This window comes from Methylophaga sp. UBA2513, from assembly GCF_002341285.1.
GTDB classification, from domain to species: domain Bacteria; phylum Pseudomonadota; class Gammaproteobacteria; order Nitrosococcales; family Methylophagaceae; genus Methylophaga; species Methylophaga marina.
In genome coordinates this window covers 115343-156956 of sequence record NZ_DDNT01000004.1, presented here as the reverse complement: position 1 = coordinate 156956, position 41614 = coordinate 115343, and the positions used below count along the sequence as shown (strand labels likewise).

At 43.6% G+C, this 41614-nt stretch carries 33 protein-coding genes and 1 tRNA gene (1 of these 34 only partly in view); 14 read left to right on the top strand and 20 right to left on the bottom strand.

Features of this window, described 5'->3' with window-relative positions; all coding sequences use genetic code 11:
* Positions 1–430: 430 nt before the first annotated feature.
* The 3 genes from B3V56_RS01405 to B3V56_RS01395 form a co-directional block, all read right to left on the bottom strand.
* Complete coding sequence (locus B3V56_RS01405; RefSeq protein ID WP_289283899.1) at positions 431–1006, bottom strand: VPLPA-CTERM sorting domain-containing protein; 576 nt, start codon at positions 1004–1006, stop codon at positions 431–433.
* A 96-nt stretch (positions 1007–1102) separates the two neighbouring features.
* Positions 1103–2122 (bottom strand): DUF3800 domain-containing protein, encoded by a 1020-nt coding sequence (locus B3V56_RS01400; RefSeq protein WP_289283898.1) that lies wholly within the window; start codon positions 2120–2122, stop codon positions 1103–1105.
* Positions 2123–2497: 375 nt separating this feature from the next.
* Positions 2498–2587 (bottom strand) — tRNA-Ser (locus tag B3V56_RS01395).
* A 160-nt stretch (positions 2588–2747) separates the two neighbouring features.
* On the opposite strand from B3V56_RS01395, the gene B3V56_RS01390 reads away from it, so the two are divergent.
* From B3V56_RS01390 to moaA, 3 genes are read left to right on the top strand one after another with little or no spacing between them, the layout of a single operon-like run.
* Positions 2748–3419, top strand: coding sequence for a Bax inhibitor-1/YccA family protein (locus B3V56_RS01390; protein ID WP_286304903.1), 672 nt, complete (start codon positions 2748–2750; stop codon positions 3417–3419).
* 7 nt (positions 3420–3426) lie between these two features.
* Positions 3427–3702: a YgaP family membrane protein gene (locus tag B3V56_RS14715; RefSeq protein ID WP_414673646.1), complete on the top strand. Its 276-nt coding sequence runs from the start codon at positions 3427–3429 to the stop codon at positions 3700–3702.
* Between the two features lie 9 nt (positions 3703–3711).
* Positions 3712–4719, top strand: a complete 1008-nt coding sequence (gene moaA, locus B3V56_RS01385; protein WP_289244816.1) for a GTP 3',8-cyclase MoaA — start codon at positions 3712–3714, stop codon at positions 4717–4719.
* On the opposite strand, the gene B3V56_RS01380 is transcribed toward moaA, so the two are convergent.
* The 4 genes from B3V56_RS01380 to B3V56_RS01365 all read right to left on the bottom strand — a co-directional run bounded on the left by B3V56_RS01380 (position 4716) and on the right by B3V56_RS01365 (position 9163).
* Positions 4716–5144 (bottom strand): MazG nucleotide pyrophosphohydrolase domain-containing protein, encoded by a 429-nt coding sequence (locus B3V56_RS01380; protein WP_289283508.1) that lies wholly within the window; start codon positions 5142–5144, stop codon positions 4716–4718. The two genes, moaA and B3V56_RS01380, sit on opposite strands and share 4 nt — an antisense overlap.
* Positions 5145–5147: 3 nt before the next feature.
* A complete protein-coding gene (locus tag B3V56_RS01375) occupies positions 5148–5549 on the bottom strand; it encodes an RNA-binding S4 domain-containing protein (protein ID WP_286304900.1) in 402 nt (133 codons plus the stop codon).
* Positions 5549–7513 (bottom strand): acetate--CoA ligase, encoded by a 1965-nt coding sequence (gene acs, locus B3V56_RS01370; protein ID WP_289283897.1) that lies wholly within the window; start codon positions 7511–7513, stop codon positions 5549–5551. The genes B3V56_RS01375 and acs overlap by 1 nt, the downstream gene beginning before the upstream one ends.
* Before the next feature lie 129 nt (positions 7514–7642).
* The gene (locus B3V56_RS01365; RefSeq protein WP_289283505.1) at positions 7643–9163 is read right to left on the bottom strand and encodes an aldehyde dehydrogenase family protein; all 1521 of its coding nucleotides are present in this window, start codon (positions 9161–9163) and stop codon (positions 7643–7645) included.
* Between the two features lie 154 nt (positions 9164–9317).
* Here B3V56_RS01365 and B3V56_RS01360 point away from each other — a divergent pair, with 154 nt between their 5' ends.
* The 3 genes from B3V56_RS01360 to B3V56_RS01350 all read left to right on the top strand — a co-directional run bounded on the left by B3V56_RS01360 (position 9318) and on the right by B3V56_RS01350 (position 16107).
* Positions 9318–10238: a helix-turn-helix domain-containing protein gene (locus B3V56_RS01360; RefSeq protein WP_286304898.1), complete on the top strand. Its 921-nt coding sequence runs from the start codon at positions 9318–9320 to the stop codon at positions 10236–10238.
* 83 nt (positions 10239–10321) lie between these two features.
* On the top strand, positions 10322–12070 hold the full coding sequence (locus B3V56_RS01355; protein ID WP_289283896.1) for an autotransporter assembly complex protein TamA: 1749 nt from the start codon (positions 10322–10324) through the stop codon (positions 12068–12070).
* A 2-nt stretch (positions 12071–12072) separates the two neighbouring features.
* The gene (locus B3V56_RS01350; RefSeq protein WP_289283501.1) at positions 12073–16107 is read left to right on the top strand and encodes a translocation/assembly module TamB domain-containing protein; all 4035 of its coding nucleotides are present in this window, start codon (positions 12073–12075) and stop codon (positions 16105–16107) included.
* 110 nt (positions 16108–16217) lie between these two features.
* On the opposite strand, the gene dksA is transcribed toward B3V56_RS01350, so the two are convergent.
* A complete protein-coding gene (gene dksA / locus B3V56_RS01345) occupies positions 16218–16640 on the bottom strand; it encodes an RNA polymerase-binding protein DksA (RefSeq protein WP_284722493.1) in 423 nt (140 codons plus the stop codon).
* Between the two features lie 332 nt (positions 16641–16972).
* On the opposite strand from dksA, the gene B3V56_RS01340 reads away from it, so the two are divergent.
* Together B3V56_RS01340 and B3V56_RS01335 are read left to right on the top strand one after the other, a co-directional pair.
* A complete protein-coding gene (locus tag B3V56_RS01340; RefSeq protein WP_289283500.1) occupies positions 16973–18151 on the top strand; it encodes a pyridoxal phosphate-dependent aminotransferase in 1179 nt (392 codons plus the stop codon).
* A gap of 97 nt (positions 18152–18248) precedes the next feature.
* Positions 18249–19130, top strand: a complete 882-nt coding sequence (locus B3V56_RS01335; RefSeq protein ID WP_289244823.1) for a diguanylate cyclase — start codon at positions 18249–18251, stop codon at positions 19128–19130.
* A gap of 15 nt (positions 19131–19145) precedes the next feature.
* On the opposite strand, the gene rlmF is transcribed toward B3V56_RS01335, so the two are convergent.
* From rlmF to B3V56_RS01320, 3 genes are all read right to left on the bottom strand, one after another.
* Positions 19146–20036 carry a 23S rRNA (adenine(1618)-N(6))-methyltransferase RlmF gene (rlmF, locus tag B3V56_RS01330; RefSeq protein WP_289283498.1) on the bottom strand — a complete coding sequence of 297 codons (891 nt, stop codon included), beginning with the start codon at positions 20034–20036 and terminating at the stop codon, positions 19146–19148.
* Positions 20037–20173: 137 nt separating this feature from the next.
* Entirely contained in the window at positions 20174–21445 is a 1272-nt protein-coding gene (locus tag B3V56_RS01325) for an O-acetylhomoserine aminocarboxypropyltransferase/cysteine synthase family protein (RefSeq protein WP_289283497.1), read from the bottom strand.
* A gap of 176 nt (positions 21446–21621) precedes the next feature.
* A complete protein-coding gene (locus B3V56_RS01320) occupies positions 21622–24078 on the bottom strand; it encodes a heavy metal translocating P-type ATPase (protein ID WP_289283895.1) in 2457 nt (818 codons plus the stop codon).
* 135 nt (positions 24079–24213) lie between these two features.
* Between B3V56_RS01320 and B3V56_RS01315 the strand changes: the two genes are divergently transcribed.
* Positions 24214–24609, top strand: coding sequence for a MerR family transcriptional regulator (locus tag B3V56_RS01315; protein WP_289283894.1), 396 nt, complete (start codon positions 24214–24216; stop codon positions 24607–24609).
* Between the two features lie 20 nt (positions 24610–24629).
* On the opposite strand, the gene B3V56_RS01310 is transcribed toward B3V56_RS01315, so the two are convergent.
* The 4 genes from B3V56_RS01310 to B3V56_RS01295 all read right to left on the bottom strand — a co-directional run bounded on the left by B3V56_RS01310 (position 24630) and on the right by B3V56_RS01295 (position 31316).
* Positions 24630–27770: an efflux RND transporter permease subunit gene (locus B3V56_RS01310; protein ID WP_289283493.1), complete on the bottom strand. Its 3141-nt coding sequence runs from the start codon at positions 27768–27770 to the stop codon at positions 24630–24632.
* Entirely contained in the window at positions 27763–29145 is a 1383-nt protein-coding gene (locus B3V56_RS01305; protein ID WP_289283492.1) for an efflux RND transporter periplasmic adaptor subunit, read from the bottom strand. The genes B3V56_RS01310 and B3V56_RS01305 overlap by 8 nt, the downstream gene beginning before the upstream one ends.
* Complete coding sequence (locus B3V56_RS01300; RefSeq protein WP_289283893.1) at positions 29138–30466, bottom strand: TolC family protein; 1329 nt, start codon at positions 30464–30466, stop codon at positions 29138–29140. Before B3V56_RS01300 ends, B3V56_RS01305 begins: the two co-directional genes overlap by 8 nt.
* A 445-nt stretch (positions 30467–30911) precedes the next feature.
* Complete coding sequence (locus B3V56_RS01295; RefSeq protein ID WP_289283892.1) at positions 30912–31316, bottom strand: hypothetical protein; 405 nt, start codon at positions 31314–31316, stop codon at positions 30912–30914.
* A gap of 107 nt (positions 31317–31423) precedes the next feature.
* Here B3V56_RS01295 and B3V56_RS01290 point away from each other — a divergent pair, with 107 nt between their 5' ends.
* The 5 genes from B3V56_RS01290 (at position 31424) to B3V56_RS01270 (ending at position 35837) form a co-directional block, all read left to right on the top strand.
* Entirely contained in the window at positions 31424–31927 is a 504-nt protein-coding gene (locus B3V56_RS01290; protein ID WP_289244831.1) for a methylated-DNA--[protein]-cysteine S-methyltransferase, read from the top strand.
* A gap of 630 nt (positions 31928–32557) precedes the next feature.
* On the top strand, positions 32558–33157 hold the full coding sequence (locus B3V56_RS01285) for a hypothetical protein (RefSeq protein ID WP_289283645.1): 600 nt from the start codon (positions 32558–32560) through the stop codon (positions 33155–33157).
* Positions 33123–33800: a hypothetical protein gene (locus tag B3V56_RS01280; protein WP_289283646.1), complete on the top strand. Its 678-nt coding sequence runs from the start codon at positions 33123–33125 to the stop codon at positions 33798–33800. Before B3V56_RS01285 ends, B3V56_RS01280 begins: the two co-directional genes overlap by 35 nt.
* Positions 33800–34222: a substrate-binding domain-containing protein gene (locus B3V56_RS01275; protein WP_289283647.1), complete on the top strand. Its 423-nt coding sequence runs from the start codon at positions 33800–33802 to the stop codon at positions 34220–34222. The genes B3V56_RS01280 and B3V56_RS01275 overlap by 1 nt, the downstream gene beginning before the upstream one ends.
* Positions 34212–35837: a diguanylate cyclase domain-containing protein gene (locus B3V56_RS01270; RefSeq protein ID WP_289283648.1), complete on the top strand. Its 1626-nt coding sequence runs from the start codon at positions 34212–34214 to the stop codon at positions 35835–35837. The genes B3V56_RS01275 and B3V56_RS01270 overlap by 11 nt, the downstream gene beginning before the upstream one ends.
* 37 nt (positions 35838–35874) lie before the next feature.
* On the opposite strand, the gene B3V56_RS01265 is transcribed toward B3V56_RS01270, so the two are convergent.
* From B3V56_RS01265 to B3V56_RS01245, 5 genes are all read right to left on the bottom strand, one after another.
* Positions 35875–37809 carry a PQQ-dependent sugar dehydrogenase gene (locus B3V56_RS01265; RefSeq protein WP_289283649.1) on the bottom strand — a complete coding sequence of 645 codons (1935 nt, stop codon included), beginning with the start codon at positions 37807–37809 and terminating at the stop codon, positions 35875–35877.
* Positions 37810–38016: 207 nt separating this feature from the next.
* Positions 38017–39120 (bottom strand): alkene reductase, encoded by a 1104-nt coding sequence (locus tag B3V56_RS01260; protein ID WP_289244835.1) that lies wholly within the window; start codon positions 39118–39120, stop codon positions 38017–38019.
* 15 nt (positions 39121–39135) lie between these two features.
* Complete coding sequence (locus B3V56_RS01255; protein ID WP_289282223.1) at positions 39136–40125, bottom strand: zinc-dependent alcohol dehydrogenase family protein; 990 nt, start codon at positions 40123–40125, stop codon at positions 39136–39138.
* Between the two features lie 16 nt (positions 40126–40141).
* Positions 40142–41302, bottom strand: coding sequence for an iron-containing alcohol dehydrogenase (locus B3V56_RS01250; protein WP_289244836.1), 1161 nt, complete (start codon positions 41300–41302; stop codon positions 40142–40144).
* 74 nt (positions 41303–41376) lie between these two features.
* Positions 41377–41614 carry the 3' end of a TetR/AcrR family transcriptional regulator gene (locus tag B3V56_RS01245; RefSeq protein ID WP_289282220.1) on the bottom strand. The gene runs 374 nt beyond the window's last position, so 238 of the gene's 612 nt are visible here — the last part of the coding sequence; its start codon lies beyond the right edge, outside the window; its stop codon occupies positions 41377–41379.

The following is a 41614-nucleotide window of genomic DNA, read 5'->3' as shown; positions in this document are numbered from 1 at the left end:
CGGGATCAGTAAACCACTACAGTATAGAGATGGGCCGAGAGCCTCATACAACCTCTTAGCTACGTCATTATCACGCCTGTCTACCCAATCCTCGTAAATATCGCCCTGAGGTCAAGGGACTTTACTTCCAACCTTGTCATAAAATCAGTCATGCACGTACTTCTCAACAACTTCTCTACGTTTGATCATGGTATGGATGTTTGAGCTCGATACTCCAGTGATTGAAGCAAGAGCACGACTAGAACGATTATCACTAGGGAATACATAACGCCACGCGCTGTTGACTTTATCCTCAGTAGTGAAGAGGTACTTATCCTTTCGATAGAGTCCATTGGTTACATCCTGTGTGTCTCTATGAGTACCTTAATTGCAGCGCACAATAAAAAGGCACAGTGAGTAACAAGTCAGTTACTCACCCTGCCAAAACAGATTAAGAGTGTCTGTGTCTGAAGCCAACAAATCCAATTAGAGCAGGTAAAAGTAGCCACATTGAATTAGGTAGTGGAACTGTTTGTGGCATGAACAGCTGTCCTGATGGATCTTGTCCATCGTAATAGCTAACCCTGTATTCGATTTGTGAGAACGCATTAATTGCTTTACCAAAAATTCCTATCACAAATTCGTCTTCAGGCACCAAGTCGAAATTATATAAAAAATATCCATAACCGGTGTCATCAATTTCCTTCCTAATTGTATCGATGGAATCTCCAAGTATATTTAGTGAGAAGCTAGCATCATAGACATCAAATGTTTGCCACTCAATCAGTACGGTTTGATTGAAATTGATGTTCGACGCTATTCTGTTTGATGTGTACATATAATTCAAATCTTCACCAAGATCGTAATAGTAGGGGTTGATAGCCCCGCCTGTTAAAAATGTATCTGGCTTGTTTGTTCCATATGTGTCGTGGAACCCTTTGCTACCTGTTAGACCTGTAAAGTCATCTTCAGCGAAAGTATTGAATGAAAATAAAATCAGTATTGAAAAAACAGCTAGAGATTTCACTTGTTGTCCCTCCCTAAGAGCATAAAGTGTGAAAGAGATCACAAATTATGATCATGACAGATGAAAGTCAAAGCATTAGCAAAGTCATCATTTGAGTTATTGCCGTCTTACAAAAAGCTTAGTTGAGTGTTGATTAAGTTTCTTAATAATTTGCGATGTATGTGAATCTAATCTGACATTTTCAGGAGATTCGTGAATTACCACATTCATTACAGAGTTTTTTGAATGAGTCGGTTTTAAAAGTAGGCGACCTAATAATTCACAAGCCCTGTCATTATTATTGAAACCTGATTTCAATACCCTTCTTATGCCAGCTGAGACTAGATCAGCAACTTGGATAGGGTTTGAGTTTTTTGAATCAGGAAATCTTAAATTATTTCTAAAAAGTGTTTGTAGATTTATTGCATCATTGCTTTCTATGGATGTGTCATCCATATTTTGAACTGAACTCAGAATGTACTTTTCCATGTAACCATAATTACCATCAAAAAGTAATTTGGCACGATATTCTTTTTTTTGCTCTGCTTCTTTATCGATAATTATTGGTATGACAGTGTCTATAAGTCTTTCATACCTCGTGATTTGAATATCTTTTGGATCAATTATCCACTTAAAAGTCCTAAGAGAGTCAGGGGCCAACTCTCCAAAATAAGCCAGACCATTTACGATAATTGCGTTGATTAAGTCACGCATACAAATGAATTGGTAAAAAAGTTGTGGTGATAACTCTTCAATCATCTGCGCCCAGTTTAGGTAAGTTTTTGCGTCATGAGCATTGGACATGTTTTTAGACGCATTTATGAAAATGTATTTAAGTTTGTCTTGCAGATGCTTCCTGTGATCATCTTGACTTAGTGATGTATCTGTAACGATTGCGAAAACTTTACCATCCAAATGGCTCAATTCATTAAGAAAGTCAAAATAATTCTCTTCAGTTAAATCATTAAGTTTAACTTCTTGGCTTTTTGAAAAACCTTCATTTTTTTTCATCTTGCCTAAAATTGAGTACAAATCAGATTTCTGTCGCTCGGTAAAACAATATGCAGCTATAACCGACCATGAATTTGAATTAACACCGTATGAAAAATTACCTGATTCATCTATTGCAATATTCATTCGTGAAGTGACTCGCAAAACTTACTTTTATATCACGTTGCACTCTAACGAAGGAGTTAAATTAATTGAGAAATATTGTGGTTGGACTGTTGATAACTGCATTCATAAATGCTGGCCTATTATAGGCCTCATCGCTAGCCTAAATTTTCTATGCAGATGAGTGGACTTGTGTCGTTAGTCCTAATCTGAAAAGTTAGAATTTGGAGGGATAGTCAGATAATCGAATGTTTCAAAATTAGTGTAATTCAATCTTGTGCTGTTACATCAATTAGTGAAGTACAAATTTCAAGTGGTATGCCAAATGGTATGCCAGCTACAAACGCTAATTAACAAGCAAAAAAAAGCCCTAAATTATAATAACTTAGGGCTTATGTATGGCGGAGAGTCAGGGATTCGAACCCTGGGTGGTCGTTAAACCACGCCGGTTTTCAAGACCGGTACATTCAACCGCTCTGTCAACTCTCCAGAGAGGCGAAATAATACAGATAATGGCCCGGTAACACAACCGTAAAAATAAATTTATTTGTAGATAGATAATATCTATTGCCATTTAGAACTTATCGGGTAGGATAGGTGTCATTGCTATAAGCTTTTCATCAACTGGAAAAAACACGGAGAAACACTGATGAATTATAACGCTGAATCAACTGTTGTTCGTTCACAGCAGTCTGCGGTTCAAACCAATAAACTATTGCGTAATACCTATAGTTTATTAGCCATGACACTATTATTTAGTGCCATGACTGCTGGATTATCTATGGCACTCAACCTGCCTCACCCTGGCATTATTATTACCTTGGTTGGGTATTTTGGCTTACTTTTCTTAACATCTAAACTTCGTAACAGTGCCTGGGGCATTGTGTCTGTTTTTGCATTAACAGGTTTTATGGGATTGACCTTAGGTCCGATCGTCAATGCCTACTTAGGTTTGCCTAATGGCCCACAAATCGTCATGCAGGCCTTGGGTGGCACAGGTATTATCTTTGTGGCTTTATCAGCATATGCTGTAAAAAGTGAAAAAGACTTCAGCTTCATGGGTGGCTTCCTGTTTGTTGGTATCTTGGTTGCCTTCTTAGCTGGCCTAGCTGCATTTTTCTTTGAAATGCCAGGTCTGTCATTAGCTGTCTCAGCCATGTTTGTTCTATTAATGGCTGGTCTGATTCTTTTTGAAACAAGCCAAATCGTCAACGGTGGTGAAACTAACTACATCATGGCAACCATCACACTGTATGTCAGTATCTACAACTTGTTTGTTAGCCTGCTGCAATTAATTGGTGCCTTTTCTGGCGATGACTAATTGAACTATCTGGTTCATTTGCTTTCTAATAAACCCCGCACTGCGGGGTTTATTTTTATGGTGGAACGGTGAAAAAAATCTGGCTACTTGGGATCGTTGGTGTCGTATTATTATCGGCATCGTTATAATAGTCTATGCCATCTATGACAGTAACTGGTGGTGGCTACTAGGTGTCGCTTTGTTATTCAATGCTTTCACTGGTCGATGTTTTGCTTATCGGGTGTTCGGGGTGTCTACATGCCAAACATCTTGTCGGGTCGATACAGAAAGTAAAAAGAGTTAAATAAACACAATGGCTGAATTACCCACACAACTGATTGATCGTTTTGGTCGTAAAGTGACCTACGTTCGTATGTCTATTACGGACAGATGTGATTTTCGTTGTGTCTACTGCATGGATGAAGAAATGACCTTCATGCCTCGCCAGCAATTACTCACGTTAGAAGAAATTGTTTTTCTATTACGCGCATTTTGCGAACTCGGTGTAGAAAAAGTGCGTATCACAGGCGGTGAGCCACTAGTCAGACGAGATGTAGATTGGCTTTTCAATGAATTAGGCCAGCTTAAGTCCTCTACTTCACTGAAAGAGCTGACATTAACTACCAATGGCTCCAAGCTGGAAAAATATGCACAGACCCTAGCTGATTCAGGCTTAGATCGTATTAATATCAGTCTGGACTCTCTCAACGAGGAAAAATTTAAAGCACTGACAAGAACAGGTGATTTAGACACAGTTCTTGCCGGCATTGCAGCAGCAAAAAAAGCTAACTTTAAGCGTATTAAATTAAACGCTGTCATCATGAAAGGGCGCAATGAAGATGAAATCATTGATTTAGCCCAGTTTGCTATAGATAACGATCTGGATATTTCCTATATTGAAGAAATGCCATTAGGTCATGTCTCGCATGCACGTGAAGAGAGTTATTGCTCCAGCGATGAAGTCTTAACCACTTTAAACTCGGCATTTGACCTGCAGCCCAGTATCGAAACAACAGGCGGACCATCACGTTATTATCAAGTCGCTGGTACCACAAGCAAGGTTGGGTTTATCTCACCACACAGTCATAATTTTTGTGATAGCTGTAATCGCGTCAGAGTGACGACAGAAGGGCGGCTGTTACTGTGTTTAGGGCAGGAGCACTCTATGGATTTACGTGAGGTTATTCGGCAGCAGCCTGGTGATATGCAAGCCTTAAAACAAGCGATTGTTGATTCAATGGACATTAAACCTAAAGGCCATGACTTTGATATCAAAGCGCAGCCGATTATTTTCCGTCATATGAGCGTGACTGGCGGCTAATCCTTATCTTCAGCTTTTTCAAGTTGCTTGGCTGAGTTCCAGAAAGCATCCAGCTCTTCCAGTGAAAAATCGGCAAACTGCTTTTCCTGAGCTGTCACTGCTGTTTCAACATAATTAAAGCGACGATAGAACTTATCATTGCTACTGTTCAATGCTTCTTCAGGATCAATCTCCAAATGCCTTGCCAGATTGCAACAGGCGAATAAGATATCACCGAGTTCGGCCTGCAAGTGAGATTTTTCAGATTGTTGTTTTATTTCCTGGCCGAGCTCTTCCAGTTCTTCATGAATTTTATCCAACACACCAACAGAATCAGGCCAGTCAAAACCGACTTGAGAAGCACGTCTCTGCATAGCAATGGCTAGTTTAAAGGCGTCGGTCTCAGTCTGCTTAATCGGCGTGAGAAGGAAATCTTTGTCTGACATAACTCAGGTGTCACGGGTAAATTTGATGATATTTCGTCGATCCCGCTTACTAGGACGACCTTTCTGTTGCCTAAAGCCCAGTGGCTCATTCTTTATCTGCTCACGCAAGAGTTCGCGTTTTTCACGGCTTTGCTCAGTTTCCTGGTAAAGCTGTTCAGCTTCAGAAGCAGGGCGGCGTTGAAGATTTAAACCCTGAATAATGACTTCAAACTCATAGGGTGGCTTTGAAATGGTTAGCATGTCATCAATACGGACTGTGCGGCTGGGTTTAACACGTTGTCCATTAACATGTACTTTACCGCCTGAAATGGCTTCAACAGCGAGACCACGCGTTTTATAAAAACGCGCGGCCCATAACCATTTATCTAATCGTTGAGATTCAGAACGAGCGTCCTGTTGTGCCATTAAGCCTTACCTTGCAGTTGCAACAAGATAGACTCATTTTCCAACGTGGATGTGTCTTGGGTAATTTCTTCACCTTTGGCAATGGTTCTTAGTAAACGACGCATGATTTTACCGGAGCGAGTCTTAGGTAAATTATCTGAGTAACGGATATCATCAGGTTTAGCGATAGGTCCAATTTGTTCACCCACCCAGTTACGCAGTTCTTTCGTTAGCTCTTCATCTTCGCCGCCTTCAGGGCGATCGCCTTTTAGTACAACATAGGCAAATACCGCTTCACCTTTCACATCATGTGGCCGACCAACGACAGCGGCTTCTGCTACGAGTGGATGAGCCACCAAAGCGGACTCAATTTCCATGGTACCCAGGCGATGACCAGACACATTCAACACGTCATCAATACGGCCCATAATCCAGAAAAAGCCATTATCATCACGTCTGGCGCTATCACCGGCTAAATAATATTTACCACCAAAATAAGGCCAATAAGTGTCTTTATATCGTTGATCATCACCCCAGATAGTTTGAATCATCGAAGGCCAAGGCTTACGAATGACCAGATAACCACCTTGATTGGCTGTGGTAATTTCTTCGCCCTCATCATTGACGATAGCGGCATCAATCCCTGGAAGTGGACGAGTACAAGAGCCAGGTTTAGCATGAGTAACGCCTGGTACGGGGGCAATCATATGAGCGCCCGTCTCAGTTTGCCACCAGGTATCAACAATTGGGCAACGTCCTTGACCAATGACATTGTGATACCACATCCAAGCTTCAGGATTAATCGGCTCGCCGACGGTGCCTAATAGTCGTAACTTAGATAAGTCATAACTGTTTGGGATTTCATCACCGACTTTCATTAATGCACGAATAGCCGTGGGAGCTGTATAGAAAATGGTGACGCCATGACGCTGACAGATATCCCAGAAACGGCCGGCATCAGGAACGGTTGGCACGCCTTCATAGATAACTTGTGTGGCACCTGTAGCAAGCGGGCCATAAGCCACATAAGTATGACCGGTAATCCAGCCGACATCAGCTGTACACCAGAAAACATCGGAGTCCTGAATATCAAAAACCCAACGCATGGTGGTGATGGCATTTAACAGATAACCACCACAACTATGCTGAATGCCTTTAGGCTTGCCAGTAGAACCTGAAGTATAAAGAAGGAATAACGGGTCTGCTGCGTCCATCCATTCCGGTTCACATTCTTCAGGCTGATCTGCTGTCACATCAGACCACCAGATATCTCTTCCAGCTTGCATAGGCACGTCATGTTTTGTTCTTTGATAAACAATGACTTTTTCGACGCTCATACAGCCAGCATCTAATGCTTGATCGGTTGTTTTTTTCAATTCAACGGTTTTACCGCCACGAAAGCCGCCATCGGCGGTGATGATCAATTTAGCCTGAGTGTCTTCGATACGGTCTTTTAAGGAGGACGCTGAAAACCCGCCGAATACCACCGAATGAATCGCGCCAATCCGTGCACAAGCCTGCATAGCAACGACAGCTTCAGTAATCATGGGCATGTAAATAATGACGCGATCACCTTTACCAATACCTTGTGCTTTCAATGCATTGGCAAAGATGCTGACACGACGATGAAGCTCTCGATAACTGATATGTTCTACATCGCCTTTTTCACCTTCAAAAATGACGGCTGTTTTATCCGCATTTTTTTCAAGCTGACGATCCAGACAGTTATAAGAGACGTTGAGCTTGCCATCCGGAAACCAACGGTAATGCGGGGCATTAGTATCGTCTAGAGTTTGGGTGAAAGGCTGTTTCCAATCGATTTCCTGGCGCGCTATCTCAGCCCAAAATGCTTCGTGATCTTGTTCCGCTTTTTTGTATAAGACATCAAGTTGGTCTGAGAGTAATGATGCCGTTTTGAGAAAGGCTTCACTAGGTGGAAATTGACGATCTTCGTGTAAGGTTGATTCGATATTATCTTGAGCCATATGCGACACCTTTATAATTATTCTTTAGCTAAATTAACACAATACAATGATTATCAATGTGTGTTAAGCAGACATAAAAAACTCTCCCTCAATTTGTATTGAGGGAGAGTTTTGGGAGTGAACAGGCTTCTAGAAGAAACCGAGTGGGCTAGTGCTATAGCTAACCAACAAGTTTTTAGTTTGTTGATAATGTTCCAGCACCATTTTGTGGGTTTCACGTCCAACACCGGATTTTTTATAGCCACCGAATGCGGCATGAGCAGGATACATATGGTAGCAGTTTGTCCACACACGACCGGCCTGAATGCCGCGGCCCATACGATAAGCCAGGTTCATATCACGCGTCCACAAGCCGGCACCCAGACCAAACTCGGTGTCATTGGCAATTTCTAAAGCTTCTGCTTCATCTTTGAATGTGGTTACAGAGACAACGGGTCCAAAGATTTCTTCCTGGAAGATACGCATTTTGTTATGGCCTTTCATCAACGTTGGCTGGATGTAGTAACCATTGTCGAATTCAGCACCGAGTTGCTCAACCTGACCGCCCATAAGCACTTCTGCACCTTCCTGACGACCGATATCAACATAGCTGAGGATCTTTTCAAATTGCATTTGTGACGCTTGCGCACCCACCTGTACTTCAGTATCCAGAGGGTTACCACGTTTGATGTTCTTAGCGCGTTCAATAACAATTTTAATGAAGTCATCATAGATGCTTTCTTGAATAACCGCTCGAGATGGACATGTGCAGACTTCACCCTGGTTGAAGAAGGCCAGAACCAAACCTTCAGCACACTTATTAATATAGTCTTCTTCTTGTTGCATGATATCTTCGAAGAAAACGTTAGGCGATTTACCACCTAATTCAGTAGTCGATGGAATAATATTTTCCGCTGCACGTTTCATGATGTGCGAGCCAACAGGTGTTGAACCAGTGAAGGCAATTTTGGCAATACGTGTACTTGAGGCTAATGCTTCACCAGCAACGCGACCCATGCCATTAACAATGTTTAAAACACCAGCAGGTAACAAGTCACCAATGACTTCCATCAGTTTGAGAATGGAAACAGGTGTTGATTCTGCCGGTTTCATCACAATGCAGTTACCAGCAGCCAATGCTGGTGCCAGTTTCCATGCTGCCATCAGAAGCGGGAAGTTCCATGGAATAATTTGACCTACGACACCGAGAGGCTCATGGAAGTGGTATGCGACAGTCGTTTCATCGATTTCACCCATGGTGCCTTCCTGTGCACGGATGCAGCCAGCGAAATATCGGAAGTGGTCTGCAGCGAGTGGGATATCGGCATTTAATGTTTCACGAACGGCTTTACCGTTATCCCAGGTTTCAGCCACGGCAAGCATTTCAAGATTTTCTTCAATGCGGTCGGCAATTTTTAACAGAATATTAGAACGTTGTTGAACAGACGTTTTACCCCAAGCATCTTTCGCCGCATGGGCGGCATCTAATGCCAAGTCAATATCTTCTGCAGTTGATTCTGGAATTTCACAAATCACTTCACCTGTTACAGGCGTGGTATTCGTGAAATATTGACCTTTCACTGGCGCAACCCATTTGCCACCAATGAAGTTTTCATAACGCGATTCAAAACTGACGACAGCGCCTTCAGTACCGGGTTTTGCATAGATCATAGTCTTTCTCTCTTTGCTTATGGTTATAGTCTGAACATAAAGATGCAGGATAATTCCATCACTGGCAAGTGCGCTTGACTGAAAATCTCAATCACTTGACTGAGAGTCCAGAAGCATTCCAAAATTATTTTCGAATTTGGTATAAGATATCTGGATGAAAATTGAGAAACTCTCGCTGGTAAAACGGCGTGAAAAACGACAATTCTTGACTGAAAATAAAGTTCAGTTTGCTGGCCCTGAGTCAGAACTGAGCATTTACGATACCTATCGTGCCGTAAGCCGAGTTGGGCTGGAAGCGCAGCAATTGCTCTACTGTGGCATGGTAAGTGGTCGAAAAGTCATGCATAGCCCGCATAAGAATGACGGTGAACTGTTTTTGCCGCATGAGTCTTACGTTGTTCCTCCAGGTGAACTTGTGGAAATTGATTTTCCGGATGCCAATGAAACCGATCCGACAACGTGTCTGACCATAGAGATATCTAAAGATAGAATTGAAAAACTGTCAGAGCGTATGCGAGATCTCATTGTGCTTGATGCTCCTAATCACGAGTGGGAATATCAGCCCAAAATCATTCATAAACATCACACGGGTGATACTCAGCATTTGCTGGAAAAAATGGTGGCTTTGTACACTCGCAATGATCCAGATAAAGAGATTATGTTGGATCTCAGTGTTACTGAGCTGGTGATTAGACTACTCAGGGAACAAGGGCGTGATGTTCTATTAAGTTATTGCCAGCAATCTCCCGATGCGACAGGTGTGACAGCAGCGATTCATTATTTGGAGCAGAATATTGCTCATCCTCTGGATGTGGATCAGTTATGTCGTAAGGCCTGTATGAGTCGAAGCAGACTGTATGTAGAGTTTAAAAAGCAATTGGGTTGTACGCCGGGTGAGTTTCAGCAGCAAATTCGTTTAAAAGCAGCAGCAGAAGCCATGCAGGCTGGTAAAAGTGTGACGGATGCTTGTTACAGTTTTGGTTTTAGTGATTTAAGTCACTTTAGTCGTCGCTTTACCGGTTTTTTTGGCTGTGCGCCAAGCGTTTATCGTCAGAAGTTCATCAATAAAAAGTAAAACGCCTATCTCAATTTATCATCGGCAAGTCATTATTCTGCTGTCATAATAGCTGTCTATCTTACTTTCAACCCGAGATTATTTTGCCTGCAATAGCCTCTCTTTACAGACTATTATTCATATTTATACTGATATTTTTTAGTTCAGTATCGCTCTCTGATCCTATTAAATTAACTGTAAAAATCAACGGTGTAGATGAAGCCTTGAGTAAGACCTTACTCAATGGCCTTTCAATTGAAAAACAAAAAGACAGTGATCGTTTAAATCAACGTTATCTGGAAAAACTGCATTCCTCAGCAATTGAAGAGTTGCGCACAATGCTTACGGTATTTGGTTATTACCAGCCAGACATCCACGCTGAATTACATCATGACAAAGACAACTGGCAAGCCATTTATACCATTGCTCTTGGTGAGCCAATTAAGCTATCTCTGGTTGATCTATCTTTTATAGGAGAGGCTGCTGAGGATCCAGAATTTATAAAACTCAAAAAGTCGTTTGCCTTAGAGCCAGGCCAGCAGCTTAATCACCAAAAATACGAAGCTGCAAAAAAATCGATATTAACGCTGGGTATCAGTCGAGGTTATTTTGATGGCAAATTGACTCAATCAGAGGTTGAGGTCGATGTGCCAAAAAACATCGCCAACGTGTATCTTCATTATGATTCAGGTGTTCGATACCGCTTTGGTCAAACATTGTTTCCAGACACGGTAGTTGGTGAGCCATTACTGGAAAAGTTAGTCCCATATACCGAAGGTGAACCCTATCTGAATACAAAAGCATTAACGCTAAGAAAGAATCTTAGTGACAGTGGTTATTTTGATTCTGTTTCAGTAAAAACCAATCGTGCTGAGCGTGATGATGGTTTAGTGCCTATGGATATCAGCCTGGAAGAAAAACCTCGACAACTTTATACCGCGGGGTTGGGATACGGTACTGACACCGGTGCAAGATTAAGTCTTGGCTGGGAAAACCGTTACGTGAACAAGCGAGGACACCGGCTCGAAGCGAATGCCCGATTATCACAAGTCACCAACACAGTCAGTGCTGATTATGTCATGCCTTTCTGGAGTGAAACCATTAATACGGTGGGTGTGAATACTGAATTTAAACAGCAAGATACAGATACTAGTGAAAGTGAATCCTTCGCTGTTGGTGGCTATTACAAACGTGATAGGTGGGGTTGGGACGAGACAGGCTCTCTCAAAGTATTACAGGAAAATTTTGATATTTCTGATGAGAGTGAATCGACACTACTACTTATTCCAGGCATGTCTTGGAGTAGAATCTGGGCTGACAATACTATCTACACAAAACACGGGGCTCGTTTATCTTTGAGTCTGTCTGGCGCATCTGAAGCCGTATTATCAGATATTACATTCGGTCAGATCGTCGTCAGAGGTAAGTTCATTCAGTCGTTTGGTGAGAATAGCCGTTTTATTACACGAGGATCGGTCGGTGCGACTGAGGTCAGCGACTTTGACAGGCTGCCGAGTTCGCTGCGCTTTTTTACTGGTGGAGATAACAGTATTCGCGGTTTTGACTACCAATCTCTTGGGCCTGAAAACTCTGATGGTGACGTCGTGGGTGGACGTTATCTCGCGGTAGGTAGTGTGGAGCTCGAACATATGTTTCTTAAAGACTGGGGCGGGGCTGTCTTTTCTGATTTTGGTAACGCTTTTAATAGTTTTAGTGATCCAATTGAATACAGCGTTGGTATTGGTGTTCGCTGGCGTTCACCTGTCGGTTTAATTCGTGTTGATTTAGCAAAGGGACTCTCAGATAAGGATGAGCCCATTGCATTACACATCGTTATTGGCCCGGATTTATAAACATGCGTAAGCCTATTCTTATCAGTGTTATTGTTATTTTTGTGGCCATCATTCTTAGTATGGGCTGGCTTTTGACGACTCAGTCAGGTCTGAAAGCATCACTCAATATCGTTCAAACATTTGTGCCGGCGCTGAATGTAAAAGAAGCTAATGGCCAATTATTCGGCAAGTTGTCTTTATCTGATGTTCGTTATCAATCAGAGCAGGGAACCGCTGTTCAGATTAAGAGTGTGGTATTGCAATGGCAGCCATCAGCTTTATTAAAACGCCAGTTATTCATTCAACAAGTGGCTGTGGATGGTGTGATCTTGAGCACATCAGAACAAAGCCAGGAGACGGAACAGTCCAGTTCTGACTTCACACTGCCGGATATCCATTTACCTTTGAGCATTAAGCTGGAAACGCTTAGTGTTAAAAATGTCACTGTTGCTCAAACTGAAGCAAGCAATACGTTGTTGGAAGATGTCCAGCTTGAGCTTGAAACCATAGCAGATGATGTCATTATCAAAAAACTATACATCGAACGCGAAGATGGACAGCTAGAGTTGAAAGGGCGTATAGGCTTAACAGCAGAACATGCGGTCGATTTGGCGTATCAGGCACAAATCTCGGATGTCTTAGCTGAAACTGTCATCATCGATGGCAATATAGACGGCAATCAACAACAACTGGTACTCACTCAGCATGTTCAGCAGCCCGTTAAATCCGAGCAGAAACTGGTTGTTAATGACCTGACCTCTTCGTTGCACTGGATATTAACAGTCTCTGCCGATGTAGTTGATGTCAGTCAACTTGTGCCTGAGCAGCCATTAGAACTAAACAAGGTCAAGCTTCATGCTAAAGGCACGCTGTCTAGCATGACGAGCTCGCTGCAATTGACGGCGAAACAGCCGGAATTGCCAGCTATTGATCTAGCTATTCAAGCTAACACTGACGATATGGCTGACTGGGATATCGAGCTTACAGCGAGCCCTGATAACGAAAAAATCATTACCGTCGCAGGCAAGGTCAATACTAATACACCTGATATAGCCTTTGATCTTAAGGCGGTATGGCAACAACTTCAGTGGCCATTACAAGGCGACGATGTGTTGATAAAAAGTGAGCAAGGCGAAGTCATGCTAACCGGTTCATTAAAGTATTACGAAGCTACGCTGGATACGGTAACAAGTTACCAGAATGAGCCCGTGGCGATCACGGCAAAGCTGGAAGGCAATGATTCATCGCTTGAAATCGAACAACTCGAGATGCAAGGTCTGGGGGGAAATATCGATACGGCAGGTCATATTGACTGGTCATCAACCCCAATCACTTATGATCTTGAGGCCCATTGGCGTGATATCACCATACCTGACTCGCTTAGTGAATTAGCTATTGATATAAGGGAAGGTCGATTAAGTTTAGCAGGCAATACCAGCAGCATGACATTACGCTCAGAAACTGATTTATCGGTAAATGAGGTCGCCATGAAGGTAAAAGCCTCAGGTGATGGACAAACCGATATAGGGTTTGAGCAAAGTCAATTATATGTTGAGTTGGGGCAGGGTAAAGTTGAATATCAAGGCCGGTTAGCCTGGGTGGGTGAATCCTTAGTGAATGGTGAGCTGACATTAACACAGCTCAACCCTGGGATTATTGTGCCAGAATGGCCAGGTAACTTATCCGGTCAGGTACCGTTAAAAGTCAGCCAGAAAAATAAGCAACTAGCCGTCGAATTAGAGTCGCTGAGATTATCTGGCACACTGAGACAGAAACCGCTGGCGATTGAAGCCAAACTACGCACCCAAGCTGAAGATGTCTGGATTGATACCCTCAAAGCAAACTCAGGTGATTCACAGATGAGTTTAAATGGACAGCTTCAAAATGACATCCTGGATATTGACTGGACATTAAGCTCACCTGACCTACAAGATCTGTATCCTGGCTTGCAAGGACAACTGAGCGGTGAAGGCGAGTTAACAGGTAGTGTCGAACAACCACGTATTTTGGCGGAGATTAATGGCCAAGCCCTTGCCTTTGAAACAACAAAAGTAGAGACACTCTCAGGCAATATTGATGTCAGTCTGCAAACTAATGCCAATATCAATAGCCACATTCTTGTTACTGGACTGATGCTATCCGATCAACTCATTAACCGTATTGAGCTTGCTGTGCAAGGAAAACAACAGTCTCACCAAATACAGCTTAATGTTGACTCAAACATGATCAATCTCGATTTAGCAGCAGACGGACAGCTGAACAAGGAAATATGGACAGGACAGTTCAGTCAATTCAGTTTTGGTAATGAACAGGCGGGTGTTTGGCAACTGAGAGAAAAAGGTGAGCTCCAACTCAGTGCGCAACAGCAAGATATTCCTCGTCACTGCTGGCAGTCTGAAAAAGGAAATCTCTGTTTGGCTGCAATACATTCTCAAGAACAGTGGCAAGTATCAGGCGAGTTTGCGGATTTACCTTTGACGTTGTTTGAGCCACTAGCCGTGGAACTTGAGCAGCTGCAAGGACAGTTAAAAGGCCGCTTTAGCCTGGCTGCAGATAAGCACAATAAGATGACGGGGGCAGGCAAAATTTCTTTAGAAAATGGTTCTGTTCAGCTTAATCAGTCAGACCTTCAACAAAAGCAAGCCGTTACGCTGAAAAATACCTTTATTGAGTATCAGTTAGATGAAACTCAGACCACAGCACAGCTGCACATTGAACCTCAAATAGAGGGTGTATCAGCCATGAATGCAGACATAGCAACAGCCAGTGCAGAGGCTTTAATGGCCGACCCAAACCAGGCAGCACTAAAAGGTAAGATCACTACCCATATCGCGGATATGTCAGCATTACAATTTTCACATCCGGCCATTGAAGGCTTGCAAGGCGAGCTGGATGTCAATATCGGTATTAGCGGAACCATAGAGCAACCAGAGATTGATGGTAAAGCGAAGTTGGCTGATGGACAGGTTAGCGTGGTGGATGCCGGAATTATTGTGAAAAATATCCAAGCGGATATTAACGGTAACCTTGACAAGGTTCAGATGACCTTAACGGCTGAATCCGGTGAAGGGCAGCTTAATGTCACAGGTGAATATGTGCTACAGAACTCGGGCTGGGCGCTGACTGCAAATGTATCAGGGTCACAGCTTGAAGTGATGAACACACCTGAAGCACTGGTTATTGCTGAGCCCGATATGACGATTACAGTGACTCCGGAAGCCACCAAAGTCACAGGGAAAGTATCGATTCCACGCGCCCAGATTGAACCGACTCGGTTTAACTCATCAGTGAGCCCCAGTACGGATGTGAAGGTCATTTCAGATACCCAAACGGAACAGGTGAGTTCCTCACAAACTCAGTTGGATATCACGGTCAGTCTTGGTGACAAAGTTCAGATCAAAGCTATGGGATTTCAGGGACGTTTGACGGGTAATTTGCAGGTGTCAGGTAACCCTAATGATGTATTGCTAGGTAATGGCCAGATAACGCTTAAAGACGGAAGCTATATTGCCTATGGACAGTTGTTGAAAGTCGACAATGGCAAAATTCGTTTTTCTGGTCCTATTGATAATCCTGAGCTGGATATTAAAGCAGTACGAGAAACAAAAGAGGTGACTGCAGGCCTGTATATTGAAGGTAATGTGAGTGCACCTCAGGCAACGTTATTTTCTGATCCTGATATGAGTCAGGATGATATTTTATCTTATTTGATTTTAGGCAAACCGATTGAGCAAGCCAGCGCCACCGATGCGGCGCTATTGGCCTCAGCGGCGACAGGTATTGGCCTACAAAATGGGGCGATGATTGGTGACGATATTGCTAACACGTTTGGTCTGGATGAGTTTGCTATTACCGGTGATAGTAAAGAAAATGCAGCGTTGACGATTGGTAAATACTTATCACCAAAACTCTATCTAAGCTACGGGATTGGCGTGTTTGATTCAGTCAGTAGTGTGGAGCTTCGATATCAGCTAAGTAAAATCTGGGCGTTAAAAGCAGAATCGGGCACTGAAAGTGGTGTAGATTTACTTTATACCTATGAGCCATCTAATGATTAGAGGTTGAAAGAGACGATACAAAAAAGCCCCGATATCGGGGCTTTTTTATGCGTATGAGGTCTTAAAGCATCAATCCTGATGCTTTGAAACAACGCCTTATAACAGACGAATCAGATGCGGTTCTTTTCTCTGATTTCGTCCAGAGTTTTACAATCGATGCATAGCGTTGCTGTTGGTCGAGCTTCTAAACGACGAATACCGATTTCAGTACCACATGACTCACAGAAACCGTAGTCACCTTTTTCTAAGTCCACCAGTGACTCATCAATCTTCTTGATTAATTTACGTTCACGGTCACGTGTGCGTAACTCAAGTGTGAATTCTTCTTCCTGTGTGGCGCGATCATTTGGATCGGGGAAGTTGGCCGCTTCATCTTGCATGTGATGAACGGTGCGGTCGACCTCAGCACGAAGCTGTGCTCTCCAGTTTTCTAAAATCTGACGAAAGTGCTCAACTTGAGCATCGTTCATATACTCTTCGCCTGCTTCCTCCTGGTAAGGAGTAATCTTAGTGTCGACTTGAGTGTTTTCCATCTTGAAACCTCATACTTTCTAAAACCAAGGGCGAATCTATACCAGAAGCGCCCAGCTTGTGCAAAATTAAAATTAACGTCGATGAACGGGTGTGGTGATAATTGATTATTTAACAATAAAAAACCATCACTTTTTCTCTTCGTCTCGACATCAGTCTGATTAAAAACCAGAGAGCATGGCACCGAAACGCGCACCTGTCTATCTTTTTCAACAGTAGATTAGTACGCCTATGTATGGGCATTGGCAAGCCTTTTCAATAGCTGCTGTTAAACCAGCTGAATTTGCTAAACTAGCCGCCAATTATTTCACCTTAAAACTCAAACGGATACGGCATGACCAAAAAAGTCGCCAGTCGCGCAAACGCAATTTCTCCCTTCCACGTTATGGATATTTTGTCTCAGGCTAAACAGCTGGAAGCGGCAGGACAGAACATCATTCATATGGAAGTGGGGGAGCCCGACTTTGACACACCTCAACCGATTATCGAAGCCGGCATGCATGCATTAAAGCAAGGTAAGACGCATTACACCCCAGCGTGTGGTTTGCCTGAATTAAGAGAAGCAATTGCTGGCTGGTATGAACAGCAGTATCAGGTAAAGGTCAATGCTGAGCGAATTATTGTCACACCAGGCGCATCAGGCGCATTACTTTTGGTAATGGGAGCGTTACTCGAGAAACAGAAGCAGGTGTTGTTGGCGGATCCCGGTTATCCCTGCAATAAACACTTTGCCAGATTTGTTGAAGGACGCGTCAATAGTATTCCGGTTAATGCGAATAACCAATACCAACTCACCGCTCAGCATATTGAGCAATATTGGGATGATAATACCGTGATGGCTTTAGTCGCTTCACCATCTAATCCAACAGGCACGGTGTTAACCCAACCAGACCTCAAGGAGTTAGCTGCTGCTGTCGCGAGAAAATCAGGCCATCTAGTCGTTGATGAGATTTATCATGGCCTTACCTATGATGGCTTTCACGCGCCCACGGCCTTATCGGTGAGTGATCAGGTGTTTGTCGTCAACAGCTTTTCTAAATTCTTTGGTATGACGGGATGGCGTTTGGGCTGGTTAATGGTGCCGGAAGGCTATACCGAAGTGATGGACAAATTAGCCCAGAATCTGTTTCTTGCACCAACGACCATGTCGCAATATGCCGCACTGGCGGCGTTTCAGTCCAATACCTTAGCGATATTAGAACAACGTCGCCAAGCCTTTGAGCGCCGCCGAAATACCTTGCTGCCATTATTGAAAGATATCGGCTTTTCCATACCCGTCACGCCACAAGGTGCTTTTTATCTTTATGCAGATTGTTCAACACTGCTGAATGAGCAGATACCCGATAGTATGGCTTTATCCCGGTTCCTGCTAAGTCAAGCCGGTGTCGCTATCACACCAGGTTTGGATTTTGGTCATTACCAAGCTGGGTCACATTGTCGTTTTGCCTATACAAGAGATGAGTCCTTGCTGGTAGAAGCTGCTGAGCGTATCAAACGTGTCATGACTGGATAAATCAAATAAGGCTTGTTTAGCAAACGCTAATATGGAATAGTCAAATGAGAGTCTGACATCGTCGGCTCTATATTCATTACCAATCGGATGGGCAGGCATGACAACGGTGATTCACCAACAATTACGCTTTGTTATTGATGAAATAGATAAAGCGATAGACAGTCATCAACAATGGTATCAACGGCTTTTGCGAGTGTTAGTGTCCCGCGTGGCACCTGATGAAAAAGATCTCAAAAATGATGCACATAAGTCATGTGAATTTGGTGAGTGGTTGTACACCTCACATATCGAGCTGATTCAGGAGCATCCCACCTTTGTGTCTCTGGAAATAGCCCATGAAAAGATGCACAGAAAAGCGAAGCAACTGATTGAGCTTGTCGTGTCTGATCAAGGGATTCCAGTGAGCTTGTTTGATGAGTTTAACGATGAGCTTGAAAAGATGCGGACACAGTTCCAGGCATTACGTCACGAGTTCGCCGATTTGGTCCAGAACCTGGATCCCTTAACTGGGGCTCAGACGCGAGCCGGTATGCAGGCTGAACTGAATAAAGAGCATGCTCTGGCAAAACGAAGCCAACAACCCAGCGCATTGGCTATGCTCGATCTTGACCACTTTAAACAGGTGAATGATAACTACGGGCACTCAGTCGGCGATGAGGTATTGATTAAAACGGTCGCATGTTTACAGCACGTATTGAGACCTTATGATCAGCTTTATCGCTACGGTGGCGAAGAATTCCTGATTTGCATGCCCAATACCACATTAGAACAAGTCGAACATGTGGCAGAGCGTATTCGCAGCATGGTTGCAGAACAGCAGATTATTTACGATAAAGAAGGTAACACATTACAAGTAACGGCCTCGATTGGTGTCACATCCCTTGATCCCGCCTATAGTGTTGACGATGCCATAAACAAGGTGGATGAAGCTATGTACGAGGCGAAAGCGGCTGGTCGCAACTTAGTGAAGGTTCGTTAGCGACTGCTGACCGTTTTAATTAAACGTCCAGGCGAGGATACGTGTGATTTTGTTACCTTGATACATATCAATTTGTTTTACCTCAGTAGCGCCCAGTTTTTGAATTAACTTGATTGCGGGTTTTACGTTCTCAATTTTTGACACCAGACTCGTAAACCAACGACATTGCTCGGCAAACGCCTGACTCTCACGAATCATCTTTTTGAGAAACAATTTCTCACCACCATTGCACCATAATTCGGCTGCTGAACCGCCAAAATTCAATGTAGGCTTATTGGTTTTTAGCTTTAAATTATGTTGTTTTTGTTGATGCGTTTTTAATGCTGCTTCAGCAGAAGCATGAAAAGGCGGATTACACACGCTCACATCAAATCGCTCACCTTGCTTAATGATGCCTTCAAATATGTGATGTGGATTTGGCTGATGACGCAGTGTCACCTGCGTTTCTAATGTTTTGTTGTTATCGAGTATGGTGGCGACATTGTTGATTGACGTTTCATTGATATCACTGCCCACACATTGCCAGCCATAACACCGACTGGCTAACAGAGAATAAATGCCATTGGCGCCAATACCTATATCGAGCATTCGGATATCGCTAGTGCGATCTGTAACACCTAATAAATCAGCTATGTAGTGGATATAGTCGACGCGTCCAGGAATCGGCGGGCACAAGGCACCATCGGGGATAGACCAGTCCTTGATTTGATAATGATGTGCCAGCAAAGCGGCATTTAGCTGTTTGACGGCCTCAGCATCACTGTAGTCGATAGATAAATGACCAAAATCATTGGTGAATACAAAAGCGTCTAAGCGGGGATGACTGGCTATCAACCCAAGAAAGTCATAACCGTGATTATGAAGGTTTCTAGGATGTAAACCTTTGTTAGGTAGGCGTTTAGTCATTTTTTTGATAGGCGTTGGCTATGGCACGGAGAACGCTCTCAACTTAAAGAGGTGTCATTATAAGCGTGGCGAGTGGCAATAAAAAATAATATGCTCAACCTGACCGTGAGATCAGGTTGAGATAAACAAAGCTGTTTTTATGCTTTTTCCAGTGCCTGAGCGATATCAGCAATAATGTCGTCAATATGTTCAATCCCGACCGAAATCCGCACTAAGTCTTCTGATACGCCTGCGGTGGCCAGCTCTTCCGGGTTTAACTGACGATGAGTGGTGGTAGCAGGGTGGCAGGCCAGTGATTTTGCATCACCAATATTGACCAGACGTAAAATCATCTGCAAAGCATCAATAAAGCGGGCACCTGCTTCTTTGCCTCCGGTGATGCCAAAGCTGAGAATACCGGAAGCCTGACCTTTGGTAATTTTCTGGCAGACCGCATGATAGGGGCTGTTTTCTAAAGCCGCGTAATTGACCCATTCCACTTTAGGGTGTTGTTGCAAATAATTAGCGACTTTCAGTGCATTCTCACAGTGACGTTCCATTCTTAAACCCAAGGTTTCAAGACCCTGCATTAATAAAAAGGCACTGTGAGGAGACAAGGCTGAACCCGTATTACGCAGCGGAATGACACGACAACGACCAATATAGGCGGCAGGCCCTAATGCTTCTGTATAGACCACGCCATGGTAAGAAGGATCAGGTTCGTTAAGCATCGGGAAACGATCTTTATTCGCCACCCAGTCAAAACGACCTGAGTCGACAATCATGCCGCCAACTGTTGTGCCATGACCGCCGATGTATTTCGTTAATGAATGCACGACGATATCTGCACCATGATCAAAAACACGGCAAAGATAAGGTGTGGCTACTGTATTATCGACAATTAACGGTACACCATGACGATGAGCAATCTCAGCCCAACGCTGTATATCAACGATATTACCGGCAGGGTTACCAATTGATTCACAGAATAAGGCTTTGGTTTTCTCGTCAATCAGGCTTTCGATTTTGTCGTAATCGTCAAAAGAGGCCATACGCACCGTAATCCCTTGTCGCGGGAAGGTATGTGCAAACAGGTTGAAGCTACCACCATAGAGTTGAGTGCTGCTGACAATATTGTCACCTGCTTCCGCAATCGCCTGGATAGCATAGGTAATCGCTGACATGCCGGATGCCACGGCCAGACCAGCAATACCGCCTTCCATCTCGGCAAGACGTTTTTCCAGCACGTCATTGGTTGGGTTCATAATTCGTGTGTAAATATTGCCCGGAACTTTCAGGTCAAATAAATCAGCGCCGTGCTGAGTATCGTCAAACGTATATGAGGTCGTTTGGTAGATAGGAACGGCAGCTGATTTAGTCGTCGGTTCAGATTCATAACCGTGATGTAAGGCGAGTGATTCTAATCGCATAATTCTCTCCATAAGCGCTGAGTTATATCATTTTATTGTGGTTAAGCTTGTCTACATGGCAGAGATTAACATGAGTACGCATGATGAGAGGTAATTGGTCACATGAGATATAAAAAGCAGAGCCACAAGACCATGACTCTGCTTTAAAGAAGAACAAGTTTAAGCTTCTGAAAAGCTTATAACTTTAACCGGCGTAAGCGTAAAGCATTGCCAATAACGGATACTGAGCTGAGACTCATCGCGGCGGCTGCCACCATCGGCGAAAGCAATAATCCAAAAAATGGATATAAAATCCCGGCGGCCACGGGCACACCCAGCGAGTTATAAATAAAGGCAAAGAACAGGTTTTGTCGGATATTTTTCATGGTGGCCCGACTCAGTTTGAGCGCCTGATAAATACCTCTTAAATCACCTTTCACTAGAGTCATGCCAGCGCTTTCAACAGCGACATCGGTGCCTGTGCCCATCGCTATACCAATGTTTGCCTGAGCCAGTGCTGGCGCATCGTTGATACCATCACCAGCCATTGCGACAATACGTCCCTGACTTTGCAAATCTTTAATATGCTGATTTTTCTGTTCCGGTTGCACATCAGCATGCACTTCATCAATGTTCAGCTGTTTTGCCACAGCATTGGCTGTGACATGATTGTCACCGGTCAGCATCACAATACGGATACCTTCTTTATGCAAGGCATCAATAGCGGCTTTGGTGGTGTCTTTAATCGGATCTGCGACGGCAACTAGTCCAGCTGCTTGACCGTCTACAGCCAGTAACATCACGCTGTCACCTTGCTGACGTAATGCTTCTGCTCGTGATTCAAGCCCACTGACATCAACCTTATTGGCTTGCATCAAGGCTTTATTGCCAAACAAAATAGATTTACCATCAACGCTGCCGCTGATTCCCTGACCGGTATGTGACTGAAACTGTTTGGCTTCAGCAAGTGATAGATTTTGTTTTTTTGCTGCCGCAATTAATGCGGTTGCCAGCGGATGTTCGCTATGTTGCTCCAGGCTGGCAGCCCACTGCAATAAAGCATTTTTTTCAAAGCCAACAACGGCTTCGATAACAGAAAGCTCAGGTTTACCTTGAGTTAAGGTGCCGGTTTTATCGACAACCAGCGTGTCGATTTTTTCCATACTCTCTAAGGCTTCTGCATTTTTAATCAACACACCATGAGCTGCACCACGGCCGGTGCCCACCATAATTGACATCGGCGTCGCCAAACCCAGAGCACAAGGGCAGGCAATGATTAATACTGCCACAGCATTGATTAAAGCATGTGCCAGTTTTGGGTCAGGCCCAACTACAAACCAGACAATAAAGGTAATAATGGCCACTGCAATCACAGTCGGTACAAAATAGCCTGCGACTTTATCTACCAGTTTTTGTATTGGTGCCCGGGAACGCTGTGCTTCAGCGACCATTTTCACGATTTGTGAGAGCAGGGTGTCACTACCCACTTTTTCAGCCTGCATTAACAAACTACCAGTGCCGTTGACTGTGCCACCGACCAGTTTGTCATCGACTTTTTTATTCACCGGCATGGCTTCGCCTGTGACCATGGATTCATCAATGTGACTTTCGCCTTCGATGACCAAGCCATCAACAGGAATTTTCTCACCAGGACGAATCCGTAATTTGTCACCCACTTTGACTTGATCCAGTGGGATATCTTTTTCATGGCCACAGTCGGTGACTTTTCGTGCTGTTTTTGGCGCCAAATCCATTAATAGTTTGATGGCAGTATTGGTTTGGCTGCGAGCCCTCAATTCTAATACTTGACCCAACAGTACTAACACCGTAATGACGGCGGCAGCTTCAAAGTAAACGGCTACCACACCGTCGTGTTGCATGCTGACTGGAAATACGCCAGGAAAGAGCAATGCAATGATGCTGTATGTCCAGGCGACACTCACGCCAAGTCCGATCAGGGTGAACATATTTAAGTGGCCAGTTTTCACTGATTGCACAGCACGCACCAGAAATGGCCAGCCAGCCCAGAATACAACAGGTGTGGCGAGTAAAAACTCAGCCCAATACCATTGTTGGATACTGCTCTCTGCTGGAAACAGTGATGGGGCCATTTCCAGTAACATGGCAATTAAAAACACAGGTAATGTTAATACCCCCCCAATAATGAAGCGTTTTAACATGTCTTTGTATTCGCTGTTATCCGGCTCGACTTCAACGGTGGTAGCTTCCAAGGCCATACCGCAAATCGGACAGTCACCAGGTTCATCCTGTATGACTTCCGGGTGCATTGGGCAGGTGTACTCGGTTTTCTGGTTAGTTGAAACGGGGGGTTCAGGTTCTAATGCCATACCACATTTCGGGCAACTGCCAGGCCCATCGTTTCGAACACCCTCACACATGGGGCAAATATAGTCGCCTTTGGCATCGGCATGAGTATGCTGGTGTTTATCTGAACTAGGCTGATGATCATGTTTGCCGCTGCAACAACTTTTCGCCGACTCTGTTTCAGGCTTATTAAGATAAAACTCGGGATCCGCCTTAAAATTATTTAAGCAGTGTTGAGAGCAAAACGCATAATTTTTATGCTTATAGCTGGTTTGGTATTTTGCAGAGGTTTCATCAACCTGCATACCACATACGGGATCAGTCGCCATTGTCTTCTCCTGAAATAATTGTTTTATCAATAGGGTATTGCTGTTTTCTACCCAATTGACAGTAATGGTGATGATTAAACTTATGAGCTTGGTTAGACTATAGAGTACGTACCATAGTACAGAGTCAATATCCTTATGAAAAAAGACAGTTGGACCATCGGGCAGTTCGCTAAACAAGTCGATGTGACGGTGGAAACCGTCCGTTATTATCAACGCAAAGGCTTACTTGATACGCCTGATAGCACTGGAGGTATTCGTCGATATGGGCAGCATGATTTGCGTCGTCTCAAATTTATACGTAAAGCACAGGAAGCAGGCTTTACTTTACGTGAGATTAAAGAGCTCATAGGGCTTGATTCGACACAAGATCATCACCGCGCATATCAACTAGCCATGCGACGTTTACAAGAGCTGGACGCCAAAATAGCTGAAATGCAGCAAGCACGTGACAGTTTAAAACGCTTGGCGGGTAACTGCGCTGCAGGCGGGGAAAGCAAACCCTGTGCAATACTGGCGGCGTTTAATATCTGACTTATGTTTGCATGACACATCTATTTTCGACGCTCAATAAACTGTAAAACCAAACCATAAATTAACGGTAAAACAAACAAGGCTAATACGGTAACGGAAATCATCCCGCCTACCATAGGCGCAGCAATGCGCTGCATCACATCACTGCCGGTACCATGACTCCACAAAATTGGTAGCAGGCCAGCGGTAATGGCGATAGCGGTCATGGCAACTGGACGGACTCTTTCTGCACTGCCTGAAAACACAGCTTGCCAGATAGCCTCTTTGGTGAGTTGTTGTTGTGGGTTCTGTTTCCTGACTTCATCTATCTTCTGATCGATAAAGGTTAGAACTAACACGCCAATCTCAGCGGCAACGCCAGCTAGTGCAATAAAACCGACAGCAACGGCAACAGAGAAGTTAAATCCAAGCCAATACAGCAACCATAAACCGCCAATGCTGGCAAACGGGATCGACAGCATCACAATAAGCGGTGACCGAATATTACGGAAGTTGAGGTATAACAATAAAAAGATAAGTAACAGTGTCAGAGGAATCACCAGCTTAAGTCGCTCTGCGGCACGTTGCATATACTCAAACTGCCCTGACCAACTGAGGGTATAACCCGGTGGCAGCGATACCTTTTCATCAATCAATTGACGTGCTTTCTCTACATAGCCGCCGATATCATCGGATTTTATATCAATATAGACCCAGGCATTGGGCCGTGAGTTTTCTGTCTTGATGACTGGGGCATCCCGTTTCAGACTTAAATCGGCCAGTTGTGATAATGGAATCTGGGCGCCGGTTGGTGCTGATATCAGGGTGCGCTTAAGCTCATTTAAGTTATCACGCATATCCCGTGGATAACGCAAATTGACGGGATATCGCTCCAGGCCTTCAACCGTATAGGTGACATTCATACCACCAATGGCTGTCTGAATGACATCTTGTACATCGCCAATATGTAAGCCATAACGCGCAATTTCATCTCTGTTGATATTGATATCAACAAAATATCCGCCTGTCGCTTTGTCACCAAATGCAGACAAGGTTTCAGGGAGCGTGTTGAGCAGTTGTTCAACTTGCGCAGTTAATGTATTGAGTTCGGTTAAGCTGGGACCACTGATTTTAATGCCGACTGGTGTTTTGATGCCTGTCGATAACATATCCAACCTTGTTTTAATGGGCATTGTCCAGCTATTGGTCAGGCCTGGAAACTGGATGGCTTCATCCATTTCATTCATCAGTTGCCGTGTGGTTTTACTAGGGTCTGGCCATTGCTCTCGCGGTTTTAAACGAATAGTTGTTTCGAACATTGATAACGGAGCCGGATCTGTGGCTGTTTCAGCGCGACCAGCTTTACCAAACACCGAAGCCACTTCGGGAAAGGTATGGAGAATCTTATCTGTTTGCTGCACTAACTCCCGTGCTTTAGAGATAGACAGTCCGGGGTAGGTGGTTGGCATATACAAAATGTCACCCTCATCGAGTGGTGGCATAAACTCGCTGCCTGTTCGTTGTATGGGAATGATACTAACAGCTAACAGCAATACGGTGATAAGCAATACGGGAAAACGATAATGAATACAAAATTTTAGAATAGGCCGATGAATACCGTGTAATAAACGATTCAACGGGTTTTTGGCTTCAGCAAGAATATTGCCGCGAATCAGTAATCCCATTAAAACAGGTACTAAACTTATTGCCAGAATAGCTGCCGCTGCCATGGCATACGTTTTGGTGAATGCTAAGGGACTGAATAAACGGCCTTCCTGCGCCTGCAGCGTGAACACCGGCAGAAAGGACACGGTGATAATCATAAGCGAGAAAAATAATGCCGGTCCCACTTCTTTAGAGGCAGTCGCTATCGCTTGCCAGCGTTCAGATGAAGAGAGCTTTCTGCCTAATTCAGTTGCGGCTTTTTCCAGGTGTTTATGTGCATTTTCAATCATCACAATGGCACCATCAATCATCGCACCTATCGCAATAGCTATGCCGCCAAGCGACATAATATTGGCATTAATCCCTTGCCAGTGCATTACGATAAATGCCATCAATATACCAATGGGTAAAGTAACAATTGCTACCAGTGCAGAACGTGCATGAAATAAGAAAATAATACAAATCAAGCTGACAATAAGCGACTCTTCCAGCAGCTTGTGTTTAAGATTATTCACACCACGATGAATCAGATCACTGCGATCATAGACGGGCAGTATTTCCACACCTGCTGGCAGGCTTTTTTCCAGTTCTTTAAGTTTTTCTTTTACGTTATTAATGGTACTCAGTGCATTTTCACCATAACGCATAACGACGATACCGCCTGCGACTTCACCTTCGCCATTCAGCTCAGCGAGTCCCCGGCGTAAATCAGGGCCGTAGTGAATATTAGCGATATCTGCCAGACGAATTGGCGTGCCATCTTCAGTCACACTGACGGAAATTGAGCGAATATCATCAAGTGACTGGATATAACCCAATCCACGCACCATGTATTCGGTTTCTGCCATTTCAATTAATTTACCGCCAACATCACTATTCGAACGCTGAATGGCTTTTTTCACTTTGGATAATGGAATGTGGTAATTCAGCAGGACATTGGGATCGACTTCGATTTGATATTGTTTGACATAACCGCCAATCGAAGCCACTTCTGCCACGCCATCCACGGTTTGCAGCGGATAACGTAAATACCAGTCTTGTATGGAACGCAATTGTGCTAAATCATGACGACCGCTTTTATCAACTAAGGCATATTCATATACCCAGCCAACACCGGTAGCGTCAGGACCGAGGCTTGGCGATACGTTTTCTGGGAGACGGTTACTGACATAATTCAGGTATTCCAGTACCCGTGACCGTGCCCAATACATATCGGTATTGTCTTCAAAAATAATGTAAACGAACGACAGGCCAAAAAAGGAATAGCCGCGTACAGACTTGGCTTTAGGTACGGCTAACATGGCCGTCGTTAAGGGATAGGTCACCTGATCTTCAACAACTTGTGGTGCTTGTCCCGGATACTGTGTGAATACAATCACCTGAACATCAGACAGGTCCGGAATGGCATCCAGAGATACATTTTTCAGGCTCCATAGACCTGTGACGACCAAAAAACTGGCTGCAAGTAAAACCAGTAGTTTTTCACGCAATGCCAGATCAATAATGGACTTAATCATGGTGATGATGCTCCATCTCTAGCATGTTCATTGACGAAGACGACGCCGGTGCTGGTGTCTCCTGTTCGATCATGTCTTGTTGATGATCGTGCATTTCTTCAGATGCAGGGGCGCCAATTGCACGCATTTTCTCAGTCGTTTCATTAAGTTTAGACTCAGAATCAATCAAGAACTGACTAGACGTTACCACTTCATCACCCACATTCACGCCGTTTAGGATTTGCGTCCTGCCATCGGCACTTAATCCGGTAGTGACCTTACGCGGCTCAAACTGACCCGCTGCTCTCATAATAAACACCTGCTCTTTATCACCTGAACGAATTATGGCCTCAGTCGGCACCGTAATGGCTTCAGGCTGATTTTTGGTATGAATGGTGACATTTGCAAACATGTCCGGTTTTAATAGCAAATCCGGATTATCAAATGCCATACGCACTTTAATGGTTCTGGTTGCAGCTTCAGCATAGGGGTAGATATAAGAAAGCGTGCCTTTAAAGGTTTTTCCTGGAATGGCAGTTAATTGCATGTCAACCGTATCGTTCTCACTGACCCAAGGCAGATCCGACTCATAGACCTGTGCGATCACCCAGACTTTATTGAGATCGGCCAGCATATATAACTCCGTTTGGGGTGTGACATACTGGCCTTCACGGGCGCCGATATTAATCACTGTGCCATTAAACGGAGAATGGATATGCAGCGCTTTAGGGATATTGCCCGTTTTCACCATATCGTGAATTTGATGCTCAGGCACATCAAGTAATGCCAGACGTTGCCGCGCTGAAACAACCATTTGTTCTGCACTGTGGCGAATATCGTCAAAGGGGCTGTTTTCCAGGGTTTTTGCACTGCTAATCGCTAATAAGTATTCCTGTGAACTGGTGACCAGTTGTGGCGAATACACACTTAATAACATCGTGTTTTTATCAACCTTGGTACCTGTTTTATCGACAAAAAGCTTTTCAACCCAGCCTTCTGTTTTGGGGTGAAGTTTAGATATGCGCTCTTCATCATAGGTCACCTTACCGACTGTACGAATAAGGTGCGATAAGCTGGAAAGTTTGGCAGTTGCGGTACGAACACCGATATTCTGTTCGGTGACCGGATCAATTTTAACCGTACCAGCTTTTTCTGGTGTAGAGGCCTCGTCTTCGTAAACCGGTATATAGTCCATGCCCATATGGTCTTTAGCAGGAACTGGCGACGTGACTTCCGGATTCATTGGATTACGGTAATACAACGGTTTGGCCGGTTTCTGCGTGGTTTCTGCTGTCACTGCTGGTGGGCTGGTCAAGTGCTGATATGTCATTAAACCGCCAGTACCAATCAATAAGCCGCTGATTAAACTGATAAAAATATACGTTGTTTTATTCATAAAAAGTGTCCTTACCTACACTGGCCTTCAGATTTGCTAATGCCGTTTTTGCTGTTTTTACGCTAAGCCATAACTGGGTTTCATAGTCATAAAGTGTGATTTGTGCTCTTACCAGGTTAAGAAAGTCGACTTTATTCACCTGATAACCCGATAGCATTGACGCTATAGTTTGTCGGGCCTGAGGCAAGATGCCTGTATTTAATAAGCTATATTGCTGACGTGCCTGCTCATATTGCGTCATGTAATTAGCAATCTCTGCTTGAACCTGATTCCAGCTATCCTGATAGGCGAACTGTTGTTGTTTTAATTCACTGTTTTTTTGTGAAATGGCCATTTTTTGTTTTTTGTAGGCAAATAACGGCACGTTAATTCCGACTTGCAATGACAGCATGTCACTACGATCAGAGCCATCCAGATTATTGCCTTGTCTGAGACCATAAGCTGCCGAAACTTTAAAATCAGGTAGCACGTTTTTTTCAGCTAAGGCTTTATCTTCTGCTGCTGCAGCAATCAGGTGTTTTTGCTGTTGTAGAAACGGCCTATTTTGTTTCGCGAGATGGAGAATTTCTGCAGCAGATTTAATATCAGGGAGAGTGGTATCAATATCTTGAAAGTCCGGAAGCTGAATGGGCGTATGCGTAGGTCGGCTAAGTAAGGTATTGAGTGTGATAACCAACTGTTCACGTTGACTGTTTAACTCAATCTCACGGTTTAGGAGTTTGGATAATTCCAGTTGAGCCAGCAGCACATCCTGCTGCAGACCATGTCCGACACGATATTTTGTTTCAGCAATATCGATAAATTGTTTAAGCAACGTTTTATTGCTGGAAATTACCGTCAACGTCTTTTCCAGATAAAACAGTTGCCACCAGTAGCTCGTTATAGATTTAATTAGCTGCTGTTTATACTCTGTCGTCATAAACGCGCTGGCACTGGCTCGTTCAGTGGCCGCTTGTTGTTTCAGTGCTAACTTGCCGGGAAATGGAATCTCCTGACTAATGCCTAATTGCCACTGAGTCATAGCTTCTTGTGAGGTACTGAGGCTATCGGTTGGTAAGTTAACCAGGCCCATGCTGATCATTGGGTCTGGCAGGCTGCCAAGTTGTGAGGGGAGAGCAGACATCGCCTCAGCTCGGGCCTGACGCTGGGCAAGCCCCGGGTTGGACTGCTCTGCCACAGTGATGGCGATATCTAAGGGCAAAACAGCCTGTGTCTGTTCGATACTATATGAAGTATCTTCAGCCGCATAAGCCGCTGGTATAAGGGAAATTAGTGGCAGTAAAAACAGCCACGCAGTAATGGAACTATTCCATCGGTTCATAAGCTTCACCAATCATTAATAATGATATAAGCACAGATGTGCTAAGGCCTCATGGAAATGAGGGGATGGGAGTTATGAACTTATAGGGGGCCTGAACAGGGAGTTGTGTTGATCTGTCGGCTTTGCTTCAATCTGACTCAAGGTGAGTAGAGTTAACAGAGGCTGGTTAGTGGAGAAAGAGCTCTTTGATGGCAGAGTTACCGTGCTGAAACAGCTATGATGATTGGATTGGCAGTGATCTATATCCATACAATGCTTGCAATCTTTGGATATCGTTTCTGCGCAGTGTTGGTCAGAATCAGAAGATTGAATAGAGTGCGATGAAGAGTGAGCCATAGCTGAACGCATTTCTGCTTTTTCTGCGTGCGCTGACCATGATGACAAAGTCATCATCAGTGTCATGCACAGCAGTAGGAAATGTGTCGTTATTTTTTTCACGTGTTATTTATTCAGTCGCGCTTTGTTTTTCTTTGAATTCTGCTTTTATGGTTTCCAGTACTGGAGGCACTGCATCACAGGCTTCAATATTACCAGTACACTGACTACATTCATAGGCTTTCCACCCAGCAGCGATATATTCATCTTTGTGTGGACTGGTCAAACGGTTTGCAATACCAATGGTGGACTTTGCACGTGTAGAAATAAATCCATATTCACCCTTACAAAAGCGAAGCTGATCTGGATTTTTTTTCACATCGTATTTTTGATGAATTTCGATACCTACTTCACGTAAATAATGAAGCTCAGCATATAATTTTTGTAAACTATCTCCGCTAAACTGATAGTTCAAATTGCCAGCGAATACAGCAGGGCACATGCATAAAAAAAGCAATAAGCTAGAAATTTTCAATGGTTCACTCCTCAGTATTCAATCATGTGTCTGGCAATGATGAATACGATTTAGTTCAGAGCTTCATATGTTATATGAAAAATACATTCAATAGGGAGGACAAGTTCATGGTGTTTTATGAATTAGGTATTTCCAGCCTCGGCTGTCTTCTGGTGGCTGGCAATGACAATGGTATCTGTTTTGTGGCACTGGCTGACGATCCAGACAGGTTAGTTGAGCACCTGCTGGAAAAATATCCACATGCAAAACAGCAGGAAAACGATACCTTATTAACGGATTATTTAATCCAGATTTTAAACTATATTGAAGCGCCAACAGGCGAGCTGGATTTGCCCATTCAGATGGAAGGTACATCGTTTCAAAAGTCAGTATGGAATACCTTATTGCAAATACCTGCTGGACAAACCAGAACGTATACTGAGCTCGCAATGATGCTTGGTCGGCCTTCGTCAGTGCGAGCCGTTGCCAATGCTTGTGCCGCGAATTCACTGGCATTACTGGTTCCTTGTCATCGTATTGTGAATAAAAACGGCAACCTTTCAGGCTATCGCTGGGGTGTTGAGCGTAAACAGATTTTATTAGGGCGTGAGAGGGCATTATTAAGTGTTTGAACATCTTCAATAATGCGTTTCTTTCCATAGCCATTTTAATAGGTGCTGGTTAAATTTTAACCATTCCTTAAAGCTTGTCATAAAAGAAACACTTACAGATTTACCAGAAAGTTATCCACAAGCTTATCCACTGGAATTGTGAGTAAGGTGAATAAGTGATTCCTTTATCGAGTTTACTTCTTTTTGATCTTCCATCTTCAACGATGACTTTGCTATGCGAAAATGGGATTGGTTAAAAAATAACCAAGTCATAAAGCTTGTCATAAAAGAGTCACTTACAGATTTACCAGAAAGTTATGCACATGCTTATCCACTGAAATTGTGAGTAAAAAGAATACGATTATTTCTGGAATACTGATCATGTCTGTTTCATAAACCTAGATATATCAACATTTTTCGGCTGATTTTTGCGTTGGTTAAAATTTAACCACATCATAAAGGTTGCCATAAAAGAAACACTTACAGATTTACTAGAAAGTTATCCACATTATTTTCCACAGAAATTGTGAGTAACTAGCGTAATGACCAGCTATACCTTGAAATTGAGTTTTGCATAACAAATTTGAGGAAAATATCTATATAATTCTTATGGGAATTCGTTAATTAAGTCGTGAAAGTGAGAGTATTAAGTTGTTCAAGCTCAGATACCGTTTACATCTATTGTTGTTGTGGATAATCACATATCCATTTCAAGCAGCAGCATTTGATACCGGTATCGATAATTTTCACATCAACGGCTATGGTTCACTTGGTCTTGTCTATAACGATAGTGATGATATTTATTATCGACATTCGATTGAACAAGAAGGCTTCGATAAAGGGTTTGATTGGACGACTGCTTCTAATTTGGGAATGCAGCTGGACTATGCGTTTAACCATAAACTGACATTCACGACGCAGTTCTTATTAGAAAAACGACCAGAAAACTCCCTGAACCGAAGTATTGAGTCAGCTTTTTTTTCCTACCATATCAATGATGCTTTTGAGCTGAATATTGGCCGCATGCCGAATGGCGTTTTTATGTCATCTGAATATAAGAACGTGGGGTTTGCTAATTTATGGGCTCATCATCCAGTTGAATTCTATGGCCAGATCGCCAGTGATAAATATGATGGTGTTGAGTTAAAACATCACTCAAGGCTAGCAGATGGAATGCTGACCACCTCTATCTGGGGAGGACGTAGTCATTTCCCTTATGCCAGCAGCGATGGTTCAGAAGAGGTTATTTGAGCCCAATTATGGTGTAAGCCTGGGTTGGGAAAATCAGACCTGGCAATTTCGTGTTTTGTATTCTCAAGCGAAGATTAATGATAAGGCAGATCCTGTAGCGGCACTTGATGAGGCTTTAATACAAGCATCAGAATTTGGCTGGCCTGAAGCAGCTTCACTGGCTGGATTTTCTATCAATGATACCTGGCTTAAATATTTAGCCGCTGGCGTTAGCTATGACAAAGATAACTGGTTGATTCAAAGTGAGCTCAGCTTGGTGAAAGCGGAAACCAGTGTTCAAGATAAATATGCTTCAGGATACCTCAGCATAGGTCACCGTTTCGGTTCAATCACACCATATATTATCGTTAGTAAATTTAAAACGCTTGGCAGTAGAGAGAAGATAACATCAGCGCCGGCCTTTATTCCCGCTTATCAGCAACTACAAGCAATTACGCAGGCTGCGAGCAATGCTATGTATACCGATCAGGGAAGTATTGGTATTGGTGCGCGTTGGGATGTGTCACAGAGAGTGTCATTAAAAGCGCAGTGGGACAGCACCTGGGTTGAAAAATATGGCGATTTTATTTTCGAGCAGAAAAACCCTATAGATAAACAACACAGTTTTGATACGTTTAGTCTGACCATGGATTTTATATTCTGATGAAGACATTATTCGTATCATTCATACTGCTTTTATCATTGATGCCTAGCATGGTTTCTGCCGATGATCTTGTTGTTGTGGCCAATAAAAATAATCCTTTAAATGAATTATCAAAACAACAAATCATTGATATTTTCATGGGAAGAACCACATTCTATGCATCGGGACAGCGCATTATTTTACTTGACCAGAAACTTAACTCGTCTACGAGAAAACAGTTTTATCTCAAACTTGTTAATAAAACACTTAACGAAATCAATTCATACCGAGCCCGATTACTTTTTTCTGGACGAGCGACCTTGCCCAGAGAAGTCAGTGATAAGGAGTTGATTAACTACTTAGAGACAGATACGGATGCTATTGGCTATGTTGAAGCAGATAAAGTGAACGATAAATTAAAAATTCTTGGTTATGTTGACTAAGCTTCGTACCAGTATCGCAACACGTTTAGCCCTAATACTGTTGCTTGCTGGCCTGGTGTCGGCCTTATGTACTGGCTATGTATTTTATAGTTATACCTATTCAAAAGAGTTTGCCCAGAGTCAAAAACAACTGAGGCAACTGGTTCATGCCGTGTCCCAAACTGCTGCCATTGCTGCCTATCTGGATGATCTCACATTGGCTAAAGAGGTAGTTGACGGCATTGCCGCCAGTGATTTAGTGAAAGCCGTGGTACTAAAATCCACCCAGGAAACATTATCAACGCGTGGCATTATGCCTGATGAACCCGTTGAGACTTTGCGATTTAATTTGGACTCACCCTTTGTTACGGGGGAAACGGTCGGAAAGTTATTAGTCGCCCCAAATATTGCCTCAATTCAATTCGATGCTAAAAAAACGGCTATGAATCATGTGACTCTCATCGCTGTGCAGACATTTATTTTAATTACCTTAATCATTTTTTTACTTAACAGACAGCTCATTACAGAAATTAAACGCCTAGCCAAGCGTTTGCATAGTATTCGTATTGGTAGTGACCAACGTCTGGTTCCTACGCCATCACACAAATATGATGAAATTGGTTTATTAACTCATGATATCAACCACTTATTGAGCTCGGTTGAAGATAATATCAACCTTGAAAGAGCGCTAAGACAGGAAGTAGAAGAGCTCGAAAACCGTTTCAGAGATATCTTTGAGCAATCCAGTCATGGCATCGCGATTGTGGATATTGATGGCAAAATGAAGCTACATAACCCATCATTCAGAAATATTATTGGTAAGCCAAGTTTTGAAAAAATTTCTCAGCAAAACCCCGTTTCATTCTTCACCGTCTTTGACGAGGAAAAAAGTCGTTTAGAGTCGGCTGCTGCTGAGGTTTTATTAACAGGTGAGTCACGTGCCGTTGATATAAAAATTGAGGACAGTGGTGAGACTCGATGGCTATATTGTCTTATTTCACTTATGACTGATGATGATAAAGCGTCGTCATTTGAGATTGTTTTACAAGATATCTCTGAACGTCGGAATCGTGAAGAAAAACTCAAAGGGCAGGCTGAAGTTGATGCTTTAACCAATCTATATAATCGTGGTGCTGGAGAAAATAAGATAGAACAGCTCATCACATTAGCTGAGACTAAGCGTTTTGCTTATGGCCTGTTTATGATCGATTTGGATGGCTTTAAACCCGTTAATGACCAGTTTGGCCATGAAGCAGGTGACAAAGTGTTGATTGAAGTCGCAAATCGATTATTGAGTTCTGTGCGTGCTGACGATGTGGCGATACGTTGGGGGGGCGATGAATTTGTTATTTTTGCCAGATTAACCACAGACCTATTGGAAGCGAGTCGTATCGCAGAAAAACTGCTGAGTATTTTACGTGAACCAATTGAATGTGAGCTCTATAACACGGTCAATATTAGTGCGAGTATCGGTATCGCGCTTTATCCATTCAATGCCGACAACTTGGAATCACTGCTTAAATATGCTGACCTGGCTATGTATGAAGTGAAGTCACAGCACAAAAATGGTTATAACTATTTTAAACAACCCAGTTTGAAGACCGCTGATACTGATAATGTGATCACTGGATTTTAAAATGCCCGGTGTGAACACCGGGCATAGATAGAATGATTTACTGAATTGGCAAAGAGATTAATTTGCCGGCTTTCATGTCAGGTACCAGTATTGACTGACCATCTGCAGATAGTGCAATGTCAGCTGCAGAGACAAAGTCTTCACTGATGAGCTGAGGTGTCGCTTTAGGCTCAACTAATTGCCAGACTTTACCATTCTGCCAATCACTCACGTAAAGATAACCTTTACTGTCTCTGACCAGACCATCTGCGCCACCAAAGCCCTTGTTTAAGGCCTCGGTTTTGCCTGAACTGATAGATGTGCGGTACAGATCCCCAGTACCAAAGTCGGCGACTAATAGTGTGTCATTACCATCCATCAATAGGCCATTTGGGCGTTTAATCGCCGAGTTGGTATTTAAAATTTCACTTATTTTTCCTGCTTGTGTGATTTGATAGATACCAGCGTTTTCACCTTCATCCGTGCCACTGTCTGAAACATAAATGGTGCCATTACCATCAATTTCCACATCATTCAGGAATACGGGTTTTCCTGGAAGTGCTTTCTTATCAGCGATAACGTTGACCTTGCCATCCATGTCGACTTTCACAACATGATCGACGTCAGCAATATACAGTTCGTTATTCCATAAATCGATGCCTTTTGGATCATTTAAGCCTGTGGCTAAAGTTGACTTTTGACCGTCTTTATCAATAACGGTAACCTTACCATCACCCGCTTTGCCAAACTCACCAATTTCAGTAATAAACACACGTCCATCTGGTGCAGCAATTGCTGATTCAGGCATCACCAAGCCGCTGATCGTTTGACTATTTGAGCGAGACGTAGCGACTTTTGCTGCTTTGTCATCGCCATAGCTGACACGATAAATCACATCATTGTAGTCATCTGAAATCAACAATGAACCATCAGAAAGTTGTAATACATCGGTTGGTCGTCCCCAGGCTTCTCCATTTTGTAACCAACCATCAATAAAGACATCTTGACCCGTTACCTGATGATTATCATCAAAAGTGACGCGCATTAACTGGTAACCAACAGGGCTGGTTCTATTCCAGGAACCATGCTGAGCAATAATAGCATCGCCTTTATAATCGGCTGGAAACATGTCTCCTGTATAGAATTTAAGGCCCAGACTCGCTGTATGTGCCTGAAACTCTTGCACTGGGAAGGTGACTTTTTGTGGGACTTTTTTGTCTTTCCAATCTGGATGTTGTGCCTTGCCACCAGCATAAAATGGGAAACCGAAATGCATACCCGCTTCAGGAGCCTCATTGAGCTCACCTGGTGGGGTGTCATCACCCATCATATCGACATTATTATCAGTGAAATACAAGTCACCAGTGTCGGGCTGGAAATCCATACCGACTGAATTCCTGATCCCTTTGGCATAAATCTCAGCCTCACTGCCATCAGCATTCATGCGAATAATGCTGGCCTCGATACCTTCAGGGTTACAGATATTACAAGGGGCACCGACCGTCACATACAGTTTGTTATCGGGGCCAAAAGCAATATAACGCCAGCCATGATGGGCTTTATCCGGGAGTCTGTCATAAATGACTTCACGCATTTGTTTGAATGGGAGCGTCAGGTCAAAACCTGGTGCAGCGTAGCGTGCAATACGGTTTTGCTCAGCGACGTAGAGATTACCCTGGTGCATGGCGACGCCATTACCTACTTTTAAATCATCAAGAATATTGACGACTTTTTCCGCTTTGCGATCTTTGTTTTTATCAACAACAGCAAAAACATTATTACCGCGTGTGCCGACAAAGACTGTTCCTGTTGATTGACCCAATGCCATTTGACGAGCACCCTCGACTTCAGCATATACATCAATATGGAATCCTTCTGGCAAGTTGAGTTTGTGCAGATTTGCTTCTGCATCTGCCCGATCTGCCAATACAGCCTGACTCATTAGTCCTACTGTGCTGGCTAATACTAGCTTAGAGATAGTCTTTAATGTCATACATCCTCCTTTAGTCTGTATTTCTTAATGATCAGAACAGCGACACCTGTATTGTTATCATCACTGCACTGTTTTTATGCGGGTATCAGGGTGCTTTTTTCTGATACCTGGAGTACTTATTGTCTAAAAATGGATTACTTTTTACCGACAGTTATTGTTCAGTAAGAAAAGGGTAGTCGATGTAACCATGGGCATCACCACCATCAGTTATTGTTCAGTAAGAAAAGGGTAGTCGATGTAACCATGGGCATCACCACCATAGAATGAGTCACTGTCCGGAGTATTGAGCGGCGATTGCGTGGCAAATCTTTCCACTAAATCCGGGTTCGCTATAAATAGTTTGCCAAATGAAATACAGTCAGCGTCACCACTCTTGATAGCAACATTGGCGGTGTCAAATGTATATTCACTGTTGGTCATGTAATGACCTTGGTACCATTCACGGCATAAACTCAGATCAAATGCCGGACCTGCCATGCCCGGATTTTCTGATCCCATTTCTGTGATATGTAAATACGCTAAATTGAAAGCGTTTAACGCTTTAATAACGTACTCAAAAGTCTGCTGAGGCTGACTATCTTTCATATCATTGAAGGGTTGAAGAGGTGACAGACGAACCCCAACTCGGTCCGAACCCCAGATTTTGCAAACTTCATCAACGACTTCCAATGTCAGTCTGGCACGGTTCTCAATGCTGCCGCCATAGCCATCTGTACGCTGATTGCTGCCATCACGCAAAAATTGGTCAAGCAGATAACCATTGGCAGAATGTACTTCTACACCATCAAAACCTGCTGTGAGCGCGTTGTAAGCGGCAGTTCGGAAGTCATCAATTGTCTGTTTGATATCATCTGCAGTCATTGCCTCGGGTGTTTCATAGGGCTTCATTCCCTCATAGGTATATACCTCACCGGCAGGTTTGATGGCTGAAGGGGCGAGTGGCTTCATACCGTCGGGTAACATGGAAGAGTGTGAGACCCGGCCACAGTGCCATATTTGCAATACAATTTTGCCACCTTCAGCGTGGACAGCTTCAGTCACTTTTTTCCAGCCTTCTATCTGAGCCTCGCTGTAGATTCCGGGCGTGTTCGGATAGCCAATCCCTTTTGCTGAAATCAATGTTGCTTCGCTAATAATGAGGCCGGCTGATGCACGTTGACGGTAATACTCCACATTCATTTCCGTCGGAGCCAAGCCTTCACCAGCCCGATTACGAGTTAAAGGCGCCATGATGACGCGATTTTTCAAGCTGATAGAACCCAGTTCGATAGGCGATAAAAGTGATTCTGTTTGCTGATTCATTGATGTCATAGTGAATCCTTAGAGTTAGAGTGTAATAACAATTTTGCCTAATTGATTATTGGCTTCCAGATAGCTGTGTGCTGTCACGATATCGTCAAAATCAAATGTCTTTGCTATGACTGGGCTCAGCTGGGAATGTTTTAACCAGTCAAAGATTTTTTCTTTGGCTTTAGCTAAACGCTCTGGTGCACTGGTAAACTCAAATAAGGTGTAGCCACGAATCGTGAGGCCTTTCTGTAATGCAGTGAATAATGGATAAGGCGTGGGGTCTGCGCTCAGTGCACCATATTGAAAAATCATGGCTAGTGGGGCGCAAGCTTCAGCTAACGTACTTAGCATAGGGCCAGCTACCGGATCGAATACGATATTCACACCACGACCATCAGTGATGGCCATGACGGCATCAACCACATCATCCTGTTCACTGATAATGACGTGCTCGGCACCAAGCTGGTGAAGTTGTTCGACTTTATCAGCTGTTCGAGTCATGGCGATTGGCGTGGCACCCATCAGGTTACATAACTGTATCGCTGCGAGTCCGACACTGCTGGATGCAGCAGGGATTAAGACAAAATCATCGGCTTTCATTTTGGCAATATCAATCAGGGCACCATATGCTGTTAGATACTGCATCCATACTGATGTCGCTTGTTCCCAACTTAAATTTTCAGGATGTGGGGTGACAGCCGTGATCGGCATATTTGTCAGCTCTGCATAGCTTCCATATTGATTCATAGAGAAATTGGGAATAGTACTGACCGCATCGCCCACTTTGATGTGTTTAATATTTTCGCCAACCGCTTTGACTGTGCCAGCACATTCATAGCCTATGCGTGTAGGGAATGTCGGTGCTTCGAGATATTGGCCACGGCGGAACATAGCTTCAGCACGGTTAAGACCAATAGCATGGACTTTAATCTGCACTTCGTCTGCCGCGGGAGCAGGCACAGATTCATCAATAATAGATAAAACAGATGGCTCACCGGCCTCAGAAAATTGAATAGTTTTTGTCATAAGGCGCTCCTTATATTTATAGGCTTGCTTGTAGAATGTGTTGGCTTTTTTCCAGATCGATATCGTTGTGTTCACCAAGCTGTGTAAGACCATGCTGCTCGAGCTGTTGGACCATCGCTGGAATTGCATCGGCACTGATCTGATAATCAGTCAGATGCGTTTTTACCCCCATTCGTTCAAAAAAATCGCGGGTTTTTGTGATGGCAAGATTAATTCGGTCATCATCGCTACCATCTTCCAAGCCCCATACCCGCTGTGCATATTGCAGTAATTTGTCGGATTTTTTTGCACGCTGTTCGTGAAGCACACTAGGTAATAAAATCGCCAATGTCTGAGCATGGTCCAAGCCATGCAGAGCGGTAATTTCATGACCGATCATATGCGTTGCCCAATCCTGCGGCACACCAGCTCCAATCAAGCCGTTTAAAGCTAAGGTAGCAGTCCACATAAAATTAGCTTGAAGGTCATAGTCATCGGGTGTTTCAAGCAAACTAGGTCCAATCTCAATCAGTGTTTGCAATAAACCTTCAGCGAAACGATCCTGTACCGCCGCATTTACTGGATACGTCAGATATTGCTCCATAATGTGCGTAAAGGCATCCACTACACCATTGGCGAGTTGTCTGGGGGGGAGGGTATAGGCCTTAGTAGGATCCAGTATTGAAAATGTCGGATACACCAGCGGGCTGCTAAAGGCCAGTTTCTCGTGAGTTTCATAACGTGTAATCACAGAGTTGGCATTCATTTCTGAACCCGTAGCAGGTAAGGTCAGTACGGAGCCAAATGGTAAGGCTTTATCAATATTTGTGGCATGATTCACTAGTATTTCCTGCCATGCATCGCCCTCACACTGAACAGCAGCAGCGACAAACTTGGTTCCATCTATGACTGAGCCACCTCCCACAGCTAATAAATAGTTCAATTCATGCTGACGAATTTGCTCAACTGCACGCATGAGCGTGCTGTAACTGGGATTGGCTTCAATGCCGCCAAACTCCTCCACATGGCGTCCATTCAGTGCCATTAGAACCTCATCTAATGTGCCATTTTTACGTGCACTTTGCCCGCCAAATAAAACTAAAACTCTTGCATCTTCGGGGACTAGATTGGCCAGTTCAGCGATCTGGCCCTGTCCGAAAACAATGCGTGTTGGATTATAAAAGTTGAAATTATTCATCTGTCATACCTCTGAGTACTGAGTATCTTTAATAGACCAGTCGTCTATGATTTGGGTAAATATAATTATGATGATCAGTTGTGATTTGGGAGTCCGAGCTTACTTAGTGTGGCACTCATTGCTAACTCAAGCGCAACAGGGGTGTGATTAACTTTTGTCATCAGGGTGGCACCTATCCATAAATAATAGAGTTCTTCTGTGACTGTTTGAGCATCTGCAGTTAATTTAATTTCATCATTATCTTTGGCTGCTTGCACACACATGGCAAGGTGCTCAATGACTTGTTGAGTGCCTTTTTTTAATGTGAGTCGC

Bases quoted from the DNA above. Each gene is read 5' to 3' on its own strand.
- B3V56_RS01400 (WP_289283898.1), bottom strand. From the start codon at position 2,122: ATGAATATTGCAATAGATGAATCAGGTAATTTTTCATACGGTGTTAAT.
- B3V56_RS01380 (WP_289283508.1), bottom strand. From the start codon at position 5,144: ATGTCAGACAAAGATTTCCTTCTCACGCCGATTAAGCAGACTGAGACC.
- B3V56_RS01320 (WP_289283895.1), bottom strand. From the start codon at position 24,078: ATGGCGACTGATCCCGTATGTGGTATGCAGGTTGATGAAACCTCTGCA.
- B3V56_RS01290 (WP_289244831.1), top strand. From the start codon at position 31,424: ATGGTGTTTTATGAATTAGGTATTTCCAGCCTCGGCTGTCTTCTGGTG.
- B3V56_RS01270 (WP_289283648.1), top strand. From the start codon at position 34,212: ATGTTGACTAAGCTTCGTACCAGTATCGCAACACGTTTAGCCCTAATA.
- rlmF (WP_289283498.1), bottom strand. From the start codon at position 20,036: ATGACTAAACGCCTACCTAACAAAGGTTTACATCCTAGAAACCTTCAT.
- B3V56_RS01250 (WP_289244836.1), bottom strand. From the start codon at position 41,302: ATGAATAATTTCAACTTTTATAATCCAACACGCATTGTTTTCGGACAG.
- B3V56_RS01315 (WP_289283894.1), top strand. From the start codon at position 24,214: ATGAAAAAAGACAGTTGGACCATCGGGCAGTTCGCTAAACAAGTCGAT.
- B3V56_RS01390 (WP_286304903.1), top strand. From the start codon at position 2,748: ATGAATTATAACGCTGAATCAACTGTTGTTCGTTCACAGCAGTCTGCG.
- B3V56_RS01335 (WP_289244823.1), top strand. From the start codon at position 18,249: ATGACAACGGTGATTCACCAACAATTACGCTTTGTTATTGATGAAATA.
- B3V56_RS01260 (WP_289244835.1), bottom strand. From the start codon at position 39,120: ATGACATCAATGAATCAGCAAACAGAATCACTTTTATCGCCTATCGAA.
- B3V56_RS01300 (WP_289283893.1), bottom strand. From the start codon at position 30,466: ATGAACCGATGGAATAGTTCCATTACTGCGTGGCTGTTTTTACTGCCA.
- B3V56_RS01310 (WP_289283493.1), bottom strand. From the start codon at position 27,770: ATGATTAAGTCCATTATTGATCTGGCATTGCGTGAAAAACTACTGGTT.
- B3V56_RS01350 (WP_289283501.1), top strand. From the start codon at position 12,073: ATGCGTAAGCCTATTCTTATCAGTGTTATTGTTATTTTTGTGGCCATC.
- B3V56_RS01365 (WP_289283505.1), bottom strand. From the start codon at position 9,163: ATGATCTATGCAAAACCCGGTACTGAAGGCGCTGTCGTCAGTTTTGAA.
- B3V56_RS01280 (WP_289283646.1), top strand. From the start codon at position 33,123: ATGCCAGCAGCGATGGTTCAGAAGAGGTTATTTGAGCCCAATTATGGT.
- B3V56_RS01255 (WP_289282223.1), bottom strand. From the start codon at position 40,125: ATGACAAAAACTATTCAATTTTCTGAGGCCGGTGAGCCATCTGTTTTA.
- B3V56_RS01325 (WP_289283497.1), bottom strand. From the start codon at position 21,445: ATGCGATTAGAATCACTCGCCTTACATCACGGTTATGAATCTGAACCG.
- B3V56_RS01305 (WP_289283492.1), bottom strand. From the start codon at position 29,145: ATGAATAAAACAACGTATATTTTTATCAGTTTAATCAGCGGCTTATTG.
- B3V56_RS01275 (WP_289283647.1), top strand. From the start codon at position 33,800: ATGAAGACATTATTCGTATCATTCATACTGCTTTTATCATTGATGCCT.
- moaA (WP_289244816.1), top strand. From the start codon at position 3,712: ATGGCTGAATTACCCACACAACTGATTGATCGTTTTGGTCGTAAAGTG.
- acs (WP_289283897.1), bottom strand. From the start codon at position 7,513: ATGGCTCAAGATAATATCGAATCAACCTTACACGAAGATCGTCAATTT.
- B3V56_RS01375 (WP_286304900.1), bottom strand. From the start codon at position 5,549: ATGGCACAACAGGACGCTCGTTCTGAATCTCAACGATTAGATAAATGG.
- B3V56_RS01265 (WP_289283649.1), bottom strand. From the start codon at position 37,809: ATGACATTAAAGACTATCTCTAAGCTAGTATTAGCCAGCACAGTAGGA.
- B3V56_RS01340 (WP_289283500.1), top strand. From the start codon at position 16,973: ATGACCAAAAAAGTCGCCAGTCGCGCAAACGCAATTTCTCCCTTCCAC.
- B3V56_RS01360 (WP_286304898.1), top strand. From the start codon at position 9,318: ATGAAAATTGAGAAACTCTCGCTGGTAAAACGGCGTGAAAAACGACAA.
- dksA (WP_284722493.1), bottom strand. From the start codon at position 16,640: ATGGAAAACACTCAAGTCGACACTAAGATTACTCCTTACCAGGAGGAA.